Source organism: Arthrobacter sp. P1_B3 (assembly GCF_056406615.1).
The window spans coordinates 1-56,947 of record NZ_JBFTZV010000020.1; the positions used below are offsets into that span (position 1 = coordinate 1).

Annotated in this window: 49 protein-coding genes and 1 pseudogene (1 of these 50 cut by a window edge); 18 read left to right on the plus strand and 32 right to left on the minus strand. The window is 67.6% G+C overall.

The window, feature by feature from the left end; all coding sequences use genetic code 11:
• Both AC1D2F_RS18075 and ligD read right to left on the minus strand, forming a co-directional pair.
• Nucleotides 1-183, minus strand: a pseudogene (locus AC1D2F_RS18075) (MarR family transcriptional regulator); the annotation flags it as partial.
• 106 nt (nt 184-289) lie between these two features.
• Entirely contained in the window at nt 290-1,315 is a 1,026-nt protein-coding gene (gene ligD, locus AC1D2F_RS18080; RefSeq protein ID WP_364742979.1) for a non-homologous end-joining DNA ligase, read from the minus strand.
• A 171-nt stretch (nt 1,316-1,486) separates the two neighbouring features.
• Here ligD and AC1D2F_RS18085 point away from each other — a divergent pair, with 171 nt between their 5' ends.
• Nucleotides 1,487-2,176 (plus strand): alpha/beta hydrolase family protein, encoded by a 690-nt coding sequence (locus tag AC1D2F_RS18085; RefSeq protein WP_476967324.1) that lies wholly within the window; start codon nt 1,487-1,489, stop codon nt 2,174-2,176.
• Here AC1D2F_RS18085 and AC1D2F_RS18090 read toward each other — a convergent pair.
• The 4 genes from AC1D2F_RS18090 to AC1D2F_RS18105 all read right to left on the minus strand — a co-directional run bounded on the left by AC1D2F_RS18090 (nt 2,173) and on the right by AC1D2F_RS18105 (nt 7,625).
• Nucleotides 2,173-3,396, minus strand: a complete 1,224-nt coding sequence (locus AC1D2F_RS18090; RefSeq protein ID WP_229992334.1) for a macrolide family glycosyltransferase — start codon at nt 3,394-3,396, stop codon at nt 2,173-2,175. The genes AC1D2F_RS18085 and AC1D2F_RS18090 overlap by 4 nt on opposite strands.
• A gap of 175 nt (nt 3,397-3,571) precedes the next feature.
• Nucleotides 3,572-6,277 carry an ATP-dependent helicase HrpB gene (hrpB, locus tag AC1D2F_RS18095; protein ID WP_476967325.1) on the minus strand — a complete coding sequence of 902 codons (2,706 nt, stop codon included), beginning with the start codon at nt 6,275-6,277 and terminating at the stop codon, nt 3,572-3,574.
• A 119-nt stretch (nt 6,278-6,396) separates the two neighbouring features.
• Nucleotides 6,397-7,122 (minus strand): anti-sigma factor family protein, encoded by a 726-nt coding sequence (locus AC1D2F_RS18100; protein ID WP_476967326.1) that lies wholly within the window; start codon nt 7,120-7,122, stop codon nt 6,397-6,399.
• On the minus strand, nt 7,119-7,625 hold the full coding sequence (locus AC1D2F_RS18105; protein ID WP_229992331.1) for a sigma-70 family RNA polymerase sigma factor: 507 nt from the start codon (nt 7,623-7,625) through the stop codon (nt 7,119-7,121). The genes AC1D2F_RS18100 and AC1D2F_RS18105 overlap by 4 nt, the downstream gene beginning before the upstream one ends.
• A gap of 806 nt (nt 7,626-8,431) precedes the next feature.
• Here AC1D2F_RS18105 and AC1D2F_RS18110 point away from each other — a divergent pair.
• Both AC1D2F_RS18110 and AC1D2F_RS18115 read left to right on the plus strand, forming a co-directional pair.
• On the plus strand, nt 8,432-8,869 hold the full coding sequence (locus tag AC1D2F_RS18110) for a hypothetical protein (protein WP_476967327.1): 438 nt from the start codon (nt 8,432-8,434) through the stop codon (nt 8,867-8,869).
• 167 nt (nt 8,870-9,036) lie between these two features.
• Complete coding sequence (locus AC1D2F_RS18115; RefSeq protein ID WP_476967328.1) at nt 9,037-9,303, plus strand: hypothetical protein; 267 nt, start codon at nt 9,037-9,039, stop codon at nt 9,301-9,303.
• 77 nt (nt 9,304-9,380) lie between these two features.
• On the opposite strand, the gene AC1D2F_RS18120 is transcribed toward AC1D2F_RS18115, so the two are convergent.
• On the minus strand, nt 9,381-9,716 hold the full coding sequence (locus AC1D2F_RS18120; protein WP_364742959.1) for a YegP family protein: 336 nt from the start codon (nt 9,714-9,716) through the stop codon (nt 9,381-9,383).
• Between the two features lie 248 nt (nt 9,717-9,964).
• A complete protein-coding gene (locus tag AC1D2F_RS18125; protein ID WP_229995795.1) occupies nt 9,965-10,126 on the minus strand; it encodes a hypothetical protein in 162 nt (53 codons plus the stop codon).
• Between the two features lie 320 nt (nt 10,127-10,446).
• Between AC1D2F_RS18125 and AC1D2F_RS18130 the strand changes: the two genes are divergently transcribed.
• A complete protein-coding gene (locus AC1D2F_RS18130) occupies nt 10,447-11,514 on the plus strand; it encodes a quercetin 2,3-dioxygenase (RefSeq protein WP_229995794.1) in 1,068 nt (355 codons plus the stop codon).
• Between the two features lie 104 nt (nt 11,515-11,618).
• Here AC1D2F_RS18130 and AC1D2F_RS18135 read toward each other — a convergent pair whose 3' ends face one another.
• The 13 genes from AC1D2F_RS18135 to AC1D2F_RS18195 form a co-directional block, all read right to left on the minus strand.
• Nucleotides 11,619-12,890, minus strand: a complete 1,272-nt coding sequence (locus AC1D2F_RS18135) for a DUF3500 domain-containing protein (RefSeq protein ID WP_476967329.1) — start codon at nt 12,888-12,890, stop codon at nt 11,619-11,621.
• The gene (locus AC1D2F_RS18140) at nt 12,868-14,616 is read right to left on the minus strand and encodes an FAD-dependent monooxygenase (RefSeq protein ID WP_476967330.1); all 1,749 of its coding nucleotides are present in this window, start codon (nt 14,614-14,616) and stop codon (nt 12,868-12,870) included. The genes AC1D2F_RS18135 and AC1D2F_RS18140 overlap by 23 nt, the downstream gene beginning before the upstream one ends.
• A complete protein-coding gene (locus tag AC1D2F_RS18145; protein WP_476967331.1) occupies nt 14,616-15,488 on the minus strand; it encodes a fumarylacetoacetate hydrolase family protein in 873 nt (290 codons plus the stop codon). Before AC1D2F_RS18145 ends, AC1D2F_RS18140 begins: the two co-directional genes overlap by 1 nt.
• A gap of 142 nt (nt 15,489-15,630) precedes the next feature.
• Nucleotides 15,631-16,506, minus strand: coding sequence for an alpha/beta hydrolase fold domain-containing protein (locus AC1D2F_RS18150; protein ID WP_476967332.1), 876 nt, complete (start codon nt 16,504-16,506; stop codon nt 15,631-15,633).
• Nucleotides 16,507-16,620: 114 nt separating this feature from the next.
• A complete protein-coding gene (locus AC1D2F_RS18155) occupies nt 16,621-17,634 on the minus strand; it encodes an alpha/beta hydrolase fold domain-containing protein (RefSeq protein ID WP_476967333.1) in 1,014 nt (337 codons plus the stop codon).
• A complete protein-coding gene (locus AC1D2F_RS18160; RefSeq protein WP_476967334.1) occupies nt 17,631-20,324 on the minus strand; it encodes a family 78 glycoside hydrolase catalytic domain in 2,694 nt (897 codons plus the stop codon). The genes AC1D2F_RS18155 and AC1D2F_RS18160 overlap by 4 nt, the downstream gene beginning before the upstream one ends.
• Nucleotides 20,325-20,511: 187 nt before the next feature.
• A complete protein-coding gene (locus AC1D2F_RS18165) occupies nt 20,512-20,871 on the minus strand; it encodes a VOC family protein (RefSeq protein WP_364742937.1) in 360 nt (119 codons plus the stop codon).
• Nucleotides 20,872-20,905: 34 nt separating this feature from the next.
• Complete coding sequence (locus tag AC1D2F_RS18170) at nt 20,906-21,892, minus strand: alpha/beta hydrolase (protein ID WP_356815868.1); 987 nt, start codon at nt 21,890-21,892, stop codon at nt 20,906-20,908.
• Nucleotides 21,889-24,603, minus strand: a complete 2,715-nt coding sequence (locus AC1D2F_RS18175; RefSeq protein WP_476967335.1) for an alpha-L-rhamnosidase — start codon at nt 24,601-24,603, stop codon at nt 21,889-21,891. The genes AC1D2F_RS18170 and AC1D2F_RS18175 overlap by 4 nt, the downstream gene beginning before the upstream one ends.
• A gap of 69 nt (nt 24,604-24,672) precedes the next feature.
• On the minus strand, nt 24,673-25,680 hold the full coding sequence (locus AC1D2F_RS18180) for an ABC transporter ATP-binding protein (RefSeq protein WP_364742931.1): 1,008 nt from the start codon (nt 25,678-25,680) through the stop codon (nt 24,673-24,675).
• Nucleotides 25,677-27,785, minus strand: a complete 2,109-nt coding sequence (locus AC1D2F_RS18185; protein WP_476967336.1) for a dipeptide/oligopeptide/nickel ABC transporter permease/ATP-binding protein — start codon at nt 27,783-27,785, stop codon at nt 25,677-25,679. Before AC1D2F_RS18185 ends, AC1D2F_RS18180 begins: the two co-directional genes overlap by 4 nt.
• Nucleotides 27,782-28,735 (minus strand): ABC transporter permease, encoded by a 954-nt coding sequence (locus AC1D2F_RS18190; RefSeq protein ID WP_476967337.1) that lies wholly within the window; start codon nt 28,733-28,735, stop codon nt 27,782-27,784. The genes AC1D2F_RS18185 and AC1D2F_RS18190 overlap by 4 nt, the downstream gene beginning before the upstream one ends.
• Before the next feature lie 68 nt (nt 28,736-28,803).
• Nucleotides 28,804-30,357 (minus strand): ABC transporter substrate-binding protein, encoded by a 1,554-nt coding sequence (locus AC1D2F_RS18195; RefSeq protein ID WP_476967338.1) that lies wholly within the window; start codon nt 30,355-30,357, stop codon nt 28,804-28,806.
• A 373-nt stretch (nt 30,358-30,730) separates the two neighbouring features.
• Here AC1D2F_RS18195 and AC1D2F_RS18200 point away from each other — a divergent pair, with 373 nt between their 5' ends.
• The 3 genes from AC1D2F_RS18200 (at nt 30,731) to AC1D2F_RS18210 (ending at nt 33,339) form a co-directional block, all read left to right on the plus strand.
• Nucleotides 30,731-31,984, plus strand: coding sequence for a glycoside hydrolase family 1 protein (locus AC1D2F_RS18200; RefSeq protein WP_364742922.1), 1,254 nt, complete (start codon nt 30,731-30,733; stop codon nt 31,982-31,984).
• Nucleotides 31,985-32,108: 124 nt separating this feature from the next.
• Nucleotides 32,109-32,963, plus strand: a complete 855-nt coding sequence (locus tag AC1D2F_RS18205; RefSeq protein WP_364742919.1) for an IclR family transcriptional regulator — start codon at nt 32,109-32,111, stop codon at nt 32,961-32,963.
• Between the two features lie 79 nt (nt 32,964-33,042).
• Complete coding sequence (locus AC1D2F_RS18210) at nt 33,043-33,339, plus strand: hypothetical protein (protein WP_364742916.1); 297 nt, start codon at nt 33,043-33,045, stop codon at nt 33,337-33,339.
• Nucleotides 33,340-33,417: 78 nt separating this feature from the next.
• Here the strand turns inward: AC1D2F_RS18210 and AC1D2F_RS18215 are convergent, their stop codons facing one another.
• From AC1D2F_RS18215 to AC1D2F_RS18225, 3 genes are all read right to left on the minus strand, one after another.
• Nucleotides 33,418-33,870 (minus strand): universal stress protein, encoded by a 453-nt coding sequence (locus AC1D2F_RS18215; RefSeq protein ID WP_364742913.1) that lies wholly within the window; start codon nt 33,868-33,870, stop codon nt 33,418-33,420.
• A 182-nt stretch (nt 33,871-34,052) separates the two neighbouring features.
• Nucleotides 34,053-34,469 (minus strand): hypothetical protein, encoded by a 417-nt coding sequence (locus tag AC1D2F_RS18220; RefSeq protein WP_229995814.1) that lies wholly within the window; start codon nt 34,467-34,469, stop codon nt 34,053-34,055.
• A gap of 155 nt (nt 34,470-34,624) precedes the next feature.
• Nucleotides 34,625-37,192, minus strand: a complete 2,568-nt coding sequence (locus AC1D2F_RS18225; protein WP_476967339.1) for a helix-turn-helix transcriptional regulator — start codon at nt 37,190-37,192, stop codon at nt 34,625-34,627.
• 227 nt (nt 37,193-37,419) lie between these two features.
• Here AC1D2F_RS18225 and AC1D2F_RS18230 point away from each other — a divergent pair, with 227 nt between their 5' ends.
• On the plus strand, nt 37,420-37,980 hold the full coding sequence (locus AC1D2F_RS18230; protein ID WP_229995812.1) for a potassium channel family protein: 561 nt from the start codon (nt 37,420-37,422) through the stop codon (nt 37,978-37,980).
• A 310-nt stretch (nt 37,981-38,290) separates the two neighbouring features.
• The gene (locus AC1D2F_RS18235; protein ID WP_476967340.1) at nt 38,291-39,844 is read left to right on the plus strand and encodes a hypothetical protein; all 1,554 of its coding nucleotides are present in this window, start codon (nt 38,291-38,293) and stop codon (nt 39,842-39,844) included.
• Between the two features lie 110 nt (nt 39,845-39,954).
• Here the strand turns inward: AC1D2F_RS18235 and AC1D2F_RS18240 are convergent, their stop codons facing one another.
• Nucleotides 39,955-40,785, minus strand: coding sequence for a class II glutamine amidotransferase (locus tag AC1D2F_RS18240; RefSeq protein WP_364742903.1), 831 nt, complete (start codon nt 40,783-40,785; stop codon nt 39,955-39,957).
• Nucleotides 40,786-41,067: 282 nt separating this feature from the next.
• Here AC1D2F_RS18240 and AC1D2F_RS18245 point away from each other — a divergent pair, with 282 nt between their 5' ends.
• From AC1D2F_RS18245 to AC1D2F_RS18260, 4 genes are all read left to right on the plus strand, one after another.
• Nucleotides 41,068-41,511: a hypothetical protein gene (locus AC1D2F_RS18245; RefSeq protein ID WP_229995556.1), complete on the plus strand. Its 444-nt coding sequence runs from the start codon at nt 41,068-41,070 to the stop codon at nt 41,509-41,511.
• 90 nt (nt 41,512-41,601) lie between these two features.
• Entirely contained in the window at nt 41,602-41,988 is a 387-nt protein-coding gene (locus tag AC1D2F_RS18250) for an SHOCT domain-containing protein (RefSeq protein ID WP_229995557.1), read from the plus strand.
• A 166-nt stretch (nt 41,989-42,154) separates the two neighbouring features.
• On the plus strand, nt 42,155-43,306 hold the full coding sequence (locus tag AC1D2F_RS18255) for an AI-2E family transporter (RefSeq protein ID WP_476967341.1): 1,152 nt from the start codon (nt 42,155-42,157) through the stop codon (nt 43,304-43,306).
• Nucleotides 43,307-43,345: 39 nt separating this feature from the next.
• Complete coding sequence (locus AC1D2F_RS18260; protein WP_229995559.1) at nt 43,346-44,011, plus strand: GAP family protein; 666 nt, start codon at nt 43,346-43,348, stop codon at nt 44,009-44,011.
• A gap of 60 nt (nt 44,012-44,071) precedes the next feature.
• On the opposite strand, the gene AC1D2F_RS18265 is transcribed toward AC1D2F_RS18260, so the two are convergent.
• Complete coding sequence (locus AC1D2F_RS18265) at nt 44,072-45,682, minus strand: MFS transporter (protein WP_229995560.1); 1,611 nt, start codon at nt 45,680-45,682, stop codon at nt 44,072-44,074.
• A 340-nt stretch (nt 45,683-46,022) separates the two neighbouring features.
• Here AC1D2F_RS18265 and AC1D2F_RS18270 point away from each other — a divergent pair, with 340 nt between their 5' ends.
• Nucleotides 46,023-46,667 (plus strand): LysE family translocator, encoded by a 645-nt coding sequence (locus AC1D2F_RS18270; protein WP_229995561.1) that lies wholly within the window; start codon nt 46,023-46,025, stop codon nt 46,665-46,667.
• Nucleotides 46,668-46,951: 284 nt separating this feature from the next.
• Nucleotides 46,952-47,929, plus strand: a complete 978-nt coding sequence (gene trxB / locus AC1D2F_RS18275) for a thioredoxin-disulfide reductase (protein ID WP_476967342.1) — start codon at nt 46,952-46,954, stop codon at nt 47,927-47,929.
• A gap of 23 nt (nt 47,930-47,952) precedes the next feature.
• On the opposite strand, the gene AC1D2F_RS18280 is transcribed toward trxB, so the two are convergent.
• The 5 genes from AC1D2F_RS18280 to ribA all read right to left on the minus strand — a co-directional run bounded on the left by AC1D2F_RS18280 (nt 47,953) and on the right by ribA (nt 53,717).
• The gene (locus AC1D2F_RS18280) at nt 47,953-49,083 is read right to left on the minus strand and encodes a hypothetical protein (protein ID WP_364742896.1); all 1,131 of its coding nucleotides are present in this window, start codon (nt 49,081-49,083) and stop codon (nt 47,953-47,955) included.
• A gap of 199 nt (nt 49,084-49,282) precedes the next feature.
• Entirely contained in the window at nt 49,283-49,789 is a 507-nt protein-coding gene (locus AC1D2F_RS18285; protein WP_476967343.1) for a universal stress protein, read from the minus strand.
• A gap of 103 nt (nt 49,790-49,892) precedes the next feature.
• The gene (locus AC1D2F_RS18290; RefSeq protein WP_364742893.1) at nt 49,893-50,750 is read right to left on the minus strand and encodes an SDR family oxidoreductase; all 858 of its coding nucleotides are present in this window, start codon (nt 50,748-50,750) and stop codon (nt 49,893-49,895) included.
• 179 nt (nt 50,751-50,929) lie between these two features.
• Nucleotides 50,930-51,727, minus strand: a complete 798-nt coding sequence (locus AC1D2F_RS18295; protein WP_229995566.1) for a dioxygenase family protein — start codon at nt 51,725-51,727, stop codon at nt 50,930-50,932.
• 73 nt (nt 51,728-51,800) lie between these two features.
• Nucleotides 51,801-53,717: a GTP cyclohydrolase II RibA gene (ribA, locus tag AC1D2F_RS18300; RefSeq protein WP_476967344.1), complete on the minus strand. Its 1,917-nt coding sequence runs from the start codon at nt 53,715-53,717 to the stop codon at nt 51,801-51,803.
• A gap of 253 nt (nt 53,718-53,970) precedes the next feature.
• On the opposite strand from ribA, the gene AC1D2F_RS18305 reads away from it, so the two are divergent.
• A complete protein-coding gene (locus AC1D2F_RS18305; protein WP_229995567.1) occupies nt 53,971-54,309 on the plus strand; it encodes a YnfA family protein in 339 nt (112 codons plus the stop codon).
• Nucleotides 54,310-54,317: 8 nt separating this feature from the next.
• Nucleotides 54,318-54,722, plus strand: a complete 405-nt coding sequence (locus AC1D2F_RS18310) for a type II toxin-antitoxin system VapC family toxin (RefSeq protein ID WP_476967345.1) — start codon at nt 54,318-54,320, stop codon at nt 54,720-54,722.
• A 27-nt stretch (nt 54,723-54,749) separates the two neighbouring features.
• On the opposite strand, the gene AC1D2F_RS18315 is transcribed toward AC1D2F_RS18310, so the two are convergent.
• Nucleotides 54,750-56,165: an aminotransferase-like domain-containing protein gene (locus AC1D2F_RS18315; RefSeq protein WP_476967346.1), complete on the minus strand. Its 1,416-nt coding sequence runs from the start codon at nt 56,163-56,165 to the stop codon at nt 54,750-54,752.
• Between AC1D2F_RS18315 and AC1D2F_RS18320 the strand changes: the two genes are divergently transcribed.
• Nucleotides 56,164-56,947, plus strand: partial view of a DMT family transporter gene (locus AC1D2F_RS18320; RefSeq protein WP_476967347.1) — the 5' portion only. The gene runs 182 nt beyond the window's last position; the window shows 784 of its 966 coding nt (coding positions 1-784); the start codon lies at nt 56,164-56,166; its stop codon lies beyond the right edge, outside the window. The two genes, AC1D2F_RS18315 and AC1D2F_RS18320, sit on opposite strands and share 2 nt — an antisense overlap.

Sequence of the window (56,947 nt, forward strand, 5' to 3'; positions counted from 1 at the left end):
GTCCGCTGCGTTGAAAGGCCGCAGGATATCCCGCATTTCCGCCGGCGTGACGGGGGCGGAGCCCAACGTGTTGAGGACCTGCCACTGCCTTCTGGACAGATGGACACCGGCCAGCGTGGAATCGAGTTGTGCCTGCAGCGACGCATCCAGGCGCCGGACCCAGTAGCCAATGGGCATGTTCACCTTGCCATCGTCGCAGGAGCCTCATGCCCGGGCAAGGTCGCGGGCGGAGCCCGACTCCGGATTTCCGGGGATCATCCCGGCTAGGGTCGCCTCGTGGTTGAAGTGGTCAGCCGCTGTTGCGCGCCCGGCTGGGCTGGACCCGCGGCGGTTCCCCGGGCATCTTGGGAAAGTCCGGCGGGAACGGCAGCTCCCCCAACCCGGCCTCGACATCCCTGTCCCACCATTCCAGGAGGAGATCGACGGTGCCCGCGCTGCCCGAATGCATGCCCTCCCACGGATCGCCGGAGGCTTTGAGCCGCTCCGGCACGGTGACGATCGTGAAGGCACCGGGATCGACGGCTTTGAGCTCCTCCCAGCGGATCGGGCAGGACACCGTGGCATTGGCGAGTGCGCGCGGGCTGTAGGCCCCCGCTATCGTGCGGTCGCGGTTCGCCTGGTTGAAGTCGGCGAAGATGCGGGCGCCGCGTTCTTCCTTCCACCAGGCGGTGGTTACCTCCTCGGGCAGGCGCCGCTCGAGTTCGCGCGCCGCCGCGATGACCGCGTGCCGCACATCCAGGAACTCCCGGGTCGGCTCGATCGGGGCAAAGACATGGAGCCCCCGGTTGCCTGAAGTCTTGATGAAGGCGTCCAGCCCGGCCTCCGCGAGGACGCGCCGCAACTCCAGCGCCACCGGAACGGCCTCTGCGAACCCCGTTCCAGGCTGCGGGTCGAGGTCGATCCGCAACTCGTCCGGATTATCCGGGTTGCCGGCCCGGGAGGGCCAAGGGTGGAAGACCACGGTATTCATCTGCACCGCCCACACCGCTGCGGCGATTTCGTCGATCACCAGCTGGGGGTGCGAGCGTCCGCTGGGATAGACGACGTCGACCGAACGGATGAAATCCGGGGCGCCTTTAGGCGGGTTCTTGGAGAAGAACTGCTCGCCGTCCACCGAGTCCTTGAACCGCTGGAGGGTCACCGGCCGGTCCCCGTTCGCCGCCAGGAAGGCATCGCCGACGTCCACCATGTACCGCGCCAGGTCCAGCTTGGTCAGTCCCAGCTTGGGCCAGACGACCCTCGCCGGACTCGACACCCGCAACTCCCGGTCGCCGTGCGGACCGCTGACAGTGAGGTGGACTTCTTCCTTGGCCATGGGGACAACCTACCCCGGCGGCGGGGACAGTTGAAGGGCGCAGCCGCCACAGCGAGCGGAGAGCGCGAACCGGCGGGCGGCGTCGTGGTCACGGAAGTGGAGGGCCCTAGTGGAGAACGGTGTGGCAGGGGCCGTGAAGCGGAACTGCCCTGGAAGCGGCATGATGGACGCATGACAACGCCCGAGTTCCCGATCACCTTTGAGGTCGGCGACGCCACAGTGTCGGGCGTCTTTGCCGAGCCCGACGGCTCCTACGCAACCTTGGTTGTTGCCCACGGCGCCGGGGCGGGAATGGACCATCCGTTTCTCGTGGGCTTCACCCGCGCCCTGAACGCTCTGGGTGTCGCCACCCTGCGTTTCAACTTCCCCTACCGGGAGGCGGGACGGAAATTCCCTGACAGGCCGCCGGCGGCAATCGCGGCCTGGCGGGCGGCCATGGAGGCCGCTGCGTCCCGGTCCGCCGGCCGGCCGCTGTGGGCCGCCGGGAAGTCGTTCGGTGGGCGCATGGCCTCAATGGCGGTGGCGGAAGGCATGCCGGCTGCCGGGTTGGTCTACCTGGGCTATCCGCTGCACCCGCCGGGCAAACCGGAAAAACTCCGCGACGAGCACCTCTACGGGCTGACTCTGCCGATGCTTTTCCTGCAGGGCACGCGCGATACGTTCGCCACCCCGGAACTGCTGGAGGCCGTGGTCGCCAGAATCGGACCTTCCGCGACCTTGGAGTGGCGCGAAGGCGGAGACCACTCCTTTGCCGTTGCCGGCGCGAAGCGTAGTGCCGACGAGGCGGGGGCGTCCCTGGCGGCCACGGTAGCTGAGTTCTTGAAGACACACGGCGAATATCCCGCGAGCGTGCTCCCCTAACCGACGTTGCCGAACCGCCCCGCCCCGTGGCGCACATGCGCTTCGATGGCGTCGGCCGCAGCGACGGCCCCTCCCGCGCTGCGGACAATATCGCTCATTGCGGTCACGTTCCGCCGGACCTGGGCGTCGGTGTGGAGCGCGGCGGCCGCGGCCCGGAGCGCGTCGGGCCCGACGTCCTCCGCCGCAAGGTGCCGGCCGAGACCAAGTTCTTCAAGCCGGCGGGCGGTGGCCACCTGCTCCGGTTGCTGTGGCACGGCCACTAGCGGGACGGCGAAATAAAGTGCCTCCATGGTCGAATTCATGCCGGCGTGGGTAATGAAGACAGCGGTTTGACGCAGTATCAGCAGTTGAGGGAAGAAGGGCCGGACCTGGACGTTTGGTGCAATCGTCCCCAGATCGGCGAGGACCGTCTGGTCCCCGACGGCCATGGCGACGTCCCACTCGCTGCCACCGAAGGCCTCAAGGCACATCCGGAAGAAGTCCGGCCGGCGGTTCAGTGGAGTGGTCCCCAGCGATATGAAGAGCAACGGACCCGTTCCCTCACGGACCCATGCACCGTCGCTGTCCCGGCCGCCCACGCTGGGCCCCACAAACCGGAACCGGTCATCGAAGGTGGCCCCCATGGGCTGGAACTCGCGGGGAAGGAACACGATGTTGAACGGCGCTGGCGGGCCGTCGAACAGCCGGGGCGTCCGCACACCTTGCTCGGCCGCGAACTCCGCCAGCAACTTGCCCATGGCCAGCGCAACCTTGGCCATCTCGTCGGCGCCTTCCGGTGGCGGGGCGGGCATCAGCGATCTCAGCGAGAAATGTTCGTTGCTGGCATAGGTGGGCATGAGGGCAATGGCCGGGGCCCCGATTTTTTCTGCGGCCATGCTGCCGCTGAGCGTCATCGCGTCAAAGCAGACGGCGTCCGGCGGGTCCTGCCGCAGGCGATCCACCAGAGCCGGAAAGCTGGATCTGAGGTCCTCGAAAACCCGGTTCATGATCGGCAGCATCAGCTGCGCCTGCGCCCGTTGCCCGGTCCCCAGCGCCGGCATCGACGCCATCCAGTTCCCGCCGGAGGCGTGAAAGGCCGCGCCGGCGTTGCGGATCCGCGGCCCGAAGTCGGCCGACGTGAAGTACGTGACCCTGTTCCCCCGGCCTACAAGCTCCGCCACCAGCGGCAGGGTCGGGTTCACGTGTCCGTGGGCGGGAATGGAGACGAACGCAAGATGCATGGCCATCACTCTTCATCGCTGGGCTGAATGCCCGTTTGGCCGGTCCGTTTGACCGGCCTGTTTGCCGGCGTCCCGCGGGCCTGGCGGTCCGCCGGCGTCGTGCAACTTCATCATGCCCCTGTTGCCCGGGCGGCGCGAGGGTCAGCCGGCAGCGCCGGGCTGCTGGTCCCGGCGGTCAGTTCCGGGGCTTGGTCCGGGCTGTCGCGGGCGCGGTCCACGGGTCTTCGGGCCAGGGATGCCGGGGATAGCGGCCGCGCATTTCCGCCCGGACCTGGGCGTAGGGCCCGGACCAGAACGATGCGAGGTCGTCCGTCACGGCCAGCGGCCGGCGGGCCGGCGAGAGCAGGTGGAACAGCACCGGCACGCGCCCTTCAGCCAGCCGCGGCGTCTCGGCCCAGCCGAAGCACTCCTGCAACTTGACGGCCACTACCGGCCGGCCGGTGGTGTCGCCCGCGTCCGGGTAATCGATCCGGATCCGTGACCCGCTGGGGACCACCAACGACTCCGGTACCAGTTCACCGAGCCGGGCCGCCTCAGGCCACGGCAGCAGCCGGCTCAGCGGGCCGGCGAGGTCGATCCCGCCCGTGGATGCCCCGCCGGCCAGCGCCGCGAGTTCCGGGGCCAGCCATTCGTCCAGCCGGGCCAGCAGCGCCGGCTCGGAAACGTCGGGCCAGGACCCGCCCAGCTCCCGGTGCAGGAGGGCAAGACGGCGGCGCAAGCCATCCGCCGCCGCCGACCATCCGATGGTCGCCAGCCCCTCGCTCGCCAGGGCGCGGGCCACAGCTGCGCGGCCTTCGTCCGCGGGAGGCCGTACCGGGGTGGACGAAAGCACGATCGCGCCCAGGCGGCGCTCCCGCCGGGCCGAGACGCGGCCCTGGCTAAACCGCGCCTGCAGGGTTTCGCTGAGGAGGTTGCGGGCGGCGGCCTCCGCGGTGCCCGCCGTCAGCGGCGCCGCGGAGCGGATGACGGCGCCGGTCCCCGCGGCGTCGCGCCCTTGCGCGCGCGATACTTCGGCCACGCCCAGCCACTCGTGCCCGGACAGGGGGCTGCCGGCCGGCAATCCGGCGCGCGTTCCGGACGTGAGCAGGTATTGTGCCGGCCCCTCCCCCGGTACACGGCGCGCCACGCGGTCCGGAAAGGCCAGCGCGACGACGAACCCGACCGCTTCCGCAGCGCCCACCGCCCCAGCCGGCGCGACGCCGGCTGACTTCTGGGGCCCGACGCCAGGGGACTCCTGGCGCGCGATCGACTCCATCCGCCGGACGTCTTCTGCCCACCGCCGGGATCCGGGATCCCTGCCCGTCCGCAGCGCGGCGACCAGGCGGGTCAGGTCTGCGCCCGGGGCACGCTGGTCCCCCGAGACCAGGGCGACAGCCTCGGCCGCCGCGCGGTGGCCCACCGTCGCGGCGCCGTCCAGCAGGGCGCGGGCAAGCCGGGGGTCCGTCGGGACCCGGGCCAGGATCTTGCCCAGTTCGGTTGCGTGACCGTCCGGAGCGATGGCGCCGAGTTCCCGCAGCACTTCAACGGCCTCGTCCATGGCGGCTTGGGGCGGCGCGTCCGGCAGGGCCAGTCCCCGGCCGCCGGGGGCTCCCCAGCACGCCAGAACCAGGGCGGCGCCGGTCAGGTCAGCTGCCGCAATCTCCGGCGTCGGGTGGGCCGGCGCGGCGCCAAAGGCCCTCTGGTCATAGCAGCGGATCACCGTGCCCGGGCCCTGGCGTGCGGCACGGCCGGCGCGTTGTTCCGCGGACGCCCGGGAGCAGGACACAGTCACCAGGCCCGACATCCCGCGGCCGGCGTCGCGCCGCGGCTCGCGGGACAGCCCGGAGTCGATGACCAGCCGGACGCCCGGGACGGTGAGGGAGGACTCGGCGAGTGCGGTGGAAACGATGATCCGGGCAGCCCCGCCGGGTTCACGCCCGGAGACGGCGCGGTCCTGCTCCGACGGACCGGCCTGGCCGTGGAGTTCCAGGACCTCAGCGCGGCTCCGGCCGCGCAGCCGCGCGGCAATGTAGGAGACCTCCCACGCGCCAGGAACGAACACCAGCGCGTCAATGTCCCGTCCGCCGGCCAGCGCGGCGGCGTGCCCCGCCGCTGCCGTGTCGGCCACGTGGTCCAGGAAGGCCCGGGCCACGCCGCGTTCGTCCAGCCGCGGCACCGGCGCGGGGGCCCATTCCACGTCCAGCGGGAACAGCGCGGACGGACAGTCGACAACCGGTGCCGGGCCGCCGCCGTCGTTTCCGGCCGCCGCTTCACCGATCAGGGTGTCTCCGATCAGGGCGGCGAAGCGGGGCGCGTCGAGCGTCGCCGACATGGCGACGAGCGTGAGGTCACCGCGCAACTGGCGGACTTCGATGAGCATGCCGAGGAGGAGGTCGGTCTCCAGCCCGCGTTCGTGGACCTCGTCGAGGATCACGGCGTCGGTGCCCTCGAGCCCCGGTTCGGCGAGGAGGCGGCGGAGCAGGATGCCGGGGGTAACGAACTCGATTACGGTTCCGGGACCCGTCTGGYGTTCCCCGCGGACCGTGTAGCCCACCCGGTCACCGAGCCGGGTGCCGGCCAGGGTTGCCAGGCGCCGGGCGGCCGCACGGGCAGCGACGCGGCGCGGCTGGGTGACCACGATCCGCGGACGGCGCCCGCGCCCATCTCTCCCGCGGGTCGCGGTGTTGCTGTTCGCGATGTTAGCCAGCAGCGGCGGCACAAGCGTCGTCTTGCCCGTGCCAGGAGGAGCCTGCACCACCGCGGACGCCCCGGCGCCTCCGCCTTGCAGGGCCGCCGCGAAAGCCCCCAGCGATTCCGCAAAAGTCAGGCCAGCCCCGATGACGCCGAGGTCGAAGAGGCCATTGGAGCAGGCTGGGTCGAGGGGTGCGGTCGCGGAGGTCACGCCTCCATTGTCTCCGCAATTCACCCCCCCCCCCCCGGGCGCGCCGGTTGATCCGCACGCCGCGTTCCTGGGCAAACATGCGGGAGTCCGGTCCGCCGGCCTGCCCGACGTCCCCGGAGCTACACGCTCGCGGTCAGGATTGTGCTTCCGCTGGCGATGGCTCGGATTTCGACACGGCGGATGTCGGCAAGCCGGACGACGGTGGTCGCCGTCGGCGTGGCCACCGTCCCGGGTGTTGCCGCCCAGGTGGCCACCTGTGTGGTGACGCCGTGCGAGTCGACAACCACCAAGCCGTACTCCTCCGGGGAGCGCGGACCGCCGGGTCCCTCCGGCCCTGGCGCGTCAGCCGGCGCAGCCGTGTAGGTGCACTTCCAGTCGATCCGTGTTCCCCACGGCTGCAGGGTAAGGGAGCCCTTCGCAACCAGCGAACTGTCGACCACAGGGGTGAAGTTCAGCGCCGTCGGGGATACGGCCTGCGCCTGCACGGCCTGCGGGGCAGGGGCCGTGACCGCAATGGTGACAGCGCCCGACACGGCGGCCGCGCCGACCATCAGTCCTGCGACGGCCAGGCGCACGCGCCGGCGTCCGCGCTGGACCGTTTTCGCCAACCCGGGAAGCACTCCCGGCGTCGGCCTGGCGCGGTCGCTCTGCCCGAGGGCGGTTGCCTCCTCGGGTGAAAGTGCGGCCAGCAGTGACGGTATTCCGGCCAGTTCTGCCACGGCGGCCCTGCACCCGGCGCAACCGGACAGGTGTTCCTCGAACTCGTGGCGCTCGGAGGACACCAAAGTTCCCAGCACATACGCGGCATCCCAGCTCCGGTACTCATCCCCTGCGTCTTGGATCATGGCGTCACGCCTCCTTCCTGCAAGGCCAGTCGCAGCGCTCGCAGCGCGTAATGTAACCGCGACTTTACGGTTCCTTCCGCCAGCTGAAGGCTTTGCGCGATTTCGGCCGTTGTCTCCCGGCGGTAATACGCGTGGATGACGACGGCCCTGTGCTCAGCGGACAGTCCGGCCAGTGCATCCGACACGAGCCACCCGTCCAGGATCCTGTCGACCCGGTCCGCTTCGGGAATCTCCGGGAGCTGTTCGGTCCGAGTCTCGTGCCGTCGCCGGGCGCTGCGCCGGTCATCGATGACCAGATTGCGGGCAACCGTGTAGAGCCAGGCGCGCACCGCCGTCTCCGGGCGCTGCAGAACCGCCGGGTGTTGCCAGGCGCGGATCAGCGTTTCCTGCACGACGTCGTCGGCCAGGGTACTGTCACCGGTCATTCCCATGACGAATCGCCACAGCGCCGGGCCGTAGGCCTCCTGCAAGGAACGCAGCAGCTCGGCCTCCTGATCGGACATTTCCGCCTCCTTGCATGTACTACGACGCCGGCCCGCTTTCCGTTCACCGGCCCCGCCGGCGTCGTCCCGCTCTCGGCTTCGTCCCGTCCTCGGCTGGAAGTTGGGGCCGTATTGAACCCGCGGGTAGCCGGGACCGTTCTAGGGACAGCCCGGCTGAACGCGGCCGGCCTTCCCCGAGGAGCGAACCATGAAGATTTCCCGCCCGGCGTATGCTGCGGCTGCGCTGGGCACGACGCTGTTGCTCGGAGCCTGCTTCGCCGGGCACACAGCAATGCCGGCACCTGCCCCTGGCACGGTCACACCGGCGCCCGCGACGCGGAGCCCTTCACCGTCGCCCAAAGTCCACGCAAGCCCCAGCCCGGCTCGACCACCCGCCGTTGCACCGCCAGCCCCCGCTCAGGCTCCGGTAGTCCCGGCGCCGCCCGCCACGCCTCCCGTGGTGACGCCCCCGATGATTCCGCCACCGCGGCCAGCCCCGATGGTCCGGCCGCCCGTCCCCGCACCGCGACGCGTCGTTCCGCCGCGGCCCATGGTTCCGCCCGTCCCTGCACTTGGCGGGAACGACCATGATGCCGACAACAACGGAGGACCGGACGACGGTGACGGCAACAAATAGGTCCATCGGGGCGCTTCGAGCACGCTGTCGAAGGTCACTGCTGATCGTTGGGGTGCTGGGGACGACGGCGGTGCTGGCCGCCAGCGGCTGCGGTTCCCGCCCCGGGAACCAGACACCGGGTGCCGCCCCGTCCGGCGCAACACAGTTCTCCTGATTCCACGCCGGCCCTGCCCCGGCGGGGTGGCAATCGATGGAACTGCCGGACGCAACAGCGGTGTTGTCCATCCCGCCCGATGCAACTCCCACCCCGGGCGACCCCGGCACCGTATCTGCTACCGTCACGGCGCCGAACGGTGATCTCAAGATTTATCTCAACGCAACGCCGCAACAAGGCGAGGAGTCGCAGTCCAATTGGCCGGAGTTTCGGCTCGCCCACCTCACGGGCGAACACGCCGCGTCTGCGAACCGGCTGGCGGACCGTGCCGGAATGCCGTTCCGCGGTGGCCTCGGCTCATGTGTGGAGGACACATATGTAACCCGCATCGGCGGGCACAAATACCGGGAGATCGCCTGCCTCGTTGCAGGAACGCGGGGCGGCAGTGTCCTGGTAGCCGCAGCTCCCGCCGACTCCTGGGACCGTTACAGCCCGGTACTGCAGCAAGCGGTGGAAGCATATGCCTCCGGGTAGTGCAGGCCACCCAATCGACGACGGCCGCCAGCCGGTTCGGTCCGGCAGGTTGGGTTTAGGCCGATTGGCTTCGGCAGGTTGGATAGGACCGGTTGGATTGGACCGGTTGGATTAGATACAGCGAAGGCGGGAGACTGGATCAACTCGATCACGAAAGTGGGAACCACATGATCAATCTCAAGCAGGACGCCGAGGGTTTCATCCGTATGAACAGGCACTTCCCGGAAAAGTCACTTATCAGCATCACTTTCACGGATGGCTCAGAGCAGGTCTACTCCGGACGCAGGCTCAACGGCATCTACGACGAGGCCCTGGCCGAGTACCGGGCCCAGAACCGCCTGGACGCCAAAGGGTTCTCGCGGGCCCCCAAGAAAACGGTCCACCCCGCGAACAAGATCGAGTTCGTTCCGGTGCACGCTGGAATGGACCCCTAACGGCGCCCCGGCATCAACATCCGCCTGGGACGGTCAGCCTCGGTCGGCCGGGCCGGGCTGCCGCGTCACCTGCCGGATCAGCCGACGCCGATCGCGCCCGGCCCGTGCGCCGGGCGGCGGAGGGCCCTGGCGCGGATGCGGAGATCATTGTCGTGCACCCGCCGGTCGACGCCAGGCACAGGTGTGGGGGCGGGCTTTGTCCGCGGTGCCGGTGGAGTTGCGGGCAACTCTTCTGGGCACAGGTCACTGATCAGGCCCATGCCGGCGTACTCGCGCATGGCGGTGATGCCGGCAACCGCAGCGGGCTTGTTTGCAAAGCCCTTTGAGACGGCCAGTATTGCCCCGTCCGGGGCCCTGAGCCGGAACCTAATGCAGGCATCGGCATCTACGAAGAGTTCAAATGTGCCGGCCATGACGATCCTCCCGATTCGCGGGCTCCCCGTCCGGACATCATTGCCACGGAGAGACGGGGAAGGCTTCGCTGCTGCCCACTGGTTTGGTTTGTCCTTGCGGCTGAACAGATGACGTCAGCCCGTCCTATTAGTCTCGCTGGGGCCTTGAAACGCCCACAAGGCCGGGCACGTAAATCCTAGGTAAATAGCAGCCAACGGTCCCGCGCGAGGCCGCTGCGGGCAGCAACAATGCCGCCTCCGCGGTGACCCTACAGGGGCGGCCAATGGTCGCGGCAGTAGGCAGCGCGGCTGGCGCCCGGGGACGGCGGCGGGAGGACCCGGTCCCAACAGGGGGCGACGGCGACGGCGTCGACCCGCTCGGAAGGCTCCGCCGCCGCTGCGCGGCCCGCATCGCCAGGAAGCCAGGTCATGACTGAATCGTTGGACAACGTACCCCCCATTGTTCTTGGCTGAAGGCGCACCGGCTCGCATCACGGACCGCCATGCGCCTCACGCCAGAGTAGCCGGGAGCACTGACGCGAAAACAGGGACTTTGGACCGTATCGGGCGAACCCCGCGGGCGCCTAGGCCTGCCGCCCGCATGCCGCCCCGGAGCAGCCGTCTTGCGGCCAGAGGCGCGGAGCGAAGCGGCAGAAGTGTTTCATCCATTGGAAATAGAGGTCGTGGCGGCGGAGAATCCGAGGCAGTCTTGGGGACAGCCCGCAGTCCCCTGACAGGAAAGAAGGATGCGATGTCCCTCAGCGTTGAGGAAATGAACAAGCAGCTCCCGGTGGCCAATGCGCTGCCGGGCGACGCCGTCCCGTACTACATGGCGTCGGGCGAGGGCGCCCGTTATGAGATCAACGGCCAGCTGGTCACGGTCATCGCCCGCGCGGCGGACACCGGTGGGATGTTCAGCGCCGCCTACATCTCCGGCGGCATGGGGGCCGAATCGCCGTTTGTGAGCCACGCGGTGGAACACAAAACGCTGTATGTCTTCGACGGCATTCTGCACGTCTGGCTGCCTGGCGAAAGCCGGATCCTGGCTCCCGGGGATTCCGTGGTGATCCCGCCAGGAACCCCGCACGCGTACCGGATGGCGAGCCACTACACCCGGTTCCTGAACTGGATGACCCCCGGAGGCGCCGAAGCGTACTACGAACGCGTCGGCACGCCCATCGATTCGCACGTCCCGCCGGTCAGGGCGGGCCGGAAGCTCACCTTGCGGGAGTGCGCCGAGGTGGGCGCGGAGTTCGGCATGACGTTCCCCGACGTCGAACGCGTGGCGCCGACCTTCCGGCAGGACGCCGGACTGCCGGCGGCCCAGAGCCCGTACTTCCTCAGTGCCGGCGAGGGCGAGCGGCTGGTCAGTTACCAGACCATGTTCACCTACCTGTCCCGGCCGGCGAACACGGGATCGAACTACTTTGCCGTCCACACCAAGGGCGCCAAGTCGCCCTACATTCCGCTGCATTTCCATGAACAGCACACGGAAAACTTCCTGTGCACCGAGGGCCGGATGTGGATCTACGCCAACGGCCGCGAGGTGCTGCTCACCAAGGGCGACTTCCTCCACGCACCGGCCGGAACCATCCACTCGTTCGCCTTCGACTCCCACAACACCCAGATGGTCGGTTTCCTGACGCCGTCGGTCTTCAACGGCTTCTTCGAGTACTTCAACAAGCCCACCGAGGACTACATGTACACCGAGGGCGGCACGCCCTACATGGACATGGAGGGTTTCGGCCGGGCCCAGGCCGAGATGGACCTGACGGTGGTGGGTCCCCCGCCGCAGCGCCGCGCCGCGCTGGACATCTAGTCCGGCCAAGGAACTCAGCCCAGCAAACAGCCAGGGTCCGGAACTCCTCGGAGTTCCGGACCCTGGCTGTTTAGTCGGTGGCTGCATATTCGGTGACTGCGGATTCAGCTTCCAGCCCGGCCCGTTCCCCGAAACCGGCCGGCCTCCTGATGCTGGCGGACGAGTTCGCGGCCATAGTCGTTGCCGTTGGGCGTCCGCATCACCGTGTGCATGTGAAACGGCGCGGGGGTGTCGTTGCTGAGGAAGACGCCGGTATGGTGATCCAGCTCCATGACCAGCACGGGGCTTTGCAGGCGGAAGTAGAAGGAGTCCGATGCCTCCCACCCGCCGATCCAGCAGAACCAGGTCTCGTCCCAGTGGGCCGCGATCTCCCGCCGGCGGGCGGACCGCGGCCCGTCGGGGAGGAACGCGATGAAGTCTGCCACGAGCTCGTCCAGGACCACCCGGGCAGCGGCGGGCATCGCACTGACCGGGATGCCCTCGTAGGGAATCACGCGGTTGTCCTGGAAGCAGCCGGCCAGGTGCCGTTCGTCCCCGGGGTGCAGCCGGCCTTCGGGCATCCCCGGATCCTGCATGTTCGCGAAGAGTGTGGCCTGCTCCCGCAGCGGCCCGGGCATTGACTCCATGAGGCGCCGCGCCAGGGCGATCCGCTCCTTGAAAACCGCCACGCCCTGGTGCGGGCCAGCGTCAATCACGTCCGGTTCAGCGCCCAGGAACACCGGGGCAACCACCAGCTGGGTCCCGGCCACCACGACGTTGAGCGCCACGTGGTGCCCGAAGAGCTGCCAGCCCCAGGGGGCCGTCTCCGACGGTTCCCCGTAGAGGGCGAAGTTGTAGCTGTACTCGTTCATGAGCTCGGGCAGCTCCACGAGGTCACCAAGGAACCCGTTGATCCGCATCAGGTTCCGGACCAGCCCGTATCCGGCCGGGCTCAGGCTCGCTTCCAGGACGGCCAGGATCCGATCCCGGATGGCGGGGGCCAGCTCGTCCAGGCGGAGGCCCGTGTCGTGCTGCATGAATTCCGGGTTGGCCCAGCTCTGCCATTCGTGCGCGTCCACGCCGTAGCGGAGCCGCCGGGCCTCTGCCGGGGTGRGGCCGGCCAGCAGGTCCCGGGCGGCGGCTGTCATGGCGGCCGCGGGTGCTTCCTCCCCCGCCGGTGCCGGCGCGAGGGGATACAGCCCGGCCCGGCGGACGCCGTCGCTGGTCACGCCTGTGAAGGGCTCGGGATACTGGGCGGCCCAGCCTTTGATCATGGGACCTGCGAAGGGGTCGGTCTTCGCCGCCTCGGCATAGCCCCGGGCATCCAGGCCACGGATCTGCGCCACCCGCGGGTGGTCGGGCGGGTAGAGATAGTCACGGAAGGATGGCTCGGACACGTGAACTCCTGTCGGGGTCTTCGGATGGTGTTGCCAGCGGCCAGCCGGCGGCCACGCCAATGGCCGCGGCGGCCTTCACCGGGTCGGTCCCCCGCCAGGCGACGTGCTGGTCCGGGCGGACCAGCACCGCGGCGGCCTGCCAGTGCGTGGCCATGGCGGTTCCGTGATGGTCGGGGCCGACGCCGACGACGGCCAGCGGGATGCCGCGCATCGCGGCGGCGGCCTGGGCCGCCGCGTACGCCTGCCCGGCAGTGCTGCCGCCCATGCTGTCGCGGTCCACCAGGAGGGTGAAACCGGTGCCCAGCAGGTCATACAGCGACGTTGTCTCGTTGAGCCAGGTGTGGGGCAGCAGCGATCCCGGGCTGGCGGAGGGGACGTAGCTCACGGGGTCCTCGGCGGGTACGGGCCGGCCGTCCGGAACCACCAGCGGCGAGGAGCCATACCCGTAGCCCAGCACCAGCCCGAGCGAGTCGAACTCACTTTGTTTGACCGCCAGCGCGTCTTTGGCAACCTGCCGGGCCGCCTCGCCGTCCGCATCCCCCCGGCCTAGGGCCGGATCCGCGAAGTGGTAGGCGAGCGACTGCCCGTTGGCGGCGGCATCCCGGATGGTCCGGGCCGCCACGGGCCGCCGCTCCAACTCGTAGCTGCCCGGCAGGGCGGGGCCGCCCCAGCCCTCCAGGGCGGCGGCGATCTTCCAGGCCAGGTTGGCGGCGTCGCCGATGCACGTGTTGAAGCCGTGGCCGCCCCAGGGCGGGTTCAGATGCGCCGCGTCACCGACAAGGAACACGCCATCGTGCCCGTACGCCGGGGCGAGCAGCATGCGGGCGGTCCAGGGGTCGGTGGCGATGACTTCGACGTCGACGTCGGCCCCCACCAGTGAGCGAACCAGATGTCCGGCGTCGGGTGATCCGCTGCCGTCCACGCCCTGGATGATGGCCCACCAGGTGTTCCCAAGATCCAGCCGCCCCACCATGCCCGAAACATCCGGTCCCAGGACCCAGTACTGGACGGCCGGATCCAGGGCGATCGCGGCGGCGAGGCTGTCGGAACGGAACAGGACACTGATGTTGGAGAGCTCGGCGGAGCCGCCGGCCAGGCGGATGTTCAGGCGGCGGCGCACGGTGGAGGAGCCGCCGTCGGCCGCGGCGACGAAGCTGCAGTCGACCGCTTTGCGCCGCCCCGTTGCGTCGGACACTGCCACGCGCGAGCCGAAGCGCCGCGGGCCGAAATTCGAGGCTCCGCTGCCCTGGTTGATGTCGAGGTCTTCAACGCTCAGGCCGGTCAGCAGCGTAATGAGCGGGGAATCGGCGACGGCTTCCCGGAGGACGGCCTCCATGACGGGCTGCGGGACCTGCTGGCCGCATTCGGGCTGGGGGCCGTACCGGCCCGGGACCAGCTGGAAGGCTTGGCGGAACCGGGTGACTTCGTGGCCGGTCAGGGCGGAACAGAAGATGACGTCCTGGGCGTACGCGACCGGCAGCGGGGCGGCGTTGCGGAGTTTGTCGGCCAGCCCGAGGCGGCGCAGGTGGGTCATGGTCCGCGCGTTCGTGGTCTTGGCGCGCGGCCGGTCCGGGTCAATGGTGGTCCGCGGCTCGATGACGAGGCTGCGGATCCCGCGGTGTGCCAGGTCCAGGGCGAGGAACAGTCCGCTGGGTCCTCCGCCGGCGATCAGCGCGGGCACCCGGTCCGGCAAGGCATCGAGGGCCGCGTTGCTGACGGCGGTCATCAGGCCCTGGCCCGCAGTGCTGGCCCGCCCACGGGCGTGGTGAGCGTTCCCAGGGTGTCGATTTCCACCTCGACCGTGTCGCCGGGCTGCAGGAGCCACGGCGGGGTGCGTACGTAACCCACCCCTTCCGGAGTTCCCGTGGCGATGATGTCACCAGGATGCAGGGTCAGTGTCTGGCTGATGAGCGCGATGATGGCGGGCACGGAGAACATCATGTCCCGGGTGTTGCCGTTCTGGACCTCGGTGCCGTTGACCCGGGTCCGGACCTGCAATCCCTCGCGAAGGTCCCCGGCCTCGTCACGGCTGACCAGCGGCCCGAGGGGTCCGCTGAAGTCGCCGTTCTTGCCCAGTGTCCACTGCGAAGTGAGTTTCTGGGCCCGGCGGGCGGTGAGGTCATTGAACGTGGAGTAGCCGAAGACCGAGTCGGCGGCCGCAGCCTCGTCGGCGGATTCCAGGCGCTGGCCGATGTAGGCGGCCACCTCACCTTCCCAGTCCAGGCCGTCTTCGCCCGCGGGTACAGGGACCGGCACGTTTCCCACCGAAAGGGAGGCCGTCCAGCGCCCGAACAGTGTGGGGTAGGGAGGCAGTTCCTGGTCCTTGTAGCTGCCTTCCGCGGCGTGGGCCTTGTAGTTCAGGCCAACGCAGATCACCCGGGCCGAGGCCGGGACCAGCGGCACTTCGGTGACGTCGGCGCGCTCCAGCGCGCCGGCGGAGTCATTCGTCAGCGCGTCGGCTGGCAGGGAAAGCGCTTTCTCCTGCCAACCGGCGGCATCGGCCCAGAAGTCAGGAACAGGGGCCAGCGGAACCACCCGTTGGCCGAGGAGGGCAGCCGCCCATGAGCCGCCGTCGTGATTAATGCCGATGTACTGCATGTGTTGGGGCCTTTCTGGTGCCGCCCGGAAGGCGGGGGTTGGTAGGTGGGCACGGCAAAGTGAGGCCCCGCAACTGGTGAACCTGTGCAGATGTGCCTTTGCAGGCGGGCCGATCATTGGAGTGCTGTTGTGCAGTGGCCGGTCAGGTGGCCTGAGTGTCCGGGGGCCGGGATTGCCGGAGAAAGAACGAGACCGTTGCCCCCATCGCCTTCTCGGCCGCGGCCTGGCTGTGGTCCGGGAGGATCCACATGTGGTCTGCGTCCTCAATCAGGAGAAGTTCGACGGCGGCGCCGGCACCTTCCAGCGCGGCAGCCAGCGATGCTGACTGGGTGGGCGGAACGAAGCGGTCAGCGGTTCCGTGGGCCAGGAAGAACGGCGGCGCCGAACGGCTGGCGTAGCTGATGGGGCTGGCCGCTGCCGCCTTCGCCGGCTCGTCTGTCAGCACGGCGCCGACGAGGAGTTCCTCGCGGGATCCGGGGTCGTCGGCCCGGGCGACGGCGGCGGGGAGGCTCTGTTCGGCCATCCTGCCCAGGTCCGTGGGCGGGTACCAGGCTGCCACCGCGGCGACGGCAGCGTCAGCATCGGCGCCGCCGGCATTGGCGGTCAGACCCACCAGGCTGGCGAGATGGCCGCCCGCGGAGTCGCCCCACGCGTAGATCCGGTCCGGGTCCACGTTGTAGTCGGCGGCATGGTTCCGCAGCCAGCGGACGGCGGCCTTCGCGTCGTGCAGCTGGGCCGGGAAGTGCGCCTCGTGGCTAAGCCGGTAGTCGGCCGATGCCACCACGAATCCGGCGTCAGTGAGCTTTTCGAAGGCGCTGATGCCGAATCCGTCCAGGACCGGGCCCAGGGAGGAGCGCTCCCCCACGCGCCAGCCGCCGCCGTGGAAATGGACCACCGCGGGGCGGGGAGCCGCCCCGCCCTCAGGACCGGGAAGGTAGAGGTCCAGTAGCAGCGGGCGGGATCCTTCGTCGCCCGCGCGGGCGAATTCGATGCCGCTCAGCACCCGAGCTTCCGTCATCGTCGACTCCCTCCGTTTTCCTGCGCCGGTTCACTTGTGCGCCGGTTCCATGATGCCCGGCGTCTCCCCATAAGACTGTCGGATCACCGGGCCGCCGCAAACCACGGATTTCAATCATTGAAAGGGCTTTGCCGAGGCCAGTTCCGCCGCAAGGAATGCCAGCCCCTGCTGCACGATCGCCAGCGCCGCCGAGTGGTTGAGGTACCCGTGCGTCGCCCCCGTTTCCAGCCTGAATGCCACCTGAGCGCCGGCCGCGCGGAGCGATTCCCCGAACAGCTCAGCCGAAGAACGCAGGTCATCGTATTCGCAGGCTATGACCGCCACCGGGGGCAGCCCCGAAGGATCGCCATGGCCGGGCAGGGCATACGAGGACGCCATCCCGGCGGGGCCGCCGATGTAGTTCTCCACCAGTGCCCGGCAGTCGTCCCCGGTGAAGCGCAGTATCCGCGGCAGCCCGGAAAGCACCCTGCCGTCGGGCACAGCGGCCGGCTCCAGAGGGGGAAGCTCGGCGTGCAGGAACGGGTACGCCAGAAGCAGCTTGGCGGGCAAGGCCAGGCCGGCGTCCTTGAGATACATGGCGGCGCCGACGGMGAGGTTCCCGCCGGCGCTGGCGCCGCCAAGGCACAGGCCTTCCGGCGCCACCCCCAGCTCCTCGGCGTGGGCGGCGGCCCAGCTCCACGCCGCAAGCGCGTCTTCGTGCGGGACCGGGAAGTGGACGCCGTCGCGGGCCAGACGGTAGTCGACGGAGAACACCACGCCGCCGGTCCGGTGGGCCAGTTCACGCCCAACCTGGTCGGCCTCCCGCATGTCCAGGGTCCCGCCGGCGAACCCGCCGCCATGCAGCCACACCAGGCCCGGCAGCCCGGCACCGGACGTGAGCCCTGCCCCGGCGCCTCGGCCTCCGTCCAACACCTGCCTGCCGGGGCCGTAGATCCGGATGGGCACGGGCCCGTTGGGCCCCGGCGCCTCCACCGAGCGGACGGAAATGTCAGGGGCCGTGTAGGGCAGACCCGCACCGCTGAACGCCTCCAGCCGCCGCATCCCGGCAGGGTCGGCGAGGAGCTCGGTGAAGGAGGTGGCTTCAGCCACGTGGTGCATGAGACCGGCCAGCTCCACATCCAGGCTCATGGCTGAAACACCGGCTCGCGGGCGCCTGCGGCAGCTGAAGGAACCGCGCAGCTGAACGAATGCGTCCCGGACCCGATCTCGATGCCGCTGTTCCCGCCGTCGGGCAGGTACACCGCGGCGGTGCAGCCGGCCGGGACCGTCACGGACAGCGAGAATTCCTGGCCCGCCAGCTCCCAGCGCACCGCAGCCTCCCCATAAGGGCTCTCGTGCCGGGCAGCGGCCCACGCCAGCCCCCCACCGGGCCTCGGCCGGATGGCGAGTTTCCGGTAACCGGGTTCGGCCGGCGCCAGGCCGGCCACATTACGGTGCATCCAGTCGGCCACGGCACCGAGGGCGTAATGGTTGAAGGACGTCATTTCTCCCTCATTGATGCTCCCGTCCGGGAGCATGGAGTCCCAGCGTTCCCAGATGGTGGTGGCGCCCATTGTCACGGGGTACAGCCAGGACGGGCACTCGGTCTGGAGGAGCAGGCGGTAGGCCGCCGTCGCCTGGCCTCCATCGCTGAGCGCGTCGCAGACCAGCGGGGTTCCCACGAACCCGGTGGCGATGCGGTAGCCGTCGGCTTCCACGGTTTCCGCCAACCGGGCGGCCGCGGCGGGGTGTTCCGCCGGTTCGAGGAGTCCGAAGCGCAGGGCCACCGCGTAGGCCGTCTGCGTGGATGGCCGGAGCCGGCCGGCGTCGTCAAGGTAGCGCTCCCGGAACACCGCCCGGGACCGGGCGGACAGCTCGCGAAGCCGCTCCGAGTCCGTGTCGTGGCCCAGCAGTTCGGCAGCCTCGACTGCCACCGACGCCGAGTACGCCAGGTAGGCCTGCGCCACGAGCTGCCAGGGGGTGCGCGCATCGCCGGGTGAGTCCGGTGGTGCGGCCGGGTCCAGCCAGTCGCCGAACTGGAAGCCGTGCTCAAAGCGCAGCTCCGGGCCGGCGGCATGGGCCGCGGCTTCCAGCCAGGCCATCATCCCCGGCAGCTGCCGGCGGAGGAACCCGAGGTCCCCCGTGCGCTGGTACAGCACCCAGGGAACAAGCACGGCGGCGTCACCCCAGGCGGCCATCACCGGGCGGTCCGGGAACGGCGGCTTTTCGGCCACCACTTCCGGGACCACCAGGGGCGGCGGCCCGTCTGTCCCCTGCTCCGCGGCGAGGTCCTTGAGCCAGGACGTGGTGAAGCCGGGGATCCGGTACAGGAAGGACGCGGTGGCGGCGAAGATCTGGAAGTCGCCGGTCCAGCCGAGGCGCTCGTTGCGCTGCGGGCAGTCCGTGGGCACGTCGACAAAGTTCCCGCGCATCCCCCACACCACGTTGGAGTGGAGCTGGTTCAGCATCGGATCGGAGCATTCAAACGTGCCGGTGCGCTGCAGGTCAGAATGGATCACGACGGCGGTGAACGCTTCGGGGTCCAGCTCGCCGGGCCAGCCGCTCACCTCCACATAGCGGAACCCGTGGATGGTGAACTCGGGCGCCCAGGTCTCGCCGCCCGAATCTCCGCGCAGGATGTAGCGGTCGGTCTGCTTGGCTACGCGCAGCGGCCTGACGCCGAGTTCGCCATGCTCCAGGACCTCGGCGTGCCGCAGCACCACTTCGGTTCCGGCCGCACCGGTCACCTTGAAACGCACCCGGCCCACCAGGTTCTGGCCGAAGTCCAGAATGGTCTTTCCGGACGGCGTTCCCAGTAGTGCCTTGACCGGCAGCTCGTCGGTGGCCCGGACGGGCGGGCCGTCGGGCGCGACCAGGACTGCGGGATCGAATCCGCCAACCACGACGGCGGGCTGCAGCGTGACGGTGCCCGCTCCGGTCTCAGGTCCGGTCCCGGCCCAGCCACGGTTCCCGAGCCGCGCATCGAAGGTTTCGCCGTCGTACAGGTCTGCCGACAGCACCGGCCCGTGCCCGGCCAGCCACGACGCATCCGAGCCAATCACGCTGACTGCCCCGCCGGCGTCGGTCATTTCCAGCTGGGCGATCACGGCGGTGCGGTTCCCGTACGTGTTGCGCTTCTCCTGGAAGCCCAGGTTTCCGCGCCACCAGCCGTCCGCGAACTCAAGGCCGATCACGTTAGTGCCTGGCCGGAGATACTCAGTGACGTCGTAGCTCTGGTAGCGCAGGCGGTGGTGGTAGCTGGTCCAGCCCGGGGTCAGGATGTCCCGGCCCACGCGGTGCCCATTGATGTGCGCCACGTAGACGCCGTGGGCGCTGGCGTAGAGCCGGGCGGAAGCCACCGGCCCGGCCATTTCGAACGTCCGGCTCAGGCGCGCTGCCGGCTCGTTGGCGTCGCTGGCCTCGTCCCAGGCCGGCCGGATCATGGCTGCCTGCCAATCTGACGCGTTCAGCAATCCCGCCTCTACGTAGGCAACGGGGCTCCATTCGGAGGGCGCGTCGCCGCCGTTGCCCCAGACACGGACGCRGACGGCGACGCGCTGGCGGCTCTCCAGCGGCGGTGCGGGCCAGGGCTGCAGGAGCTGCTCGCTGGTCTCGGTGCGGCCGTAGCTTGTCCAGCTGGCCTCATCGGGGCCGAGCTGGAGTTCGTAGGCGGTCTGAACCCAGTCAGGTATGCCGGCGGCGACCTGCCAGGAAAGCCGGGGCCCGTCCTCGCCGATGCCGAAGGGCTCCTCGTGGTGTTCGAAGCGGGGGGTGGAGGGAACGGTGGCCATCGGGAGGGCGGCGTCCTGGAACGGGAAGCGAAGGGTGTTTGGAGTCAACGTCGGCTCGTTTCGTCACGAAGGGGAAGACTTGGGCTCCCCCCAGCGTCCCGGGAACGGCAATGCGCCCGCTAGCGACGTTTCATTGACTGGAAACCGGATGGGAGAGCGGGCTTGTGCCGCTGCCGAATCTGACCGGGCATGACGAATTTGCCTGTTCAATGCAGAAACAGTCAGGGCAGAATCCTCAGTCCACGCAGAGGCAGAAGGGGTGGCTGGCCGGGTCGAGGAAAACCCGGAAGGTGGTGCCCGGCTGCGTGTCGGCCTTGGTGGCCCCCAGCCCGACGGCGACCTTCTCGCCTTCGTCCAGGTCCTGCACCATAAGGTCCAGGTGCATTTGCTGCGGCATCACCTGGCCCGGCCATTCCGGCGCCCGGTAGCCGTCCACCTGCTGGAACGAAATGCAGTCGCTGCCGTCGTCCGGGCGGATCTCGGCCCAGGCACCGTCAACCTTCACGTTCCAGCCGAGCAGGGCACCGTAAAAGGCTGCGAGGGCCCGGGCGTCGGGGCAGTCAATGACGAGACCTGGGAAGCGTGCGATAGCCATACCGGAATGCTACCGCCGGAAATTGGGCCCGCCCCTAAAGCCCCCGGACGAAATAATCCACCGCCGTGCCGAGGATGCCGTCCAGTTGGCCTTCGGCACCGAAGAAGCAGTGGTCACCGCCCCGGATGGGGATGAGTTCGTGGCGGACGTTCGCATCAGCGAGCGCCGCGGCCAGCAATTCGCTCTGGGACAGCGGGACCAGGCCGTCGCTGTCGCCGTGAACCAGCAGGAACGGCGGCGCGTCGGCACTGACATAGCCCAGCGGGCTCGCGGCGGCCAGCAGGGCGGCGTCAGCGGTGCCGCCCACCAGCATGGGGCCCGGCTCGAGGGTCATGCCGTCCGGCACCGCCGCGCTCAACGGCCCGTTCATCATGGCCGGGGGAATGTTCATGGCCGGCATGTCCGGCAGCGAGGACACGCCGTAGAAGTCGACGACGGCGCTCACGGCGCTGGAGTGGCCCTGGACTCCTAGGCCGCCTTCCAGGTCGTCGCGGCGGCCGGTCAGTCCCAGCAGGGCGGCAAGATGCCCGCCGGCCGACTCGCCCCAGGCGCCGATCCGTCCGGCGTCGATACCCAGCATGTCTGCGTGTTCGCGGAGGTACCGGACGGCGGCCTTGAGGTCGTGCAGCTGAGCCGGGAACGGTGCTTCCAAGGCATGGCGGTAGTCCACGGTGGCGCACGCGATCCCGGCCTCGTTGAGGAGCCGGAAGACGGAATCCTTGGCGAAGGTGGGCGGCAGTTCGCGGCGGTCACCGAGCTGGAACGCACCGCCGTGGATCCACACGACCAGCGGAACCGCGCCGCCGGTGTTCCGCGGCAGCCAGATGTCCATGGCGAGGCGGCGGAATCCGACGGTGATCGCGTAGCTGACTTCGCGGTGCACTGCGGAGTCCTCTGATACAACTTCGGCGTGGCCCGGGGGCAGGAACGCCGGGAAGGCCGGGGCCGGCAACCCGGCGGGTCCCACCTGCTCTCTTTCGCCGGGGACGGTTTCCATGGCTGTGGCGGGGTCCGGGGTCACGATGCGCTCCTTGCAAGTTGGCTCTGGTGGTCGTTGCCGCCGGCAGGGGCGGTGAGGGTATGGGTTCCGGGCCCGACGGCGGTGTTCGGCTGGCCGGCGAGGCGGACTTCCGCTGTGGTGCCGGACGGGACGGTCGCAACGAGGGTGATCCCGCCGTCGCCAATTGCCCAGCTGACGGCGATGAGGCCCTGTGGGCCCCGGTGCGACGTGGCCGCAGATGTGATCCCGGCGCCGGGACGCGGCTCGATAATGATCCGTTCGTAGGCCGCACTCCCGGGTGCCTGACRCAGGCCCGCCATGTAGCGGTGCAGGAACGAGACAACGGCGCCCTTGCTGTAGTGGTTCAGCGACTGGCGCGCTGTTCCGTCCGCGCCTATTCCGTCCCATGCTTCCCACATGGTGGTGGCACCGCGGTCCACCATCACCAGCCACGAGGGCTCGGAGTCCTGCATGAGCAGCTCATAGGCGAGGTCCAGCTGTCCGTTATCGGCGAGTACGGGCAACAGGTAGGGGGTGGCCAGGAAGCCGGTGCCAAGGTGCGTTCCGGCGCCGCGGACGAGGGTGACCAGCTGTGTGACCACCGCGGACCGGCCGCTGTCCGGAACCAGGTCAAAGGCCAGCGCGCGCACGCAATTGGCCTGGCTGGAGCCGCTGGCGGCTCCGGCTCCCACCGTTCCGTCTGCCACTGTTCCGTCTGCCACTGTTCCGTCTGCCCGTAGGTATTCCTGCTGCCACGCGCGGCGGACGTTATCGGAGAGCTCCCCGAGTTCCCGGGCTTTGTCCTCCTTGCCCAGGACGGCGGCGATCCTGGCCATGATGGCGGAGGAGTGCCGGTAGTAGGCGGTGGCCACGATGCCGTTGTCGGCGGAGCGGGAGGCGAAGAGGTCCGGCGCAGGGCCATCTGGTTCCATCCATTCCCCGAAATGGAAGCCGGTGTCCCAGAGGTACTGCTCATGCGGGGCCGGCGTGGCGTGCGCCGCCGCCCTGGCCGGGTGCCGGTTGCCCTCCGCGGTGCTGCGGATGAAGCCGAGCCAGCGTTCCATTGCCTCCCAGTTCTGTTCCAGGATGCCGGTGTCACCGGTGGCGAGATGGATCTCCCAGGGCACCATGACCACCGCGTCTCCCCACCCTGAGGACCCGTTTGTGAAGGCCATGAAGTCGGCGCTGGTTACCTCCGGGCCCGGCGAGGGAGAGATGTTGGCGACCACCCCGTTGTCCCATTGATCGGTCCGGACGTCCCTGAGCCACTTCGCCGTAAAACCTGCCACGTCGAAGAGGTAGGCGGCGGTGGGCACAAACAGCTGCCAGTCTCCGGTCCAGCCGGCCTTTTCCCGTTGCGGGCAGTCGGTGGGAACTTCACAGGCGTTGCCGCGGAAGCTCCACTCCACAATGTCGTGGAGCTTGTTGAGCCTGCCGTCGCTGCAGTTGAAAGTGCCCAGGCGCTCCAGGTCGGTCTGGACCATGCATCCTACGATGTCCGCCGGTTCCAGGTCTGCGTCCAGGCCCTGCACGGCAATGTACTGGAAGCCATGGGTGGTGTGGCGCGGTTCGAACACCTCGCCCGGGGCTCCCGAGGCCACCACGGAATCCACCTGTCCGGCGCCGAGGAACTGCCCCGGACTGCGGAAATCATGCGGACGGAGGTGCTCCTGGGTGACGTCGCCGTCAGAGCCCAGGGCTTCGCCGTACACCAGCGTGACAGTCTCGCCGGGGGTGCCAAGCCGGCTCAGGCGGATCCAGCCGTTGATGTTCTGGCCCAGGTCCACGATTTGGTTGCCGTTGGCTAGCCGCCTGATGGCCACCGGGCTGAGCTCTTCCACGATGCGTGTGGGCGGTGCCACCGGGCCGGTGAGGGTGGCACCGCCACCATTGCGAAGAACCGCGCGCCCTGCCCCCTGATGGCGGCGGCGAAGATCCACCCGCTGGCCGGCCATAAGGTCAGCGCTGACGATCTCCGTCGCGGAAACGTGCCAGGAGTCGTCGGTGCCGATGACCGTCCGTTTTCCGCCGGACTCCAGCTCCAGCTGGGCCAGGAAGGCCGTCTGCGTTCCGTACATGTCGGCGTCGCGTGTGTACCCGAAGGTGCCGCGGTACCAGCCGTCGGTGAGGACGGCCCGTACGGTATTGGCGCCGGGCCGGAGCAGGGCTGCGATATTGCAGGTCTGCACCTGGAGCGTGCTGTGGTAACTCGTCGAGCCCGGTGTGAGCTGCTGGTCCCCCACCCGCACGCCGTTGATGAAGAGCTCATAGATGCCGTGGGCTGTGGCATAGGCGCGCGCCGTTTCGGGGGCTTTGTCCAGCGTGAAGGTCTTGGACAGCGCATGTCCGGGGCGCTCCCCTGGATCCTGAACCGCCGGTTCGTCGGGGCCGATCCACTGCGCGGTCCAGTCTCCGGGATGCAGCAGGCCCAGTTCCACGGCCATCGGCTCGGACCAGGCGGACAGGACTTCGGTGCCGTCAGAGGCCACGTTCCAGGTCCGGACCTTCCAGTCGAAACGGTCCCGGGAGCCAAGGTCCGGCCCTGCGTAGGGCACAAAGCCATGGGTGCCGCCGTCCACGCGCCCGGTGTCCCAGCCGTTGCTGGTGGTGAGCTGGTAGGCGGTCTGCCGGAGCGTGCCGTTCGGCGGGGTCCAGCTGAATCTAGGCAGCGTATTGGTGATCCCGAAGGCTTCGCTGAGGTGATCGGTCCGAAGGCGCGTGGGGTGGTTCATGCGGGGGAAGCTCCCTGACGTTGTGCTGATCTGGCTTAGGCGGATCTCAAGTGGGGCTGGACGCGGGCATCAGGCGTAGTGGCAGGCGACGTCGGACGCGCCCACCCGGCGGAGGGCCGGACGCTCGGCGGTGCAAAGCTCCGTGGCGAGCGGGCACCGCTGGCTGAAGGGACAGCCCCCCGGCGACGCCGCCACCGCAGTGGCCGTGCGGACGCCAAGGGATTCGCGCAGTATCCTCCGCTCGGCCTGTTCCGCGGGCCTCGGCACGGGCGAGGCCGCCACGAGAGCCTGGGTGAACGGGTGCTTGGGCGACTCCGTGACCGCTTCCGAGGGCCCGCTTTCCATCACTTGGCCCCGGTAGAGCACCACAACGCGCTGCGCCAGGAACTGGACCACCGAGATGTCGTGGGCGATGAACAGGTAGCTCAGGCCGAGCTCGTCGCGGAGGTCGGCCAGGAGGTTGAGCACCTGGGCCTGGGTGGAGAGATCCAGGGCGCTGACGGCCTCATCGCAGACCATGAGCCTCGGTTCGCAGATMAGGGCACGGGCAACTGCGATCCGCTGCCGCTGGCCGCCGGAGAACTGGCTGGGATAGCGGTCCACGGCCTCGCGGGGCAGCCCCACGCGTTCGAGCATGGCTTCTGCTTTCCCGCGCGCCACTGCGGCGGTGACTCCGCGGATCCGCAGCGGCTCGGCCAGCGAAGCACCGATGCTCTGGCGTGGGTTCAGCGAGGAGTTGGGGTCCTGGAAGACCGCCCGCAGTTCACCGCCGAGGGCGCGGCGCTCTGCAGCATCGGCGTGGGTGATGTCCTTGCCCTGATAGCTGATCGTGCCGCCGGCGCTCGCCTGGAGGCCAAGGATTGCCTTGCCGATGGTGGATTTTCCGGAGCCGGATTCCCCCACCAGGCCTACGGTCTCGCCGGGACGGATGGAGAAGCTGACGCCGTCCACCGCTGCCGGGGACGCTGCAGCGTTCCGGCCGCGGCCGTACCGGACCAGCAGGTCTTTGACCTCCAGTATGGGCTGCTCCGGCGCAACTGGCGCCGTGTCCTGCCGTTCTGCCGTCTCGATGCTCATGCCAGGTCCTTTTCGACGATTTTCAGTACTCGGTGAGTGGGCACTTCGGTGGCAACCCATGCCAGGCCCTCCACCGCCAGTTCGTCCGCCTTGACGCAGCGGACCAGTCCGTCCTCGGAGCCGGAGGACAGCAGCGGCACCGGGGCGGCGCACGCGGAGCCGGCGAACTGGCAGCGCGCCATGAAGCGGCAGCCGGTGGGCCAGTCCTTTGGCTGCGGAACCTGGCCGCTGATGGTGGCGAGCCGTTCAGGCATGTCCGCCGCGGTGTTGGCGTGCGGGTCGGCGGCCAGTAGCGCCAGGGTGTAAGGGTGGCGGGGGTTGTCGAGAATATTGGCGGTCCGTCCGCTTTCCACCACCTGGCCGGCGTACATCACGGCGACGTTGTCGCAGATGTCCGCCACGACGCCCAGGTCGTGCGTCACCATCACCACGGACATCCCGGTGTCCTTCACCAGGGAGCGCAGCAGCGAAAGGATTTCGGCCTGCACGGTGACGTCCAGCGCTGTGGTGGGTTCATCGGCCACCAGCAGCCGGGGCCGGCCGGACAGTGCGAGGGCGATGGCAACGCGCTGGGCCATGCCGCCGCTGATCTGGTGCGGGTAGGTCTTGAGAATGCGGTTGGCGTCCACGATGCCCACTTTTTCGAGCAGGCCGAGGGCTTGGGCCCGTGCCTCGGCTCTGCCGACCTTCCGCAGCCGGCGGATGGCCGCGGTGAGCTGGTAGCCCACGGTGAACATGGGGTCTAGGGCCCGCATGGGTTCCTGTGAGATCAGGGCGATGTCCCGGCCGCGGATATTTTCCAGGTCGTGCTCCGTGGCGGCGGCGAGGTTCTTGCCGTTCCACAGGATCTGTCCGCCGGTGGCGGCCACCCCGGCCGGCAGCAGTCCCAGCAGGGACAGCGCCGTCATGGTCTTGCCGCAGCCGGACTCCCCCACCAGGCCCAGCACGGTTCCCTGCCCGACATCGAACGAGACGTCCGTGACCAGCGGAGTTCCGCCGTCGACCCCTACAGAGAGTCCGCGGACGCTCAGTTGGCCTTTCGCCGGGATGGCTCCCGTGTCGGCTGCCGCACCAGCGGCGCCCGCAGCGGCACCCGCCTCGGCTACCGTACGCGCACGCCGGCGGCGCGCCGCTGCCGACGGCAGGTGCGAGACGTAAGCGTTCGGCGCCTTTCCCAGGGCGTTGCCAATGGCGTTCGCGGCAAGGACGGTCAGGGCAAGCACTGCACCGGTGGGAACCATCAGCCACGGGGCGTCGTAGACGTGCTGGGAGGCGCCCTGGATCATGCCGCCCCAGCTGGGTTGTGGGATGGGCGGGCCGAAGCCGATGAACGCCAGGCCGGCCTGAATGAGCATGCCGACGGCGAAGATGAGGGCGGACTGGACCACGACGGTGTTGGTCAGTCCGGGCAGGACGTGGCGGAGGCTGATCCCCAGGGCGCTGACGCCGTCCACCTTGGCGGCGTCCACGTACAGCTGTGACTGGAGCGACTTGGCCTGGCCCAGCATGACGCGGTAGATGCCGGCGGAGATGAGGACGCCCAGGATGGCCATGATCAGCGGGATGTTGGTTCCCACGGCCCCGATGACCGCCAGGATGATGACGGTGCCGGGCAGGGACATCATGACCTCGGTGGCACGGCTGATCGCTCCTTCCGTCCGGTCTCCGCCGGCTGCCACCATCGCCAGGGCGGTTCCAAGCCCGACGCCGACAATCACCGTGATCAGTGAGGTTCCCAGGGTGCCGGCGGCGGCAGCGAAGATCCGGCTGAGGAGGTCCCGGCCGAGTTCGTCGGTGCCGAGCCAGTGCGCGGCGGTGGGACCGGACAGGACAGCGGTGAAGTCCTGGTCCTCCGTTTTGTAGGGTAGCCACCATTGGGCTGTCAGCGAGGCAACCACTATGGCGGCCAGCCATACGACGCCGGCCGCACCTCCGGGAGAGGCGAAGAGCCGGTTCGCGGAAAGTTTGCCAAAGGCGGCCCGCGGACCAAACTTGGGCCGGCCGACTTTGGGCGCTCCGGACGTGGGCTGGACGGCCGGGGCTGCGGCGCTGTCGGCAGGGGCTGGGGCGCTGTCGGCAGGGGCTGGGGCGACGTTCGGGATCATGAGGCACGCAACTTCGGGTCGAGGAACTTGGTGGCGAGTTCCAGCACCAGGTTCACTGTCACCACCACGACGGTGGCGATGACCACCACGCCTTGGACGGCGGGGGCGTCGTGGGTGCTGACGGAGGTCTGGACGGCCTGGCCCAGGCCCGGCATGGCGAACAGCTGCTCCGCGATGACGGAACCGCCGAACAGTCCGATGAACTGCAGTGCGATGCCGGCAACGATGGGGAGGCTGGCGTAGCGCAGGGCGTGGATGTAGAGGATCTTCCAGGTGGGGGTGGCTGTGGCGCGGAGCGTGCGGATGTGTTCCTGCTGCAGCGCCTCGAGCATGGAGGCCCGGGTCTGGCGGGCAATGAACGCCGCGCCGCCTACGGCCAGCGTGATCACGGGCAAGGCCAGGGACAGGCCCCAGTCCTGCGGCGAGACCTCGAAGGGGACGTAACCAGTGGCGGGAAAGACCGAGGACTGGACGGCGAACAGGTACACGAAGATGATGCCGATCCAGAAGGCAGGCAGCGCCACGGCCAGGCCGCAGATCCCGCCGACGATGCGGTCTGTGATGCCGCCCCGGACCGCCGCCGTCACGCCCAGGCCAATGCCGAGGACAGCGCTCAGCACTGTGGCGCCGGCGGCCAGCGACGCGGTCACGGGCAGCCTGTTGGCCAGATCCGCCGAGACGGATCGGCCGTCGATGAGGGACGTGCCCAGATTGCCTTGGACTGCGTCTGCGAACCAGCGGAAGAACTGGGCGAGGAGCGGGTCGTTCCAGCCGAGCCGCCGATTGACCTCGTCAATGGCCTCCTGGGAGGCGCCGGCACCCAGGGACACAGCGCCGGGGCTGCCGGGCATCGCGTGCACCAGCATGAATGCCAGTACCGCGACCACCAGCACGGTGGCCAGCGCCATCAGCAGACGCTTGGTGATGAATAGTGCCATGGTGACCTCCATCGGTCAGGACCTGCCGGACGGCTGCCCCCCTTGCAAAGGCGGGGTGGCCATCCGGCAGGGTTCAGTGATCAGCTAGCGGGTGCGTAGGACGAGAGCAGCGGGTACGCGTTCGAACCCGCGAACTTCACCTGCTGAACCTTCTTGGTGTTGTAGCCCTGGTTGGTGAGTGACTCGTAGAGCGGGATCATCCAGCCGGATTCCACCAAGCGGGTGTTGAGCTTGGTGAGGGCGGTCTTCTTGGCGGCGTCGTCCTTCGCGGCTGCGGCCTCGCCCGTGGCGGCCGTCAACTGCTCATCGGAAGCCTTCTGCACATTGGTGAACCCGTTCAGGACCACGCCGTACATCAGGCCCACCGGGTTGTCCCAGCCGAGCGCGGCGTAGCCGAGGGGTGTGGTTGCGACGGCCGCGAAGGCTTCATCGGTGGAGRAAGCCATCTTGATGTTCATTTTGATTCCGACGGCGGCCAGATCCTTCTGGACGGCCTGCAGGTCCGTCTGGGTTTCGGCGCTGCCAACAATGGTGAACTCGAAGCCGTTACCGTAGCCGGCCTCGGCCAGCAGGCTCTTGGACTTCTCCGGGTCGTAGGCAAATGTGGATTCCAGTTCCGCCGTGAACCCGGCGGAGTCTTTGGGTAGGGCGTTCCAGGCGGGAATGTCACCCTTGTGCAGTGCCTCTACCAGGGCCTTGCGGTTGATGGCGTACTGGAACGCCTGGCGGACCTTCTCGCTGGCAAAGGCGGGGGCGGTCTTCCCGGTCTTGTCGAAGGAAACCATGGTGTGCAGGGTTCCACCGATCTGGGACACGCCGAGGCCCTTGGACTTTGCGAAGTCCACCGTGGGTGAGGTGAGCATGGCGACGTCGGCCTGGCCGGAGACGAGAGCGTTGGCGCGCGCCTGGGGATCCTGGATGACGCTGAAGGTGATCTTGTTGTAGGCGTAGTCTGCGGCGTCGGCGTTCTTGGCGTTCTTCACCATGACGTACTTGTTGCCCTTAACCGTGGAGGGGTCGAGCGTGTAGGGGCCGGAGCCGTCCGGGGTTGCGGCGAGGCTGGCCGTGTCGGCAACACCGGTCTTGCCGACAACCATGCCCATGGTCGAGGCGAGGTTCTTTTCGAACCCTGGCTGCGGCTTGGCGAACTTGATGGCCACCTGCGTGGGACTGACAACACTCACCGACGTGATTTCCTGGGCTCCGCCCTGGGCGATTGCGGAGTAGGCGCTGAGTGCAGGGTCGCTGCGGCGGTCCAGGTTAGCCTTCACCAGTGCCGCATCCAGGGTAGCGCCGTCCGTGAAGGTGACGCCTTCCTTGAGGGTCAGCGTAAGGACCGTATTGTCCGCGCTGTAGCTGAACTCCTTGGCCAAGCCCGGTCCAACAGAACCGTCCGGCTGCAGGGTCATGAGGTTTTCGTAGAGGCCTTCAAAAAACTGCCGCTGCGCGTCGGCGACACGCAGCGGATCGAAGCCGAAGGAAGCGCTGTCGCTGTCGACGGCGATGGTCAGTGTGTCTTTGTTGGCGGCGGTTGCCGCCTGGGACCCGCCGCCACAGGCGGTGAGCGAGCTCATGAGAAGCGCCCCGGCCAGAACGGCCGCGCTCCGTCGTGCGGTGGAGTTCAGAAGTTTCATGTAGTGCGCCTTCGCATTCTTTCTCAGCAAACGGGGGTCAACATCCGGGGAGCCTGGCGGCCTGTATGCCGATCGTCCATGACCAGCTTCCGGGCCGTTGCGCCGGAGCCCCTCTCGTCAGATGGGTCTCGGTGACCGGCTCACTCAAGGATCACGGCGACGCCTCAAACGGAAACACGAGAATGTCATTGATTGAAAAAGTATTGTGGTGGGGGTCACTCCGGACGGGTCCCGGGTGGACGCGCAATGTCCGCGTCAACAGCGATGAGCCTTTCAACCAATGAAAACGGCCACCCCGCCCCTGACATTGACCACGGAGGATGGACAGTCAGCCCACGCACAGTCGCTTGGCGCTCAGATCGAAAGGAACCAGATGACCGACTCTTTTGCCTTCCCGCACGATTTCCTGTGGGGCGTCGCCACGGCAGCCCACCAGGTCGAGGGAAACAACGTCAACAGTGACTGCTGGTTCCTTGAGAGGCTCCCCGGAACGATCTTCGCCGAACCGTCCGGAGACGCCGTCGACCACTACCACCGATACCGCGAGGACATCGCCCTGATCGCCGGCCTGGGGTTCACCAGCTACCGCTTCTCGCTGGAGTGGGCACGCATCGAGCCCGAAGAGGGCTGTTTCTCAGTGGCGGAACTCAATCATTACCGCCGCGTGCTCGAGACCTGCCATGAACACGGGCTCACCCCGGTAGTCACTTTCCATCACTTCACTTCACCCAGATGGCTCCTGGCGGCCGGCGGCTGGGAGGACCCGCAGACCCCCGAACGGTTCGCCCGCTACTGCGACCGGGCCATGCGGCACCTCGGCGACCTCATCGGCGTCGCCTGCACACTCAACGAGCCGAACCTCCCCTGGCTGCTCAAGGAGCTCGGTCTCGGCGGCGAGGCCCCCGAACGCAGGGCAGAGGTGCCGCTGTGGGCGGCCGCAGCAGACCGGCTCGGGATCGACGCGAGCCGCGTGGCGCCCTTCCAGTTCACGGTCTCCGAGGCCGGCTTCGACATCAAGCTCGCTGCACACCGCGAGGGCCGGGCCGCCATCAAAGCGATCCGGCCGGAGCTCCCGGTCGGGTGGACCCTGGCCAACACCGACATCCAGGCAGCCGAAGGCGGCCAGGACCGGGCGGACAGGATCCGTCGCGAGGTCAACGAACGCTTCCTCGTGGCGTCCCGCGACGACGACTTCGTGGGGATCCAGACGTACGGCCGGACGGTGTTCGGCCCGGACGGAGTGGCACCGGTCCCCGAAGGTGCCGAGACGAACCAGATGGGCGAGGAAATTTACCCTGAGGCCCTCGAAGCGACCATCCGGGAGGCAGCCAGGATCGCCGGCATCCCTGTCATCATCACGGAGAACGGCCTGGCCACCGACGACGACGCCCAGCGGCTGGCGTACCTCCGCACGGCGGTAGCCGGCGTGGCGTCCTGCCTGGCCGACGGCATCGACGTCCGCGGCTACATCGCCTGGACAGCCTTCGACAACTTCGAGTGGATCTTTGGCTACGGTCCGAAGTTCGGCCTCATCGCGGTGGACCGGGCCACGCAGGAACGGACCCCAAAGGCGAGTGCCAAGTTCCTCGGCAGCCTTGCCGGGACGAGGGTGACTGAGTCCGTTTGAACCGGCGCCGGCCAGTTGACGCCCCACCCAAGAGCGCCGCAGCCATGGGGCATTAGCTAGGAGTTTCATTGGGCGAAACACTATTGTGGTGGGGGTCACTGGCGACGAACTAGGAACGGTTGAAATGACAGCAGTCCCGCAAAGGGATCCGGACAGCGCCGGGCCCACACCCCCCGCACCTGCACGCGGCAAGCGGCCAAAGCAGGGCGAACCCGTCATCGACCGTGCCTTGAGCCTTCTGGCTGTGTTCACGGACCGGCGTCGCGCCCTGACGCTCTCCGAAATGGCCAGGTACGCGGACATGCCAGCGCCGACGGCGCTCCGGCTGATCGCCCGGCTGGTGGCCTGGGGTGCGTTGGAAAGGCTCGACGACGGTCGATACGTCGTCGGAGTACGGCTGTGGGAAGTCGCGTCACTGTCGCCTCGGGGCCATGGCGTGAGGGAAATCGCGCTGCCCTATCTTGAGGACCTTTTCGAAGTAACACGCCATCACGTCCTCCTGGCTGTGCTCGACAAGGACGAGGCCGTGCTGATTGAACGGCTGTCGTCCAAGCAGGCTACCGAGGTGGCGTACCGGGTGGGCGGCCGGGCACCGCTCCGGTCCACCGCCGTCGGCCTGGTGTTGCTGGCCGGTGCGGACACTGCATTCCAGGAAGCCGTCATCAAGCAACCCGCTGATGAGGAGGCCGGCGTGGACGCCATGCCGGAGGGGCAGCTCAGACGCACGCTGTCCGACGTGCGCCGCACTGGCGTCGCCATGATCAGAAGGTCAGCGCCCTCCCGGACCGTCTCCGTGGCCTCCCCCATTTTCGATGCCCAGGGCGCCGTCGCCGCAGCACTTTCCATCGTGGTTCCCGACGGCGCGACTCCCCCGAACGTGCTGGCGCCGGCAGTCCAGGCCACAGCCAGGGCGGTCTCCCGAAATCTCGGGTTCAACGCCGAGGCCAGCGCCGGAGTGCGGCACCAGGCGCAGGCGTAAGGCAAAAGCACTTGACGTGAACGGTGGCGGAGTCTAGGACTGGCTTTGTCCAGTCCCAACCACCAGCCTAGGAGTTGTTATGGAGACCACGCCCTACGGAATCGTGCACTTTTTCCGGGGAGGCACCAAGGAGCAGTACGAGGCGTCGCTTGCGGCGGTCCATCCAGGCGAGGGGCGCCTGCCGGAGGGTCAGATCTTCCATGCCGCCGGGGCTTCCGAGGGCGGTTGGACCATCATGGCCGTCCATGACTCGAAGGAGAGCTGGGAGAAATTCCGGGACACGATCCTCATGCCCCGGATGCAAGATGGAATTGAGGGCGGCTTCACCGCTCAGCCCGAAGAGACGGTCATCGACCTCTACAAGGTACTGCCCTGAAGCCGGGTAAGTCGCACCGACTTATTCCAATTTCTCGCCGATAAGCCGCTGGACGTCCGCGGCCTGTCGGCGGGAGACTCAGGAAGGTATCGGACGGACCACCAGGACAGGGCACGGCGAGTGGCCGGTCACCTGGGCGGAAACCGATCCGATGTGCAGGCCCGCGAAGCCGCCGTGGCCGCGCGAGCCGACCACCACCAGATTGGCTTCCCGTGCGGCGTCAAGAATTGCCGACGCCGCCGAGTCGCTGTGGACGGTCCGCGTCACCACCTTTAAACCCTCCGCAGCCCTCGCCGCCTCCGCGCCGAGGGCTGCGGCTTGCTGCTCCGGAGACGCTTCCGCCACGACTTCCCCCGCGGCGGTTTCCAGCAGCGTGGGGTACCACGACATCGGTGCCTTGCTCCAAACAGTCACTATTCGCAGCTCGGCATCGCGATACCGGGCCTCGTCGACGGCCCATTCGAGGGCGCCACGCGACTGCTTGGAGCCGTCAAACCCGACCACAATCACAAAAGGATCCGAACTTGTCATGATTCCAGACTTTCATCGCCGCCAATGGGGTGCCTAGAGGCCTCTGGCCCCAGAGGACAACCTTGCTGTTGATCTGGTCAAACTCAACAGCGCTGATGGTGCCGGCGTCCAGGATAGCCTTGGCTACCTGCCATCTCAGTAGCCTCCGCCAATGGCGGCACTTCCTGGACCCTACCGGGTCGCTAGCACTTGAGCTGGCTCCTGAGGTCGCTGGCCGCGGCCTGAAGCTTCACCGTCTCGTCCCGCAACGAGTTCGCGGCCTGCGTCAGGGTCGCGTCATCGGGAACAGCCTTCACAGCCGACTCAAGATTCTGCTGGCCCGTCTTCACCGCATCCGCCCGGTCCTTCGCCACGTCCTGGGACTGTTTGACCATTTCCTCGTAGGTCTTCGCCACCTGGTCCCGGGCCGTCTTGACCTGCTCCACCGTGGCAGTGGGCTTCAAGGTGTCCTTGAAATTCGTCAGGGCAGCAGCATAGGCGCTGGCGGCGGCGCAGGCCTGCGACACATTTTCCTGCGGGGTGGGCGCGCAACCGGTCAGCAGCGCAACTGCCGCCCCAAGCGCAACCGGCCCCACAAAAACGCGATGTGCTTTCAACATTGGAGAATCCTTCCGAAAGGGACCGTCCCCCGGGAATCCGGAGCCCGGCAGCCCGGCAACCACTGACGGTTACAACCAGTGTCGATCCCTCACCCAACCCTGACCTCACCCGGTCCGGGTGAACTTCCCGGCTCCGGCCCCTCCCGGCCGCAGGTTCAAACGATGCCGCGCTTGGCGGCCGTCTTTAGAGCATCGCGCCGGCTACCGGCCCCGAGTTTTCGGTAGATGGACCGTTCGTGAGTCTTGACCGTGTTGACCGAAATGTACAGCGCGTCGGCAATTTCGGCCGCGGTCATGATGGAGCGCATATAGGCCAGGACTTCGCGTTCGCGCTCGGTCAGGCTCCAGTAGGACTGTGTCCGAAGCCGTGCGTCACCCTGGCTATCACGTGCCATGAGGGCTGCGATGAAGGATTCGTGGGCGGTGCCCCAGACAGCGTGCTGCACGAGCAATTCTGCGAGCTCTTCTCTCCGCTCCGCAAAGGGGCGGAGGACGGATCCTGGCTCCGCCCGGTGGACCGCATGTTCAATCCGTTCATGCGCCGTGGCAGTATCTCCGGTTCCGTGCGCCACAAGCGCCTCGGTCAGACTCGCGCAGGTGTCGACATACGAGTTGCCGCGACGATGCATCAGCGACTCCGTGCAGCGCTGGGCGGCCTTGATCTCCCCTCCCCGACGCAGCAGCTCCGCCAGCAGCGTATCCACCAGTGCCCCATGCCCGCCAGCGCCCAGCGGTTGCGCGATCGCCAGCGCGCCGTCCAGGTCACCCTGGGCTTCAGCGACCTTCGCCACGGCAATCGTGTGCAGGGCGTTCCATGACACCCTGTACAGCCCGCGTGCGTGGAAGGACTCCAGGACCGAGCTGGATTCGGCAAGCCGGGCCGGATCGCCAGTGGCACAATCAGTCAGAACCCGATATACGACACTCAGCGGCCCGGACGGGAACAGGTCACTGCCCAATCTCTGGGCCTTCGCAAGGTACGTTTGCGCAGCTGTCAGGTTGTCATTCCAGTAGCACGCAATTCCGCGTGCCAGCCAGGCCGGAGCCAGCCGCTCCTGCGAATTCCAGCCCAGCGCATCGCCCCGCTCCACCGCCCGCGTGGCATGCTCTGAAGCGTGCACCAGATCACCGGCTCCGGCAAACGCCAACGCTAGATCCGCTTGGGCGCAGATCTCAATCCCTTCCAGCTGCTCCCCGGTTCCGGTCCCGGCCGCCGCCTGGAGCAGGGCAGCCGCGAGTTCGCCAGTACGGTGCAGCCGAAATTCCGCTTGGGCAAGCAAGAACAGTCCTGTCGAACAGGCGGCGGAGTGGCCGTCTTCAGAAATGTCCCTGCTCGGCCGGCCGGCTTCAGCCGCTGCGGCGTGGAGGTCCGTGCGGCCCATGCCAGTCGTCGGTTCGAAGTGGGCCCGGCAACCCTCAAGCCGCCGGCGGCGAAGCGCATCCAGGACGAAGGTCCGCGATAGCGCCCGCTCGGTGAGCTCGGACGCCGCGGTGCTGTCGCCGGCAAGTTCACGGCAGACGGATCTGATCATCAATATCTCGGGGTCCTCGCTCCACGGCGTGGGCAGGTCCCGGCACAGCCGTTCGAGGGTCTGGGCGTCGTTGCCGACCACGAAGTCGAGCCAGTGCGCTCCCAGCGACATCACGGCTTGGCGTGGAGCGCGCCCTGGCAGCGCCTGGGCTGCGCATTCGACGACGTCGGTGTCCTGGTAGTACCGCGCTGCCACGCGGTGAAGACGCTCGGCAAGGAGCGGATCGCGCCGCTCAAGGATTCGCCGGCACTGCGCCGCGAAGAGGGAATGCCAGCGGTACATCGATTCGCCGCCGCGGTAATCGTGCTCCTCGATGAAGAGGCCGTTGCGCAGGCATTCCTCAAGCAGCACGCCGCCGTGGGGCCGGCCATAGAGTTCGACGGCGAGCCGGCGGCCAAGCCAGTCGCAAGTAGTTGCCCGCAAGATGAACTCCGCCAGCGACGGCTCGAGCTGATCAAGGATCTCTTCCGCGACGTAGTCGGCGAGCGGTACATGCTTGGCCGCGGTGCCCGGCGTCGTGACCGGCACGTTACCGGACTGCGCCAGCGAGACGATGCCCGCATGCACCGCGACCGGCCAGCCGGCAGTCATTCTCCAGAGGGATCCGGCGTCAAAGGCTGCGCCTTGTCCCAGCGAAAACGCAAACTTGGCGACTTCCTCCTGCGTGAAGGCAAGCTCGGGGGCCCGCAGCTCACCAAGGCCCTCGCCATACCGGAACCTTTCCAGCTGGATGGGAGTATGGCCCCGTCCCGAGAGGACCAGCCGCAACGACGGGGGCGCCGACGCGGCAAGCACCCCCACTATCCCGTTCGCCAGCCCCGGCCCGGCCAAATGGACGTCGTCGATCACCAGGACAATCGGCTCCGTGAGCTCCTCGAGGGCACGGAGCAAAAGGTCGTAGGAGGCAGCCCGGTCGTGGGCGAGGCCTTGGTCAAGGGACAGCAGGGCATCGCTGCCCGGAAGGGGCAACGTGCTGGCCGCACGCTGGATTGCCCCGACAACCCCGTGAAAAAGACGTGCCGGTTCAGTATCGAACCGATCGAGCGACAGCCAGGCGCACGGCAGATCGCAGTTGCGGACCCAATCGCCCAGGAACGTGGACTTGCCGTAGCCGGCCGGCGCTGCGACGAGCGTCAGTCGGTGCGAATCGGCGGACGCGGACAATGCGTTTTCCAGGCGCGGACGTTCCAACGCTCCAAGGCCGCGCAAAGGTGGCCGGATCTTGAACTGAGGACCAGGCAGCCATCCGACATTCGACATTTCTCCCACGTAGCACATGCTAGGCGGGCGAAAATGGGCACCAACAGGGCGCAAAGACCCCTTGTGCATCATTGTGTGGCGCGACCAAAACGGCCGGCCCTGGCCCCGAAAGCGGCACGGCACGAATTTCCTGAGCGGCGGTATCATCAGTCATGCCTATGAAGCACGGCAGCCAGACGGACCCGATTTTCCTTCACGAGCTCGACAAGGCCAGCCGAAGGCGGGTCATTATTTTCGCGGTAGTACGTCTGGCTGCATTTTCGGCAGTTGTCTTCTTCGTCTACTTCGCTGTCCCCGTAGGGGGATTCAACGGGGACAATCCTGCGGCCGCCTGGATCCGCCTGGCGGCCGTCGTCTTGGTCTTTTTCGCCGCCTTGTCCGTTCAATTGCGGTTTATACTCGTGGCGCATATCCCCAAGGTCCGGGCGGCCGAGGCTGTCTTCGAATGCCTGTTGATGTTTCTGTGTCTGTTCGCGCTGCTGTACACGTCTATGTCAATCACCTACCCTTCGTCATTTACTGAACAGCTGAGTAAAACAGACGCCCTGTACTTCACGACTTCCACGTTTGCCACCGTGGGGTTTGGCGACATTGCTCCGGTAAGCCAACTGGCAAGGGCAGTCGTATCAGTCCAAATGATTGCTGACCTGGGCGCTCTCCTGCTCATCGCAAAAGTCGCCTTTTTCGCGGCAGGGCGGCGTCTGGGGCAGCAACCCTGAACCGGCCGTCCTCATCACCCGAAAGGGATGACAGCGCGAGGACCGGCTGAAAATTGGCGCATATGAACGCGGATATGAAGCAGCGGACTTACGCACACCGTGGACATGCCGGGTTCCGGTGTGCCCATCAAGACTTCTTCGTGTGCGCCGCCCACGCGGTGACGGACGTTGCAGGTCATTCCATGGGGTGACAGATCACCCTGTGCGGGTGGGGCTGGACCGGCCCGCCGAGTGAACAATGAAACTAGGCGTGACTGCCCAGCCGCAGGACATCGGGCCGGGTCGACGAGTTGCTACCTAGGCGGAATCCATGTCTCTTCAAGATCAGCCCACGAGCCCCGGCGGCCCGGAACAGGAAGAAATACTGCGGCTTCGGGCGGAGGTTGCCCGTCTCCAGCAGGAACGGGACGCTGCCCGGAAGGCCCACCCGAGGCCAGCCGGTGGACACCCGGGGCTGGCTCGCCGGATAGTAGCCATCGTGCTGGTGGTACTGACGGCCGTGCTGGCCTTCGCCGCTGTGCCTGCCATGTATTTGCGCAGTGAAGTCCTCGACACCGATCGCTATGTGGCAACTGTGGCGCCCTTGGCGTCGGACCCTGCGATCCAGGCCGAGATCGCGGACAAGGTCACACAACAGATCACCGACTCCGTGGACCTCGAGACCATCACCCGGGATGCGCTCAACGAACTCAGCAAAACGGCGCCGCGCGTGGCCGCGGTGATCACCGGGCTGGCGCCGGTGATTGCGGAGCAGACCAAGAACCTCATTCATTCCACCGTATCCAAATTCGTAGCCACACCGCAGTTCCAGGATCTTTGGATCCAGGTGAACCGGGTGGCGCACCAGGGCCTGGTGAACCTCGCCACCGGGAACACGGGCGGCGCCGTAAGTATCGACCAAAGCGGCACGGTGACAATCTCTACCAAGGAGATCATTGCCCGGGTCAAGACCGCCCTCGTCCAGCAGGGGGTCGGCATCGCAGCCAGGATCCCGGACGTTGACGCGCAGATCCCCCTGTTCCAGTCGCCAGAACTGGTCCGGGCCACCAACGCCATCAGAGCGCTGGACCAGACCGCCCCAATATTGGCGTGGCTGACGGTGATCAGCGCCGTGGGCGCCGTAGCCGTGGCCCCGCGCGGCCGGAAACGGAGCACCACCAGCGGCGTCGGATTGGCCGTCGCCATATCCATGGCGTTGCTGGCGCTGGGACTTGTGATCGGGCGCAGCATTCTCCTGAACTCAATTCCGCCGGACGCCGTCTCGCCGGCGGCGGCTCAAAGCCTGGTTGAGACACTCGTGGTACCTCTGCGCACGAGCCTGCGCCTGGTCTTCGCGGTAGGACTCATCATTGCTTTGGCCGCATTCCTGAGCGGCCACTCGCGTCCTGCGGAGTATGTCCGGCATGGTTTGGCGACTGCGGGCGACTACATCACCGGCAAGGTCGGCGGCGGCCAGGCCAAACCATGGCAACTCTGGTTGGCCCGCTATCGGCGGATACTCGAGGCCACGGTCATCGGAATCGCTGCGCTTGTGCTGATCTTTTGGCAAGACCCGACGGCGGCCGTCGCCATCTGGACAGCGATCCTTGCCGTACTGGCTATTCTCCTGGTCGAACTGCTGTGCCGCCCGGCTGTAGTCGCCGAACCGGCTCCAGGCACCGAACCGGCTCCAGGCACCGAACCGGCTCCCGGCGCCGAGCCGACTCCCGGCACCGGAGCAGGCGGCGAGCCCGGAGCCGAGCCAGAGGGCGAGTCCGTCACAGCGCCCCCCACCGCGCCCGTTCCTCCTCCAGCGTCCACCATGGCGGGTGCTCCAGACGACACGAATCCCACGATCCCTATCCCCCGAGAGCCCGGGGCCTGAGGAGCCGCGCCAGCCAGGCAGAAGGGCAGCGCGAGTGCCCGGGCAGACTTCCGGTGCCCGGGCAGCGGCGCTTATAGCCGGCAGGCGGGGCTAAGGGGCGGCAGGCTTGGCTAAGGGGCGGTGGGCGAGAACGGGAACAGGTCCTCCCCGCCGCCGTGCACCACCACGCAGGTAGCCTCCGGCACTTCCCGCCACGCCCCGCGGAGATCCCCCAGGGGTTCGGAGACGACCAGGCGCGCGTCGTCCGAGAGCTCATGAAGCAACGGGTTGTCCGGGTACTGCGCGCGAAGGGTTGCGACGTCGGTGCTGTGGAACAGCGACCGGGACTGCCTTTCACTCGAGTAGCGGAACGCCCAGGTGGTGTCGCCGTCGGTAGTGGCCACGGTCATCTGGATCGGCTGCTCGATGCCGTGGCGCCGGCCGACGTCTTCAATCAGTCCAACCGCGGCCGCCACAGCCGTTCGCGGGTCCTGCTCCAGTCCGAAGGTCAGCGCGAGGAAGAAGAAGAGCTCTGAGTCCGTGGCTCCCTCGATCAGCGGAAAGAGCGTTGGATCAACGGCCATGACCAAGTCGCGCTTGACGGTCGCGAAATCCCTGATGAGTCCGTTGTGCATCCACAGCCACCGGCCGTGGCGGAATGGGTGGCAGTTGGTCTGTTGGACGGCCGAGCCGGTCGAGGCACGGATGTGCGCGAAGACGCGGCCGGCCGACGCCTGGGCGGACAGCTCGCGGAGGTTGCGGTCATGCCAGGCCGGCTCCGTGCTGTGGAACAGCCCGGGGTACGGCGCGATTCCATACCAGCCCACACCGAAGCCGTCCCCGTTAGTGGTTTCGACGCCCATTCGAGCATGTTTGCTCTGCATCACGAGCGAGTTGGTGGGTTTGTACAACAACTCCTCCAGTAGCACTGGCGAACCCGAATACGCTAGCCAACGGCACATGGCATCCTCCCTCTGTTCTGGACAGCAGTCCATCACAGGGGCGGAGCCCGCACATCATCACCCCGGGGTGATTCGGCCGGCGTGATGGCAGCAATGCGGTCTCAGACAACGCAAAGTCGGCTCCCGCGTCGTGTCTGCGCTGGTCAGCGGCACACCGGACAAGGAGCGCAGCGTCCAAGGATCACCCCCGGCGGGTGAGGCGCCTGCGTGGCCCCAAGCCAACACTGGTTGTACCTGCCAGTGATTGGCTGCCAGGCGAAAGCCTATGGAGAGGGGCCTCCAATGTCGAGACCACAACCAGTCCTCGCGCGAATGATGGCGCTTGGGGCAGCAATTGGGTTACTCGCCGGCTGCAGCACCACAAGCCCGAGCACCAGCCCCGCCACCAGCCAGACGCCAAGCGTTTCACCGGTTTGCGCTGCCGCCGATGCGTTCTCCGCATCGCTGACGAATTTCAAGGACACCCTCAGGCCTGGCGCCACGGTGGAGCAGATCCAGTCGGCACGTGACCAGGTCCGGAAAACCTATGACGATCTGGTCCAGTCAGCCGGTGACGCGGCCAAGGACCGGGTGGATGCCGTCAAGACTGCACAACAGAAGTTCACTGCCGCAGTCAACGCCGTTCCCGACACCGCGACACTGTCCCAGGCAGTCAACTCCCTGCGGGACGAAGCCGCAAACGTGCAGGCCGCCGTCAGCGACCTCTCAAATGATGTCAAGTGCTAGGTCGCCCGCCCGGAACCTGGACATGTGAACTCATCCCGCCCAGAGCCCCGTCCACAAACAAGGTTCGCCAAATGAAAGTAGGGAAGCCAAATGGATTTCTTCGAGAACTTTTGGGAAATTTTCTGGTGGCTGTTCATCTTCTATGCGTTCTTCGCCTTCCTATGGGCGTTGTTCATGGTCATCGGCGACCTCTTTCGTGACCACGAACTCAGCGGCTGGTGGAAGGCCGTCTGGATCCTCTTCCTGGTTTTTGTACCCCTCCTGTCCGTTCTGGTGTACATGATTGCGCGCGGCAAGGGGATGGCGGAGCGGTCAATGGCCCAGGCCCGCAAGAGCCAGGCTGAAACCGATGCGTATATTCGCCAGGTCGCCGCAGCGAGCCCGACTGAGGAGATCGCCAAAGCCAAGGCGCTCTTGGACGCAGGAACCATCACTGCCGAGGAATTCGAGCGGATCAAGAGCAAAGTAGTCGTCTGACTCAGATTGGGGTCCCTAATCGTCGGGGAGCAAGCCACAATGGACTCACTACTCAGCTCGTCTCCCCGCCTATAAGGTGGAGCCAAGCTGAACCAAGGAGGGCTCAATGGAGCCGGCATCAACGGAATCTGATCCACGTCCGGCCCTCCCCCGCACTCTGGTAATCTTGCTCGCCCTTGCTGGCGCGACGATTGCAGCCTTCGGCCTCGGAGCGATCCAGGGAATATTCACCCCGGTCTTTCTGGCCTTCGTACTCACGCTCTGTGTTCATCCTCTGCGCCGCTGGATGCAAGGACGTGGTATTTCCCGGGGCATAGCAACCGGGACCACGATCGCGGCTGTCTTCGGGCTGTTGACCGCCTTCGCCGCCGTCCTGATTGCCTCACTCGCGCAGTTCTCCGCGCTGCTGCCGCAATACGCTCCCGAGTTGGCCCAACTCGGCGCCAGGATCTCCGCACTGCTGGAGTCTGTTGGTTTCGGCCCGGAGCAAGCCCAGGAAGTTCTGAACGGGTTTACGCCCGGCCGCATCATCGGGTTCCTCGGCGGTCTTCTCGGGAACATGGCGAGCCTGTTGACCACCCTCGTGATCATTCTGACGATGCTCATTCTTATGGCGATTGATGGTTCGCGTACACCGGCGCTCCTGATCCATCTGAACTACCACCGGCCGGCTCTAGTCACAGCGCTCAATGGCTTCGGAACCGCCGTGCGCCGCTATATGGTCGCCACCACAGTTCTCGGAATAGCCCAGGGCCTGTTCAACTGGCTGCTTCTGGTCATCTTGCAAGTCCCCGGCGCCCTGCTTTGGGGGTTGCTGTCCTTCATCTGCAGCTTTATCCCCAACATTGGGTATTTCATTGCGATCATCCCGCCGCTGTTCTTTGGATTCCTCACCGGGGGCTGGCCGACCGTCATCACCATCATCATCATCTATGGCGGGATCAACAGCATCATCCAGTCGATAATCCAACCCAGATACGTGGGCAACGCGGTGTCCCTCAGCGAGACACTGACATTCGCCTCCGTCCTCTTCTGGGCCGTGGTCCTGGGCCCTGTCGGCGCCATCCTCGCCGTCCCCCTGACACTTTTGTTTCGGACCATCTTGATCGATTCGGACCCCTCGCTCTCATGGTGGCGGCCGTTGACCGGCGACCAGACGGACCTCAAGCAGCTCATCAAGGACGAGGACGACGCAATCCGCGCTCGCCGCGGACGGCCGAGGCCGGGCGGGCCGGTTTCGGCCGTCCGCGCCCGCCGTGTCCGCCGCGGACGGCCGAAACCAGCTCGTCCGGACACCGGCAGTGCGCCGAAGGCATAACGTGCCGTCAGGGTGCTGCCCGGGGCAGGTGAGAGCAGCATGCTGAGCACCATCATTAGCCTTTTGCTCTTCGCCCTCGCCGGGGCGATGAGCACCGTGCCTGTCAGTGTGACGCTCGTGATTCTGCTTTCCCCAAATCCACGCCGCGGCGCCCTTCCCTTCCTGATCGGCAGCCTTGCGGGTTCGATTGTGGTCGTAGGCCTGTCGGCCGTCGGGCTGCAATTCTTGCCCGTCAGGCCGCGCCTGCGTAATGACGAATTAGTGGCGCAGTTTGCCCTTGTGATCGGTGCAATTCTGATCGTGTACGGTGCGTACCTCCTAGTGCGCAAGGGCCGGCCGGAGAGCGCCGTGCCCAGCAAAATGACATCGAAGTTCCGCTCCGCCCGGCCCTGGGAGTTCGTGATCCTCGGCCTGGGTCTGAACCTGCGCCCCAAAGCTATCCTGCTGGCCGTCACGGCCGGGGCCGTGATTGGAGTCCAGGAGCCGCCGCCGCTGCAAGGAAGCCTGCTAGTCCTCGCTTACGCCGCCGTGGCACAGTCAGCCGTCATCATTCCCGTGGCTGTATGGCTGCACTCGCCCGCGCGCGCCCAAATTCCTTTGACCGCCCTCTATAACTGGCTTCAACGCAACGGCCGCAGGATCGCAGCGATCGCTGCACTCGCGATCGGGCTTTGCCTCGCCGTCTACAGCGTGCTCCAGCTCTGACCGGAGATGCCAGCCAGATGGGACCCTGGCCGCGGCAGTCACCAGGGTTCAATCGTGGGCTCAACCCAGGACCGTCCCCCCTTCGGTACCGGCGGGCTTGGGATCGGGAAGCCGCATCATACGGAAGGAGACCAGGAGGCCGGCGGCACTGGCGAGGATCGGGATGAGCAACCCGATCTGGAGGGAAATAGGCCGGGCTTCCGTGTTGATGCGAATGATTTCGGCCTGGATCTCTGGCGGCTGACCGGCGAGGAGTTCAGCAAGCTGGGTGTTGCTCATCACCTGCGCGTCGTCTTCGAGTACCTGGGCGACCTGCTGCTGTTCGGCCGGTGGGAGTACCGTGCTCGAGGTCGCCAGGGAAGTGAAGATGATCGAGAGCGATGCCAGCATGATGGCCCCGGCGAAGGCGAGCCCGAACGAGAGTCCGAACGAGCCTGCGGCTGAATTCACGCCGGCGGCCTCACTGACGCGTTCGTCCGAGATTGGGGACAAAGTGTAGTTGTTCAGCTGAGACACCAGCAGCCCGAGGCCGCAACCGGCAATCACCAGCGGGATCAGGAGCCACCAGCCGGAGTCCGCGCGGGGCACGACCGGCAGTACCGCGATCAGTCCCGCCATCAGGAGGATGAAGCCCCACCTGATGATGCTTGCCGGACGGCGCGCCCCCGCCCTCTTGCCGGCCAGCAGGGCGATGCCGAACATACTCAGGGACAGCGGCGCAATGGACAGTCCTGCCTGCATCGCGTTGTATTCGAGCACCATCTGGAGGTAAATCGGCAACACGATCATGGTGCCGCCGAGGGCAATCTGCTGGAGCATTTGCTGCGTGGCGCCCAACCGGAAGGCATGTAACCGGAACAGTCCCGGGTCCAGCAGCGTCGGCTTATGAAGGCGCTCACGCCGCACGAGCCAGTAGAACAGACTGACCAGGCCGGCCGCGCCGATAATGATGAGGGCGCCCACCGCCTCGCCGCCTTCCTGCCAGACCAGGATGCCGAGGACGACGCCGCCCATGCCCACGACGGACAGGACCGATCCGACGACGTCGAACTCCCGGGGCCCCGTGTACGGCACGTCCTTGACGAGCTTAATTCCGGACAGGATGACCGCGATGACGACGGCCTCCAGCAGGAAGGCGACGCGCCAGGACAAGAACGTGGTGATGAAGCCGCCCAGCAGGGGCCCGACGGCGGCGGCGATCGCCGCCGACGCCCCGACGAGGGCATAGACCCGCTTCCGGGCCTCACCGTCGAAATTTCCGTGGATGAGGGACTGCATGGCCGGAAGCAGGAGCGATGCGCCCAGGCCACCGATCAAGGCCCAGAAAATAAGGATTGGCACAATGCTCTGGGCCAGGGTCATCGCAATGGCGCCGACGGCATAGCCGCAGAGGCCCAGGACATAGGCGCGTTTGCGTCCGATCAGGTCGCCCACTTTGCCGCCGATCAGGATAAACGCGGCGGACACCAGCGCTTCGATGGCGATGGTCGCCTGAAGGTCACTGACGGTGCTGTTGATGTCATTGACCACAGCGGAGATCGAGACGTTCATGATCGACGTGTCGACAACCAGCACGAACATGGCCATCGCCAGCAGCAGCGCGAGTTTCTGGTTGAACTGCACTGGCTCGTTCCCGGCGTGATTAGTCCCGGCGTCGTTGGGAGAGTTCATGGTTGGCCATCCCCGCGGTTCGCCGCGTCCCGGGTCTTTTCACAGCCGGACATGCCGCCTCCTCTGGCGTAGGACCGGTCAAGCGCACGCAGGAGCATGGCTCTCCCGGAACACATCCCGCCAGAGCCCACCGTAGTGCGATGTTGATGCCACGCTAGCTGCCACGAACTACGTCCGAATCATTCCCGGCGGGTGAGGTTTCGGCCCCCACGGTCCGAATTAGCCAGTGAGGATAGCGGGCCACACGCCAGGATGGCCTAACGTAGGAGGCTGCCCGGGCTTTGCGGGGCAGTTTTTTCACGTCCCGCTGAAGAGCCCGACTCCCCGGAGGCAATCCAAGATGGTCGAACAGCTAACGGCCTTTGTGCTGACCTGCCTGGTGGTGGTCCTGGTGCCCGGCCCCGACTTTGCGCTCGTCCTCAGGAATGCGGCCCGGAGCCCGCGGGCAGCAGCAACTGCCGCCGCCGGAATTATGATGGGCAACACGATTCTTGCAGCGCTGGCGGTGCTCGGCGTCACGGCGCTGCTGGGGGCATCGGAGGCTATTGGGACCGGAATCCGGATCGCCGGGGCCGCATACCTGCTCTATCTTGGTGCCCGGGCGCTCGCGGAGGCGTTCGCCAGAAATCCCATGAAAAACAGCCTGCCCGCGGCACCGGCGACCGGGCGCCAGCACGGTGGGAATTCGCCGTTCGTGCAGGGAATGGTGAGCAACCTGCTCAACCCGAAAGTCGCCGTCTTCTACTTATCGCTGTTCCCGCAATTCAATCTGGGCCCGTTGCCGCCCCTCGCCCAGCACGCCTTAATGGCGGGCATTTTCCTACTGATCGCGTTGGCCTGGTATGTGCTGCTGCTCAGCGCGCTCAAGAAAGTGACCGGCCTCCTTGCCAAGCCCCGAACCGGCCGGATCGTCGTCGGGAGTTCGGGAGCCGTCCTTGCCGGCGTTGGCGGCACGATCCTGACACAGACTCTGGTCTCCGCTTAGCCGCGCAGTACGGCTGCGCCGCTTGGCCGCTCCCTGTAGCCGTGCCGCGCAACAGCGCCTTCCCGCGGTGGTCTCCGGGTCACCCGAAAGGGGTGATGGCCGGCACTGGGACCGTGTGCCACGATGAACGCCACATGGTCTCCCGCACATCGGAGGGCATTAGCGTAAGAGGCAGCGCCGCCGTCCTGCCCGCCCTGCTCGGCGCGCTGGCCCCCGGCAATCCGGCGTTCAATATCGTTACCCCCTAGTTCCCCGCCAGTTCAGCTCCGTCAGGAGACACCCGAATGAGCACCCAACAGCTGATCATTATCGGATCCGGCCCTGCCGGCTACACTGCGGCAATCTACGCCGCACGCGCCGGCCTCGATCCGCTGGTCATCGCCGGGGCGGTCACCGCCGGCGGAGCCCTCATGAACACCACCGAGGTGGAGAACTTCCCCGGCTTCCCGGGCGGCATCCAGGGCCCGGAACTGATGGACGACCTCCAGCAGCAGGCAGAGAAGTTCGGCGCGCAGGTGGTGTTCGACGACGTCACCGAAGTCCGGCTCGCCGGCCATCTCAAGCGTGTGGTCACCGGAGCCGGCGAGACGCACGAAGCGCCCGCCGTCATCCTTGCTACCGGCTCCGCCTACAAGGAACTCGGCCTGCCCGAGGAGAGGAAGTTCAGCGGCCACGGACTCTCCTGGTGCGCCACCTGCGACGGCTTCTTCTTCCGCGACCAGGACATCATCGTGGTGGGCGGCGGAGACTCGGCCATGGAGGAAGCGACGTTCCTGACCCGCTTCGGCAAGTCAGTGACAGTGGTGGTCCGCAAGGGCGAGCTACGTGCGTCCCGGATCATGGCCCAGCGCGCCAAAGACAACCCCAAGATCAGCTTCGCGTGGAACTCCGCCGTCACCGCCATCCACGGGGATTCCAAGGTCACCGGCGTCACCCTGACCGACACCCGCACCGGTGAAACCCGCGATCAGGGCGCCACCGGAATCTTCGTCGCGATCGGCCACCTCCCGCGGACCGAACTGCTCGGCGGCCAGGTGGACCTCGACGCCGAAGGCTACATCAAGGTGGACTCCCCCACCACGGTCACGAACCTTTCCGGCGTCTTCGCCTGCGGGGACGCCGTGGACCACCGCTACCGGCAGGCCATTACCGCCGCCGGGACCGGTTGCGCCGCGGCCCTCGACGCCGAACGCTACCTTGCCGCGCTCGACGACGCCGACAGCATCGCCACCGCGCTGGTCGAAGAACCTACGCACTCGTAGACCACCCCCATGTCCGGCGGCGCTCAGGGTTCTGTCGCTGCGCTGTCTGTTGCGGAAACTGGCCGGTCTGCAGGGTCGGCCGGCGATGACAGCGGCCGGGCCGGCAGGTTCGCCTCGAGCTGGTCGGCGTCGACGGCTGCGAGGTTGCGGATCAGGATGATGAGCCAGGCGAAGATCAGCGACGCGGCGATGAGTTCCACCGCGGTCAGGTTGTAATAGCCCACCGGGAACCACAGCACCGCGGCGACGATGATGACCGCCAGGAAGAGCCACCCGAGCGCAGCGAAGGTCGCCGAGATGGAGGGCACGAGCGTGCGGATGCGGACAATGAGGGACGCAAAGACCACCACCATGCCGGAAGCGACCAGGGTGTGGAGCCCGAAGCGCTCATCGACCGGGAACAATCCCACGCATGCGAGGAAAACGCCGATGAGGGCGATCCCGCCCTCGAGCAGCCTCACCCGGTGCAGCGCGGACGGGGTCTTCGCGGTCGCCGCGAGAGTCGCCGTCGCGTAGCCCGCCAGGGTGGAGATCACGACGCCGGCGACGATCAGGGTGAAGTTGAACGCCACCCCGGAGACGCCGGAGCTCATGCCGAGGGCACTGAGGTTCTCCTGCCACCACAGCGGGTTCTCTGCAGTGAGCATGCTCGTGAGCAGGCCGGTGACCAGGAAGCCGGCGAGGAGGGCGGCGAGCCGGTAGGCGGTCATGCTGAGCGCGGACAGGTAGGCGATGTAGGCGCTGATGGCTCCTGTGGTCCCTACGAGGACGGCGGCCGCAAAGGGGTAGACGACTGCACCGATGAACGCCTGCTGGAAAAGCGAAAAGAGCGCCAGCCAGCCGAGCAGGAAGATGCATGCGTGCGCCAGCGCAAGGGCGGCGATGTCGATGGCCGTGCGGATCCGGCCTCCCCCGCGGGCCTCCGGTGTCACAGCCGGACGACGCTGCAGGCAACCGGCCACTACTGCCCCGGCACCCAGAACTGCCGTGCCGATCGCCGCAATGTCACCGGCCGAACCTCGTCCGGACAACGACACCGGTTCCCGCCCGATGAGCAGAAGCGCGATGCCGCCCAGGACGATAAAGGCGGCGCTGCCAATGAAGAGCGCCCGCGCTTCTGCCGTGACGGCTGCTGGTTTGTGCGGGTCCGACATCACTCACTTCGATTCGCTGGCGTTGCAACCGGTGCAGTTCCGCCGTAAGGGACAGCCTGGGCGGCCTCCACCGGCGATAACCCAACGCTAGGACGGCCGGGGTCTGGTGCCGTCACCCAGAGCGGATGAATCCCGCCGTGCCGTGCACGACGGCGTGAGCGCCGCACCTGTGTTTGCGGGCGGCATGGCCTGGCGCGGATTACGGCCCCAAGTGCGGAATGATCAGCACGGGCCTGGCCTGCAGACGTGTCAGGGACACGCTGACCGAGCCCTCCAGCAGCCGGCCCATCCGGGCCTTCCGCCCGGGCCGTTGTCCGCCGATTATCAGCGCGGCTGCATCCGTGCTCTCCGCCAGCCGGCCCAGGGCCTGGGCGACGTCCCCGTTGAGCACCCTGAAGGACCATGCCCCGCCCGGCGGTCCGAGAATGCCCTCGAGGCCGCTGAGCAGCTGCGAGGCGGGGAATTCGGCTTCCAGATTGTGGACAGGATCCAGGGAAGTGCCGTCAAGGAATCCGGCAGGCTCCCACTCCGTGAGATAGCTGGCCGGGTCCACGAACGCGCAGATCAGGTGCGCCCCCATGATCGCGGCGATCCCCGCGGCGGCCCGTACCAGCCGCTCTTCGAATTCCCACGGCACGCCGAGGACCAGCGGGCCGTCCGTCCACGCCCCGCCCCCGGCCTGCCCGAAATCAGCTGGCGGTTCCACGGAACCCATCAGTCGAGGCCCGCGCCAACTGGCCGTCTATGCCCCGGCCGTGCAGAGGATCCACGCCTTCATTATGCCCATTGCCGGCAATTCGGCGAAGGCGTTAGCTCGCGGTGGCGGCCTCCAAGGCCTGCAGCAGCGGCGTCGTCGGCCGTCCGATCAGCCCGGACAACTCGCCCGTGACGGTAGCCAGCAGACCGGCCTTCGTGTCCGTGTCTAGGGCGGCGAGGAAACCTGCAGTGCCCTCGTCGAGGCCGGCAGTGGTCAGGACCTCAACCAGCTCGGGTGCCGAGACTGGCTGGTAGACAACTTCCCGGCCCGCGATCTTGGTGATCGCCGACGCCAGTTCCTTGAAGTCCCAGGCGTAGTCGCCGGAGAGCTCGTACGTGCGGCCCTCGTGTCCGGTGGAGCTGAGCACCGCCGCGGCGGCAGCGGCATAGTCGGCCCTCGTGGCGCTGGCCACCCGGCCGTCCCCGGCCGCGGCCACGACGACGCCAGTCTGCCTGGCCGTGGCCACGGTCTGGGCATAGTTTTCGGTGTACCAGCCGTTGCGCAGGATCGTGTTGTCGAGACCCGACGCGCGGATCAGCTCCTCTGTTGCCTTGTGCTCGGGCGCCAGGATCAGCTCGGTGGTGTCCGCGGCGAGGACTGACGTGTAGGCGATAAACCCGACGCCTGCGGCTTTGGCCGCGCTGACCACGTTGCCGTGCTGCGCCACGCGGGCGCCAACTTCGCTGCCGGAGACCAGCAGGAGTCTGTCGACGCCCTTAAGGGCTTCCGTGAGCGCCACCGCATCGGAATAGTCCGCCACACGCACCTGGACGCCACGGGCACGGAGCTGCTCGGCCTTCGCGGCGTCGCGCACCACGGCCACGAGCGAGCCCGGTTCCTGGCTGCTGAGGAGTTCTTCGAGGACCAGCCGGCCCAGCTGTCCCGTGGCACCTGTTACTGCAATCGTCATATTGCGCTCCTGGAATTCGTGGGTGTTGTTCATGTCAGGTCTCTGGCGTGCGGGCGAACCGGCACTGGGGTTCACAACCGGCCCCCGGTGCGGGTCATTCCCTGTGTTACGTTGTGCGACTGTTGCGTTGGTCGACTGCTGGGCTGTGCGACGCGGGTGATCGCGCGTCGGCCCCACGGTTAGGTCAGGGTCCACGAGCGTTTGGACAGCCCGAACCAGAACCCGTCGATCGCCGTCTTGGCCTGGATGTCTCCCGAGCCGTAGGCGGCCCCGAGGGCAACATAGAGCGGAGCCCAGTGCTCGCTGCGGGGATGCGCTTCGCGGGCTGCCGGCGCCTTGTTGAGGAAGTCCAGGATGGAGTCGACGTCGCCCCGGGCCATGGCTTCCTCTGCCCAGTGGTCGAACTCGCTCGAGACTGCGGGCGGGGCACTGTCCGGCCCGCCGGCGGGATTGAACCAGCGTAGGTTGTGCGTGGTGAATCCGGATCCGACGATCAGTGTGCCCCGATCACGCAGGGGCCCCAGTGAGACCCCGAGGTCGAACAATCCCTGCGGATCGAGCGTCGGCATGGACATCTGCACCACCGGCACGTCTGCTGCCGGGTACATCTCTTTCAGCGGAACGTAGGCTCCGTGGTCCAGTCCGCGGCTTTCGTCGCGCGCCACGTGATGGCCGTGAGCGGCCACGAGCTTTTCCACTTCAGCGGCCAGCTCGGGCGCCTGCGGCGCGTCATAGGCCACCTCGTAGTACTTCTGGGCGAAGCCGCCGAAGTCGTAGACCAGCCCGGGATCACGCCCGGTGGCACTGAGCGTCACGGGGGCATTCTCCCAGTGGGCGGAGACCATCAGGATGTCCCTGGGCTTGCCGAACGTGCCGGACCACTCATTGAGTTCGCGGGTCCAGGTGGAGTCGTCCGCCAGCGGGGGCGCTCCATGGCTGAGAAAGAGTACGGGAGGCCGGTCGGCTGTCTGAGTCATGAAAATATCGTAGCCCGATTTGATTGAAGCTTCAAGTTTCCATACGTCCGCCGCCTTTTGTGCGGGGGCCCAGTCAGAACGAGGGCACCGTGAACCCCAGGCCCAGGAGTCCCCGGCCCGCCTGCTCGAGGACGGGATCCCTGGTGAGCGCCGCATGGTTCATCAAGACATTGACGTCGCGCTGAATCCTTTGGAGCGGATTCGACAGCCGGTGGACGCTCCCGCCGGATCCCGTCACGATGAGGCGGACCGCCTCGGCCGACGCCTCGCCGCTCAGCGCAAGGGAAAGCCGGTATTCCCCGCGCTCCCTCTCCGTCAGCATTGAGGGCGTGCGGGCATGGGAAACCGCGACCACCCGGACCGCTTCCTGCCAATGCAGGCGCGCCGTGGCAACCAGCCCGGAGGCCTGGGCATAGCGGACCTGCGCGAGCGGTGAATCCGCCTGGCGGTCCTCCACAGTGTGCTTGACCTTGCGCACCATGATTAGCTCGCGGAACAGTTCCAGGGCGTACTCGGCGGACCCCAAGGCGGCGGCCGGGGCCACCATGTTCAGCAGCGGGCCCATGGGCGTGTGGATCAGCGGGTCCTGGTGCAGCGCGCTGCCCGGGTTGGCTTCCGCGCCCAGGAGTTCCCAGTCCAGCGTTCGATGTTCAGGGACGAACAGGTTCTCGGCCCGGATGTCGTTGCTCCCGGTCCCCCGCAGCCCCGCCGTCTGCCACACGTCGAGCAGTTCGACGTCGGCCAGCGGCACGAGGCACTGCAAGCGCACGCTGCCGTGCTGTGCGGCGAGCAGCGCCCACTGTGAATGCATGACCCCGGAGGCAAAGGTCCACCGGCCCGTGATGGCAAAGCCTCCCGGGACCTTCTTGGCCACACCTGCCGGCGCACCGGTAGCGGCTGCCAAGGGAGCCGGTCCGTTGGCGAAGACCTCATCCTGCGCCTCCCGGGGCCACCGCGCGAGCATCCAGACGTGCTCTATCAGGTGGCCGACACTCCATGCCGTGGAGGCGCATCCCCGGGCGAGCCGGCGCACCACCTCCACGTAGGTCTCCAGACCCATGCCGAATCCCCCAACGGCCTTCGGCGAGAGTGTGTGAAACATTTCGGCTGCATGCAACTCAACCACCGTGGCGTCCGGAATGCGGCGAAGGCGCTCCGTCTCTTCGGCCCGCTCGCGCAGGCCTGCTACGAGCCCCTGGGCGCGGGCGATCATTTCGTCATGGGACGGGACGGCCGCCGCTGCCGGAGCCCCGACCCGGGCGGCAGCCGCGGCGTCGCTGTTGGCGTCCCGCGCACTGTGGACGGGTCCGGCGTCGGACGGGAGCACGAGCGTGTGGCCGGTGTGGTCGCGTTTTGCGGCCAGATACCGGAGGTTGGCCGCAGACGCGTGGACGCCGGTGGCTACCTGCCCGGATACCTCGATGCCGAGGCCGGTCAGCTGGGCAGCCTTGTCCGGATTGTTGCTGAGCAGCCGCAGCGGGCCGGCGCCCATTGCGCCCAGCATCTGGGCCGCCGCCGTGTAGTCCCGCTCGTCTTCACCGCGACCCAGGGCCAGATTGGCCTCGTAGGTGTCCAGGCCTCCGTCCTGCAGGGCGTAGGCGTCAAGCTTCGAATACAGGCCGATGCCGCGGCCTTCCTGGCGGAGGTAGAGCAGGAAGCCTCCCTCGGCGGCAATCCGCTCCACGGCCTCCCGCAGCTGCGGGCCGCAGTCGCATCGCAGGCCCCCGAACACGTCGCCGGTGAGGCACTCGCTGTGCAGCCGCACCAGGGGTCCGGCACCGCCCCGCATCGCGTCCTGCAGTGCCTGCTCCCACTCGCCGAAGGCGAGCAACAGGTGCTCCTTCCCATCGGCGAGCCCGCTGAAGGTCAGCACCTCGGCTTCGGCGGCAAATCCGTCCGGGAAGCGCAGCGGCACGGAAACGCGGCTGCGCACGGATGCCGATGGTGCGGCAGCCTTCGGCTTTGCAATGGTTTCTGGCGCAAGGGTCATCTGGGGTCCTCAGATATTGGGCAACAGGTATCAGGCAGGAGGTATTCGGCAAGACGTGCAGACGGCGGCCAGGTCGGAGTCGTCCGGCAAGACGGCATCGAGTTACACGGCCTTCCCGGCCAAGTTTACTTGAACCTTAAAGTTATAGGCCCGAGCGGCTGGTGATGCAAGCGATGACCCCGCATGACGGTTCGGCGGACGCGTCTGCGCGCACCCGCATGGATAAGCCACGGGCCAGTGCCATCATGAAGACGTGACCATAGCGAAAACGATCATGCTCTTCATACTGGCCGCCGCAGCTGAAATTGGCGGGGCGTGGCTCATCTGGCAGTCCGTCCGCGAGGGACGGGACTGGTGGTGGGCCGGGTTGGGCGTCGCGGCGCTGGGCATCTACGGCTTTGCCGCCACACTCCAGCCGGACGCCCACTTCGGACGCATTCTCGCCGCGTACGGCGGCGTGTTCGTGGCCGGCTCCCTGGCGTGGGGCATGATCTTCGACGGCTTCCGGCCCGACCGGTGGGACGTCCTGGGTTCGGTGATCTGCCTGTTCGGGGTCGCCGTCATCATGTTCGTTCCCCGCAACGCCGGCTGAAGGTGACGATGACCCGCTTCGTGATTGGCCCGGATGTGGCCCTCTTTCTCGCCCGCGGCGGGGCGGCGATCGCAGACGATCACCAACTGGTGGCGCCGACGCTCCTTCGCTCGCAGGTGCTCTCGCTCCTGTACCATTCGGTCCGGCGGGGCGAGCTGACGCAGGCCGACGCCGATCGTCAGCTCGACTACCTGCGGGGCCTTCGCATCCGGCTCCTCGGCGACCGTGTCCTGCAGCGCGCTGCGTGGAGGCTCGCCGAGCAGCTTGGATGGGAGGACACCGTCGACGCCGAATACGTAGCCCTGACCCGGCTTCAGGCAGACGCGTTTGTGACGCTCGATGCCGGGCTAGCCGCGGCCGTGCAGGAATTGGTGACCATCGCGGAGCCCCAGGAACTGCGGGCCCCAGGGTAGCCACTGCGAGTCAACCGGGGGTCCGCCCTACCTGCCGGCGGTATGGTCGAGGACCTGGCCGAGGATCCGGGCGCCTTCCCGGAAGGCACCCGGGTTGGGTCCGGCGTAGTTGAGCCGGATGTACGGTCCCGCCGGCTCGGCCGGGAACCACTCGGTGCCGGCGGCGATGATGACCCCGGCAGCCTCGCAGTCACGGACAAGCTGGTCGACGTCGGTCCCGTCGGGCAGGCGTGCCCAGAGGTTCAGCCCGCCCGTGGGCACATGCTCAACGTGTGCCTGGGGGGCATGCTCCCGCAGGCTGCTGACCAGCAGGTCCCGGCGGACCAGGAGCTGGTGCCGCAGCCCGCGCAGGTGCGTCTGCCACGCCGGCTGCGTCACGACGTCGAGGGCGGCCGCCTGCAGGACCCCGCTGACGTACATCGACTCGGCGCCGCGGTCCGCCAGAATACGGTCGCGTGCCGGGCCGCGGGCGATCACCGCGGCAACGCGGATGCCCGGGGACACGCTCTTGGTCAGCGAGCGAAGGTAGACAACGTGGCCGGAATCGTCATGGGCGGCAACGGGCGCGGCAACAGTGGTGATGCCGAAATCATGCGCCCAGTCGTCCTCAACCAGGAACGCCCCATAAGCGCGCACCACCTCAAGGACCTGCTCGCCCACCGGGGCCGGCCACTTCGCGCCGGTGGGATTGGCGTAGTTCGGCTGCGCGTAGAACACCCGCGCCCCGGTCTCGTCAAAGGCGCGGGCCAGATCCTGGGGGTCCGGGCCTTCGGGGCCGCTGGGCACCGGAACAACCCGGACACCGGCCTGCGCAGCAGCCAGGATAGCCCCCCAGTATGTCGGGGATTCCACCAGCAGCGGCTGCCCGCTGCCAACCAGTGCCCGGAACACGGAACTGAGCCCGCTCTGGCTGCCGGGGAGCACGATCACGTCGCTCGGCGTTGGCGGCGTGACGCCGGCCGGCGTGGCGGCCCGGAGTTCGTGCGCGAACCACGACTGCAGTTCGGGCAGGCCCGCTGCGGGCGGACGCGCCAGGGCCGCCTCACCCCGGGCTGCGCGCGTCAAGGCCGCCCGCACCAGGCGCTCGGGCAGGAGTTCCCGCTCCGGATAGCCCGAGTGGAAGGCGATGACATCATTCGGCGCGCTGCGCATTGCGGTGGAGACGGGGCGCAGCGGCGCCTGTGGCGAGCCCAGCGCGGACGTTTGCCAGCCGTAGTCCACAGGGCGGGCTGTCCGGACGGCCCGCACAAAGGTCCCGACGCCGGGACGGCTCTCGATCAGGCCCTGCGCGGCGAGCATGCGGAGCACCTTCTGCACGGTCACGGGGCTGGCCTGGTATTCGGCAACCAAGGACCGCGTCGAGGGCAGCCGGGCGCCGGGCGCCGCATCTGCAATCCACTCCCGCAGCCGTGCCGCAATGCGCGAGGTGCTATCGTTGTACATGAGAGCCAATAGTAGCGCTACCCTCGTAATTGATCAACCGCTATCCGCCCGGCCGGCGATGGGGCTGTGGTGGGGACTGCTCGGCGTCGCGGCTTTCTCTTTCACGGTTCCGTTCACCCGCGTGGCTGTTGCCGGGCTGGCTCCGTTGTTCATCGGATCGGGCCGGGCCGTTGTCGCTGCTGTCCTCGCCGCATGCGCGCTCGCCCTGACCCGGCAGCGTCCGCCCCGCGGCGCCCAGTGGGCGCGCGTCGCCGTCGTCGCCGGCGGAGTGGTGGTCGGCTTCCCGCTGCTGACCTCGTTCGCCCTGGTCTCCGTTCCCGCCAGCCACGGCGCGGTCGTCATCGCGCTACTCCCGGCGGCGACGGCGACGATGGCAGTCCTTCGCGGCCACGAACGCCCGTCCATCACTTTTTGGGCCATCACCGGCGTCGGTGCGGTGGCAGCAATCGGCTTCGCATCCGCGCAGTCCGGCGGCATCGGACAACTGCAGCTGGCGGACGTGTTGCTTTTCGGCGCCGTCGTGTCAGCGGCGATCGGCTACGCCGAAGGTGGCAAGCTGGCCCGCGAACTCGGCGCGTGGCAGACCGTCTCCTGGGCACTTGTTCTCGCATCTCCCCTGATGGTGGGTATGGCGGCCTTCTCGATGGCCGGGCAGCCGCCATCCGCCACTCCTGTGCAGTGGGCGGCCTTCGCGTATCTTGGGGTCGTGAGCATGTTCTTCGGCTTCTTCGCCTGGTACCGCGGCCTTGCCATCGGCCCTATGGCGCAGGTCAGCCAGATCC

Excerpts from the sequence above, each read along its gene's own strand:
- ligD (WP_364742979.1), bottom strand. The coding sequence starts at position 1,315 with ATGGCCAAGGAAGAAGTCCACCTCACTGTCAGCGGTCCGCACGGCGAC.
- AC1D2F_RS18085 (WP_476967324.1), top strand. The coding sequence starts at position 1,487 with ATGACAACGCCCGAGTTCCCGATCACCTTTGAGGTCGGCGACGCCACA.
- AC1D2F_RS18090 (WP_229992334.1), bottom strand. The coding sequence starts at position 3,396 with ATGCATCTTGCGTTCGTCTCCATTCCCGCCCACGGACACGTGAACCCG.
- AC1D2F_RS18100 (WP_476967326.1), bottom strand. The coding sequence starts at position 7,122 with ATGATCCAAGACGCAGGGGATGAGTACCGGAGCTGGGATGCCGCGTAT.
- AC1D2F_RS18105 (WP_229992331.1), bottom strand. The coding sequence starts at position 7,625 with ATGTCCGATCAGGAGGCCGAGCTGCTGCGTTCCTTGCAGGAGGCCTAC.
- AC1D2F_RS18110 (WP_476967327.1), top strand. The coding sequence starts at position 8,432 with ATGGAACTGCCGGACGCAACAGCGGTGTTGTCCATCCCGCCCGATGCA.
- AC1D2F_RS18115 (WP_476967328.1), top strand. The coding sequence starts at position 9,037 with ATGATCAATCTCAAGCAGGACGCCGAGGGTTTCATCCGTATGAACAGG.
- AC1D2F_RS18120 (WP_364742959.1), bottom strand. The coding sequence starts at position 9,716 with ATGGCCGGCACATTTGAACTCTTCGTAGATGCCGATGCCTGCATTAGG.
- AC1D2F_RS18125 (WP_229995795.1), bottom strand. The coding sequence starts at position 10,126 with ATGACCTGGCTTCCTGGCGATGCGGGCCGCGCAGCGGCGGCGGAGCCT.
- AC1D2F_RS18130 (WP_229995794.1), top strand. The coding sequence starts at position 10,447 with ATGTCCCTCAGCGTTGAGGAAATGAACAAGCAGCTCCCGGTGGCCAAT.
- AC1D2F_RS18140 (WP_476967330.1), bottom strand. The coding sequence starts at position 14,616 with ATGACCGCCGTCAGCAACGCGGCCCTCGATGCCTTGCCGGACCGGGTG.
- AC1D2F_RS18145 (WP_476967331.1), bottom strand. The coding sequence starts at position 15,488 with ATGCAGTACATCGGCATTAATCACGACGGCGGCTCATGGGCGGCTGCC.
- AC1D2F_RS18150 (WP_476967332.1), bottom strand. The coding sequence starts at position 16,506 with ATGACGGAAGCTCGGGTGCTGAGCGGCATCGAATTCGCCCGCGCGGGC.
- AC1D2F_RS18165 (WP_364742937.1), bottom strand. The coding sequence starts at position 20,871 with ATGGCTATCGCACGCTTCCCAGGTCTCGTCATTGACTGCCCCGACGCC.
- AC1D2F_RS18185 (WP_476967336.1), bottom strand. The coding sequence starts at position 27,785 with ATGATCCCGAACGTCGCCCCAGCCCCTGCCGACAGCGCCCCAGCCCCT.
- AC1D2F_RS18190 (WP_476967337.1), bottom strand. The coding sequence starts at position 28,735 with ATGGAGGTCACCATGGCACTATTCATCACCAAGCGTCTGCTGATGGCG.
- AC1D2F_RS18200 (WP_364742922.1), top strand. The coding sequence starts at position 30,731 with ATGACCGACTCTTTTGCCTTCCCGCACGATTTCCTGTGGGGCGTCGCC.
- AC1D2F_RS18205 (WP_364742919.1), top strand. The coding sequence starts at position 32,109 with ATGACAGCAGTCCCGCAAAGGGATCCGGACAGCGCCGGGCCCACACCC.
- AC1D2F_RS18210 (WP_364742916.1), top strand. The coding sequence starts at position 33,043 with ATGGAGACCACGCCCTACGGAATCGTGCACTTTTTCCGGGGAGGCACC.
- AC1D2F_RS18215 (WP_364742913.1), bottom strand. The coding sequence starts at position 33,870 with ATGACAAGTTCGGATCCTTTTGTGATTGTGGTCGGGTTTGACGGCTCC.
- AC1D2F_RS18220 (WP_229995814.1), bottom strand. The coding sequence starts at position 34,469 with ATGTTGAAAGCACATCGCGTTTTTGTGGGGCCGGTTGCGCTTGGGGCG.
- AC1D2F_RS18230 (WP_229995812.1), top strand. The coding sequence starts at position 37,420 with ATGAAGCACGGCAGCCAGACGGACCCGATTTTCCTTCACGAGCTCGAC.
- AC1D2F_RS18235 (WP_476967340.1), top strand. The coding sequence starts at position 38,291 with ATGTCTCTTCAAGATCAGCCCACGAGCCCCGGCGGCCCGGAACAGGAA.
- AC1D2F_RS18240 (WP_364742903.1), bottom strand. The coding sequence starts at position 40,785 with ATGTGCCGTTGGCTAGCGTATTCGGGTTCGCCAGTGCTACTGGAGGAG.
- AC1D2F_RS18245 (WP_229995556.1), top strand. The coding sequence starts at position 41,068 with ATGTCGAGACCACAACCAGTCCTCGCGCGAATGATGGCGCTTGGGGCA.
- AC1D2F_RS18250 (WP_229995557.1), top strand. The coding sequence starts at position 41,602 with ATGGATTTCTTCGAGAACTTTTGGGAAATTTTCTGGTGGCTGTTCATC.
- AC1D2F_RS18260 (WP_229995559.1), top strand. The coding sequence starts at position 43,346 with ATGCTGAGCACCATCATTAGCCTTTTGCTCTTCGCCCTCGCCGGGGCG.
- AC1D2F_RS18265 (WP_229995560.1), bottom strand. The coding sequence starts at position 45,682 with ATGAACTCTCCCAACGACGCCGGGACTAATCACGCCGGGAACGAGCCA.
- AC1D2F_RS18270 (WP_229995561.1), top strand. The coding sequence starts at position 46,023 with ATGGTCGAACAGCTAACGGCCTTTGTGCTGACCTGCCTGGTGGTGGTC.
- trxB (WP_476967342.1), top strand. The coding sequence starts at position 46,952 with ATGAGCACCCAACAGCTGATCATTATCGGATCCGGCCCTGCCGGCTAC.
- AC1D2F_RS18280 (WP_364742896.1), bottom strand. The coding sequence starts at position 49,083 with ATGTCGGACCCGCACAAACCAGCAGCCGTCACGGCAGAAGCGCGGGCG.
- AC1D2F_RS18290 (WP_364742893.1), bottom strand. The coding sequence starts at position 50,750 with ATGACGATTGCAGTAACAGGTGCCACGGGACAGCTGGGCCGGCTGGTC.
- AC1D2F_RS18295 (WP_229995566.1), bottom strand. The coding sequence starts at position 51,727 with ATGACTCAGACAGCCGACCGGCCTCCCGTACTCTTTCTCAGCCATGGA.
- ribA (WP_476967344.1), bottom strand. The coding sequence starts at position 53,717 with ATGACCCTTGCGCCAGAAACCATTGCAAAGCCGAAGGCTGCCGCACCA.
- AC1D2F_RS18310 (WP_476967345.1), top strand. The coding sequence starts at position 54,318 with ATGACCCGCTTCGTGATTGGCCCGGATGTGGCCCTCTTTCTCGCCCGC.
- AC1D2F_RS18315 (WP_476967346.1), bottom strand. The coding sequence starts at position 56,165 with ATGTACAACGATAGCACCTCGCGCATTGCGGCACGGCTGCGGGAGTGG.